At 71.9% G+C, this 56,590-nt stretch carries 48 protein-coding genes and 2 tRNA genes (2 of these 50 only partly in view); 17 read left to right on the top strand and 33 right to left on the bottom strand.

The window, feature by feature from the left end:
- Both ACZ4IF_RS05100 and ACZ4IF_RS05095 read right to left on the bottom strand, forming a co-directional pair.
- On the bottom strand, positions 1–724 hold the 5' portion of the coding sequence (locus ACZ4IF_RS05100) for an amidase (RefSeq protein ID WP_467559606.1). Its footprint begins 677 nt before the window's first position; only the first 724 of its 1,401 coding nucleotides appear in the window; it begins with the start codon at positions 722–724; its stop codon lies off the left edge, out of view.
- 19 nt (positions 725–743) lie between these two features.
- Positions 744–1,727: a D-2-hydroxyacid dehydrogenase gene (locus ACZ4IF_RS05095; protein ID WP_467559604.1), complete on the bottom strand. Its 984-nt coding sequence runs from the start codon at positions 1,725–1,727 to the stop codon at positions 744–746.
- Between the two features lie 228 nt (positions 1,728–1,955).
- Here ACZ4IF_RS05095 and ACZ4IF_RS05090 point away from each other — a divergent pair, with 228 nt between their 5' ends.
- The 3 genes from ACZ4IF_RS05090 to ACZ4IF_RS05080 all read left to right on the top strand — a co-directional run bounded on the left by ACZ4IF_RS05090 (position 1,956) and on the right by ACZ4IF_RS05080 (position 4,732).
- On the top strand, positions 1,956–2,735 hold the full coding sequence (locus ACZ4IF_RS05090) for a maleate cis-trans isomerase family protein (protein ID WP_467559602.1): 780 nt from the start codon (positions 1,956–1,958) through the stop codon (positions 2,733–2,735).
- On the top strand, positions 2,732–3,466 hold the full coding sequence (locus ACZ4IF_RS05085; RefSeq protein ID WP_345641088.1) for a maleate cis-trans isomerase family protein: 735 nt from the start codon (positions 2,732–2,734) through the stop codon (positions 3,464–3,466). The genes ACZ4IF_RS05090 and ACZ4IF_RS05085 overlap by 4 nt, the downstream gene beginning before the upstream one ends.
- A gap of 174 nt (positions 3,467–3,640) precedes the next feature.
- Positions 3,641–4,732, top strand: a complete 1,092-nt coding sequence (locus tag ACZ4IF_RS05080) for an LLM class flavin-dependent oxidoreductase (RefSeq protein WP_467559600.1) — start codon at positions 3,641–3,643, stop codon at positions 4,730–4,732.
- A gap of 11 nt (positions 4,733–4,743) precedes the next feature.
- Here ACZ4IF_RS05080 and ACZ4IF_RS05075 read toward each other — a convergent pair whose 3' ends face one another.
- A complete protein-coding gene (locus ACZ4IF_RS05075; protein WP_467559598.1) occupies positions 4,744–6,723 on the bottom strand; it encodes a putative bifunctional diguanylate cyclase/phosphodiesterase in 1,980 nt (659 codons plus the stop codon).
- Between the two features lie 505 nt (positions 6,724–7,228).
- On the opposite strand from ACZ4IF_RS05075, the gene ACZ4IF_RS05070 reads away from it, so the two are divergent.
- On the top strand, positions 7,229–8,728 hold the full coding sequence (locus ACZ4IF_RS05070) for a M6 family metalloprotease domain-containing protein (RefSeq protein ID WP_467559979.1): 1,500 nt from the start codon (positions 7,229–7,231) through the stop codon (positions 8,726–8,728).
- Positions 8,729–9,004: 276 nt separating this feature from the next.
- Here the strand turns inward: ACZ4IF_RS05070 and ACZ4IF_RS05065 are convergent.
- The 7 genes from ACZ4IF_RS05065 to ACZ4IF_RS05035 all read right to left on the bottom strand — a co-directional run bounded on the left by ACZ4IF_RS05065 (position 9,005) and on the right by ACZ4IF_RS05035 (position 15,927).
- Positions 9,005–9,078: transfer RNA gene (locus tag ACZ4IF_RS05065), tRNA-Lys, on the bottom strand.
- Complete coding sequence (locus ACZ4IF_RS05060) at positions 9,069–9,764, bottom strand: bifunctional DNA primase/polymerase (protein WP_467559596.1); 696 nt, start codon at positions 9,762–9,764, stop codon at positions 9,069–9,071. Before ACZ4IF_RS05060 ends, ACZ4IF_RS05065 begins: the two co-directional genes overlap by 10 nt.
- A 177-nt stretch (positions 9,765–9,941) precedes the next feature.
- Positions 9,942–10,313: a hypothetical protein gene (locus tag ACZ4IF_RS05055; protein WP_359498844.1), complete on the bottom strand. Its 372-nt coding sequence runs from the start codon at positions 10,311–10,313 to the stop codon at positions 9,942–9,944.
- Positions 10,314–10,654: 341 nt separating this feature from the next.
- Positions 10,655–11,989 carry an AAA domain-containing protein gene (locus tag ACZ4IF_RS05050; RefSeq protein ID WP_467559594.1) on the bottom strand — a complete coding sequence of 445 codons (1,335 nt, stop codon included), beginning with the start codon at positions 11,987–11,989 and terminating at the stop codon, positions 10,655–10,657.
- Positions 11,986–13,692 carry a hypothetical protein gene (locus ACZ4IF_RS05045; protein ID WP_467559592.1) on the bottom strand — a complete coding sequence of 569 codons (1,707 nt, stop codon included), beginning with the start codon at positions 13,690–13,692 and terminating at the stop codon, positions 11,986–11,988. The genes ACZ4IF_RS05050 and ACZ4IF_RS05045 overlap by 4 nt, the downstream gene beginning before the upstream one ends.
- Positions 13,683–14,975 (bottom strand): hypothetical protein, encoded by a 1,293-nt coding sequence (locus tag ACZ4IF_RS05040; protein ID WP_467559590.1) that lies wholly within the window; start codon positions 14,973–14,975, stop codon positions 13,683–13,685. The genes ACZ4IF_RS05045 and ACZ4IF_RS05040 overlap by 10 nt, the downstream gene beginning before the upstream one ends.
- A complete protein-coding gene (locus tag ACZ4IF_RS05035; protein ID WP_345641115.1) occupies positions 14,926–15,927 on the bottom strand; it encodes a phosphatase PAP2 family protein in 1,002 nt (333 codons plus the stop codon). The genes ACZ4IF_RS05040 and ACZ4IF_RS05035 overlap by 50 nt, the downstream gene beginning before the upstream one ends.
- Positions 15,928–16,175: 248 nt before the next feature.
- Between ACZ4IF_RS05035 and ACZ4IF_RS05030 the strand changes: the two genes are divergently transcribed.
- Entirely contained in the window at positions 16,176–16,772 is a 597-nt protein-coding gene (locus tag ACZ4IF_RS05030) for a histidine phosphatase family protein (protein WP_345641118.1), read from the top strand.
- A 26-nt stretch (positions 16,773–16,798) separates the two neighbouring features.
- Here the strand turns inward: ACZ4IF_RS05030 and ACZ4IF_RS05025 are convergent, their stop codons facing one another.
- Entirely contained in the window at positions 16,799–18,385 is a 1,587-nt protein-coding gene (locus ACZ4IF_RS05025) for a hypothetical protein (protein WP_467559587.1), read from the bottom strand.
- 298 nt (positions 18,386–18,683) lie between these two features.
- On the opposite strand from ACZ4IF_RS05025, the gene ACZ4IF_RS05020 reads away from it, so the two are divergent.
- Together ACZ4IF_RS05020 and ACZ4IF_RS05015 are read left to right on the top strand one after the other, a co-directional pair.
- Positions 18,684–19,121, top strand: a complete 438-nt coding sequence (locus ACZ4IF_RS05020) for a hypothetical protein (protein ID WP_359498826.1) — start codon at positions 18,684–18,686, stop codon at positions 19,119–19,121.
- 188 nt (positions 19,122–19,309) lie between these two features.
- Positions 19,310–20,215, top strand: coding sequence for a spermidine synthase (locus ACZ4IF_RS05015; RefSeq protein WP_359498824.1), 906 nt, complete (start codon positions 19,310–19,312; stop codon positions 20,213–20,215).
- A gap of 38 nt (positions 20,216–20,253) precedes the next feature.
- On the opposite strand, the gene ACZ4IF_RS05010 is transcribed toward ACZ4IF_RS05015, so the two are convergent.
- On the bottom strand, positions 20,254–20,775 hold the full coding sequence (locus ACZ4IF_RS05010; protein ID WP_467559585.1) for a hypothetical protein: 522 nt from the start codon (positions 20,773–20,775) through the stop codon (positions 20,254–20,256).
- Positions 20,776–20,886: 111 nt separating this feature from the next.
- Here ACZ4IF_RS05010 and ACZ4IF_RS05005 point away from each other — a divergent pair, with 111 nt between their 5' ends.
- The 3 genes from ACZ4IF_RS05005 (at position 20,887) to ACZ4IF_RS04995 (ending at position 24,877) form a co-directional block, all read left to right on the top strand.
- Positions 20,887–21,591 (top strand): response regulator transcription factor, encoded by a 705-nt coding sequence (locus tag ACZ4IF_RS05005; protein WP_179332436.1) that lies wholly within the window; start codon positions 20,887–20,889, stop codon positions 21,589–21,591.
- Between the two features lie 226 nt (positions 21,592–21,817).
- The gene (locus tag ACZ4IF_RS05000; RefSeq protein WP_467559583.1) at positions 21,818–23,197 is read left to right on the top strand and encodes a sensor histidine kinase; all 1,380 of its coding nucleotides are present in this window, start codon (positions 21,818–21,820) and stop codon (positions 23,195–23,197) included.
- A gap of 210 nt (positions 23,198–23,407) precedes the next feature.
- Positions 23,408–24,877 (top strand): glycoside hydrolase family 18 protein, encoded by a 1,470-nt coding sequence (locus tag ACZ4IF_RS04995; RefSeq protein WP_467559581.1) that lies wholly within the window; start codon positions 23,408–23,410, stop codon positions 24,875–24,877.
- 135 nt (positions 24,878–25,012) lie between these two features.
- Here ACZ4IF_RS04995 and ACZ4IF_RS04990 read toward each other — a convergent pair whose 3' ends face one another.
- The 4 genes from ACZ4IF_RS04990 to ACZ4IF_RS04975 form a co-directional block, all read right to left on the bottom strand.
- Entirely contained in the window at positions 25,013–26,443 is a 1,431-nt protein-coding gene (locus ACZ4IF_RS04990; protein WP_467559579.1) for a GH1 family beta-glucosidase, read from the bottom strand.
- A 133-nt stretch (positions 26,444–26,576) separates the two neighbouring features.
- Entirely contained in the window at positions 26,577–27,485 is a 909-nt protein-coding gene (locus ACZ4IF_RS04985) for a carbohydrate ABC transporter permease (RefSeq protein ID WP_467559577.1), read from the bottom strand.
- Positions 27,482–28,510: a carbohydrate ABC transporter permease gene (locus tag ACZ4IF_RS04980; RefSeq protein ID WP_095934533.1), complete on the bottom strand. Its 1,029-nt coding sequence runs from the start codon at positions 28,508–28,510 to the stop codon at positions 27,482–27,484. The genes ACZ4IF_RS04985 and ACZ4IF_RS04980 overlap by 4 nt, the downstream gene beginning before the upstream one ends.
- On the bottom strand, positions 28,507–29,829 hold the full coding sequence (locus ACZ4IF_RS04975) for an ABC transporter substrate-binding protein (RefSeq protein WP_467559574.1): 1,323 nt from the start codon (positions 29,827–29,829) through the stop codon (positions 28,507–28,509). Before ACZ4IF_RS04975 ends, ACZ4IF_RS04980 begins: the two co-directional genes overlap by 4 nt.
- A 403-nt stretch (positions 29,830–30,232) precedes the next feature.
- Here ACZ4IF_RS04975 and ACZ4IF_RS04970 point away from each other — a divergent pair, with 403 nt between their 5' ends.
- Both ACZ4IF_RS04970 and ACZ4IF_RS04965 read left to right on the top strand, forming a co-directional pair.
- A complete protein-coding gene (locus ACZ4IF_RS04970; RefSeq protein ID WP_345641154.1) occupies positions 30,233–31,288 on the top strand; it encodes a LacI family DNA-binding transcriptional regulator in 1,056 nt (351 codons plus the stop codon).
- A gap of 95 nt (positions 31,289–31,383) precedes the next feature.
- Positions 31,384–32,211 (top strand): protein kinase family protein, encoded by an 828-nt coding sequence (locus ACZ4IF_RS04965; RefSeq protein ID WP_467559572.1) that lies wholly within the window; start codon positions 31,384–31,386, stop codon positions 32,209–32,211.
- A gap of 85 nt (positions 32,212–32,296) precedes the next feature.
- Here ACZ4IF_RS04965 and ACZ4IF_RS04960 read toward each other — a convergent pair.
- The 4 genes from ACZ4IF_RS04960 to ACZ4IF_RS04945 form a co-directional block, all read right to left on the bottom strand.
- Positions 32,297–32,369 (bottom strand) — tRNA-His (locus tag ACZ4IF_RS04960).
- A 109-nt stretch (positions 32,370–32,478) separates the two neighbouring features.
- Positions 32,479–33,081, bottom strand: coding sequence for an oligoribonuclease (orn, locus tag ACZ4IF_RS04955; protein WP_095934529.1), 603 nt, complete (start codon positions 33,079–33,081; stop codon positions 32,479–32,481).
- Between the two features lie 228 nt (positions 33,082–33,309).
- Positions 33,310–34,554 carry a helix-turn-helix domain-containing protein gene (locus tag ACZ4IF_RS04950; protein WP_359498801.1) on the bottom strand — a complete coding sequence of 415 codons (1,245 nt, stop codon included), beginning with the start codon at positions 34,552–34,554 and terminating at the stop codon, positions 33,310–33,312.
- Positions 34,555–34,928: 374 nt separating this feature from the next.
- Positions 34,929–35,441 (bottom strand): hypothetical protein, encoded by a 513-nt coding sequence (locus tag ACZ4IF_RS04945; RefSeq protein WP_467559570.1) that lies wholly within the window; start codon positions 35,439–35,441, stop codon positions 34,929–34,931.
- A gap of 408 nt (positions 35,442–35,849) precedes the next feature.
- On the opposite strand from ACZ4IF_RS04945, the gene ACZ4IF_RS04940 reads away from it, so the two are divergent.
- The gene (locus ACZ4IF_RS04940; RefSeq protein ID WP_095934526.1) at positions 35,850–36,377 is read left to right on the top strand and encodes a universal stress protein; all 528 of its coding nucleotides are present in this window, start codon (positions 35,850–35,852) and stop codon (positions 36,375–36,377) included.
- A gap of 150 nt (positions 36,378–36,527) precedes the next feature.
- A complete protein-coding gene (locus ACZ4IF_RS04935; protein WP_028803507.1) occupies positions 36,528–37,091 on the top strand; it encodes a GPR1/FUN34/YaaH family transporter in 564 nt (187 codons plus the stop codon).
- Between the two features lie 119 nt (positions 37,092–37,210).
- Here the strand turns inward: ACZ4IF_RS04935 and glmS are convergent, their stop codons facing one another.
- A complete protein-coding gene (gene glmS, locus ACZ4IF_RS04930) occupies positions 37,211–39,028 on the bottom strand; it encodes a glutamine--fructose-6-phosphate transaminase (isomerizing) (protein ID WP_467559567.1) in 1,818 nt (605 codons plus the stop codon).
- A gap of 50 nt (positions 39,029–39,078) precedes the next feature.
- The gene (locus tag ACZ4IF_RS04925) at positions 39,079–39,336 is read right to left on the bottom strand and encodes a hypothetical protein (RefSeq protein WP_359498794.1); all 258 of its coding nucleotides are present in this window, start codon (positions 39,334–39,336) and stop codon (positions 39,079–39,081) included.
- A 163-nt stretch (positions 39,337–39,499) separates the two neighbouring features.
- On the opposite strand from ACZ4IF_RS04925, the gene ACZ4IF_RS04920 reads away from it, so the two are divergent.
- On the top strand, positions 39,500–41,065 hold the full coding sequence (locus tag ACZ4IF_RS04920) for a purple acid phosphatase family protein (protein WP_467559977.1): 1,566 nt from the start codon (positions 39,500–39,502) through the stop codon (positions 41,063–41,065).
- A 25-nt stretch (positions 41,066–41,090) separates the two neighbouring features.
- Here the strand turns inward: ACZ4IF_RS04920 and ACZ4IF_RS04915 are convergent, their stop codons facing one another.
- Entirely contained in the window at positions 41,091–41,978 is an 888-nt protein-coding gene (locus tag ACZ4IF_RS04915; RefSeq protein WP_467559565.1) for a DUF4429 domain-containing protein, read from the bottom strand.
- A gap of 62 nt (positions 41,979–42,040) precedes the next feature.
- Between ACZ4IF_RS04915 and ACZ4IF_RS04910 the strand changes: the two genes are divergently transcribed.
- A complete protein-coding gene (locus tag ACZ4IF_RS04910; protein ID WP_467559563.1) occupies positions 42,041–43,633 on the top strand; it encodes a beta-N-acetylhexosaminidase in 1,593 nt (530 codons plus the stop codon).
- Positions 43,634–43,723: 90 nt separating this feature from the next.
- On the opposite strand, the gene ACZ4IF_RS04905 is transcribed toward ACZ4IF_RS04910, so the two are convergent.
- The 7 genes from ACZ4IF_RS04905 to ACZ4IF_RS04875 form a co-directional block, all read right to left on the bottom strand.
- Positions 43,724–45,496: an IucA/IucC family protein gene (locus ACZ4IF_RS04905; protein ID WP_467559561.1), complete on the bottom strand. Its 1,773-nt coding sequence runs from the start codon at positions 45,494–45,496 to the stop codon at positions 43,724–43,726.
- Positions 45,493–46,035: a GNAT family N-acetyltransferase gene (locus tag ACZ4IF_RS04900; protein ID WP_359498786.1), complete on the bottom strand. Its 543-nt coding sequence runs from the start codon at positions 46,033–46,035 to the stop codon at positions 45,493–45,495. Before ACZ4IF_RS04900 ends, ACZ4IF_RS04905 begins: the two co-directional genes overlap by 4 nt.
- Positions 46,032–47,312 (bottom strand): lysine N(6)-hydroxylase/L-ornithine N(5)-oxygenase family protein, encoded by a 1,281-nt coding sequence (locus ACZ4IF_RS04895; RefSeq protein ID WP_467559559.1) that lies wholly within the window; start codon positions 47,310–47,312, stop codon positions 46,032–46,034. The genes ACZ4IF_RS04900 and ACZ4IF_RS04895 overlap by 4 nt, the downstream gene beginning before the upstream one ends.
- Entirely contained in the window at positions 47,296–48,738 is a 1,443-nt protein-coding gene (gene desA / locus ACZ4IF_RS04890) for a lysine decarboxylase DesA (RefSeq protein WP_359498782.1), read from the bottom strand. Before desA ends, ACZ4IF_RS04895 begins: the two co-directional genes overlap by 17 nt.
- Before the next feature lie 230 nt (positions 48,739–48,968).
- Positions 48,969–49,838: a siderophore-interacting protein gene (locus ACZ4IF_RS04885; protein ID WP_467559557.1), complete on the bottom strand. Its 870-nt coding sequence runs from the start codon at positions 49,836–49,838 to the stop codon at positions 48,969–48,971.
- Positions 49,839–49,885: 47 nt separating this feature from the next.
- Complete coding sequence (locus tag ACZ4IF_RS04880; RefSeq protein WP_467559555.1) at positions 49,886–50,932, bottom strand: ABC transporter substrate-binding protein; 1,047 nt, start codon at positions 50,930–50,932, stop codon at positions 49,886–49,888.
- A 267-nt stretch (positions 50,933–51,199) separates the two neighbouring features.
- The gene (locus tag ACZ4IF_RS04875) at positions 51,200–53,038 is read right to left on the bottom strand and encodes a tannase/feruloyl esterase family alpha/beta hydrolase (RefSeq protein WP_467559553.1); all 1,839 of its coding nucleotides are present in this window, start codon (positions 53,036–53,038) and stop codon (positions 51,200–51,202) included.
- 424 nt (positions 53,039–53,462) lie between these two features.
- Here ACZ4IF_RS04875 and ACZ4IF_RS04870 point away from each other — a divergent pair, with 424 nt between their 5' ends.
- On the top strand, positions 53,463–53,891 hold the full coding sequence (locus ACZ4IF_RS04870; RefSeq protein ID WP_467559551.1) for a hypothetical protein: 429 nt from the start codon (positions 53,463–53,465) through the stop codon (positions 53,889–53,891).
- 79 nt (positions 53,892–53,970) lie between these two features.
- Here the strand turns inward: ACZ4IF_RS04870 and ACZ4IF_RS04865 are convergent, their stop codons facing one another.
- The 3 genes in view from ACZ4IF_RS04865 to ACZ4IF_RS04855 are tightly spaced (at most 11 nt apart) and all read right to left on the bottom strand, a layout consistent with a single transcriptional unit that may run on beyond the window.
- A complete protein-coding gene (locus ACZ4IF_RS04865) occupies positions 53,971–55,131 on the bottom strand; it encodes an acyl-CoA dehydrogenase family protein (RefSeq protein WP_095934673.1) in 1,161 nt (386 codons plus the stop codon).
- An 11-nt stretch (positions 55,132–55,142) separates the two neighbouring features.
- Positions 55,143–56,090: a hydroxymethylglutaryl-CoA lyase gene (locus ACZ4IF_RS04860; protein ID WP_467559549.1), complete on the bottom strand. Its 948-nt coding sequence runs from the start codon at positions 56,088–56,090 to the stop codon at positions 55,143–55,145.
- Positions 56,087–56,590: the end of an acetyl/propionyl/methylcrotonyl-CoA carboxylase subunit alpha gene (locus tag ACZ4IF_RS04855; protein WP_467559547.1), read on the bottom strand. 1,428 nt of this gene lie beyond the right edge of the window; only the last 504 of its 1,932 coding nucleotides appear in the window; its start codon lies off the right edge, out of view; its stop codon occupies positions 56,087–56,089. The genes ACZ4IF_RS04860 and ACZ4IF_RS04855 overlap by 4 nt, the downstream gene beginning before the upstream one ends.

Here is a 56,590-nt window from a genome sequence, read left to right as displayed (position 1 = left end):
GCGCGGACCAGTCCCGGGCGTCCGGACCGCTGATCACGTCCAGCAGCAGCGCCGCGTCGGCGGCGTCCCGCGTCATCGGACCCACGTGCGACAGCGTCCCGAAGGCGCTCGCGGGATACAGCGGCACCCTGCCGTACGTCGGCTTCAGACCGAAGATCCCGCAGAGCGCGGCCGGGATGCGGACGCTGCCGCCGCCGTCGGTGCCCAGGGACAGCGGGCCCGCGCCGAGCGCCACGGCCGCCGCGCTGCCCCCGCTGGAGCCGCCCGCGGTGCGCGAGACGTCGTACGGATTGCGGGTCACCCCGGACAGCGGCGAGTCCGTGACACCCTTCCAGCCGAACTCGGGCGTGGTCGTCTTGCCCACGAGGACCGCGCCGTGCTCGCGCAGCCGGGCCACCGACGGCGCGTCCTCCTCCCAGCGGCCCCCCGGGTCGACGGTCCTCGATCCGCGCAGTGTGGGATGTCCGCGCTGCAGCAGGATGTCCTTCACGGTGACGGGGACACCGTCGAGCAGGCCCGCCGGCTCGCCGCGCCGCCAGCGCGCCTCCGACTCCCCGGCGCGGGCGAGAGCCTCCTCGGCGTGCAGCCTTACGAACGCGTTCACGGCGGGCTGGACGTGTTCGGCCCGCTCCAGGACCGCCCGCGTCGCCTCCACGGGGCTGAATTCGCCCTTGCGGTAGCCGTCGACGAGTTGTACCGCGGTCAGCTCCGTGAGTTCCGACATCGGCCCCTCCAAAGGGAGTTCAGTGTCCCGGCACGTACCCGCGCTTCTTGTCGACGACGTTCCGGAGCGGCTTGCCCGCCGCCCACCTCTCGTACAACTCCACGAACTGCATACCCAGTTCGTCCCGCCAGCCCACTGTGTCCCCGCTCATGTGCGGTGACACGATCAGTCCCGGGACCTGCCACAACGGGCTCTCGGGGCCGAGCGGTTCGTGTGCGAAGACATCGAGGGCCGCGCCGGCGATCCACCGCTTGCTCAGGGCCTCGGCGAGCGCCTCCTCGACCACCAGCTGGCCCCGTCCGATGTTGATGAAGCGGGCGGAGGGCTGCATCATGCCGAACCGCCGCGCGTCGAACATCCCGTACGTGTCCTCCGTCAGCGGCGCCGCGGACACCACCCAGTCGGCGCGCGCCATCAGCCGGTCCAGCTCCCCGGGGCCGTGGATCCCGGTGCGTGGGGTCCGCCCCACCAGCGCCGTCGTGATGTCGAGCGCCTTGAGCGTGCGGACGATCGCCCGCCCGATCGGGCCGGAGCCGACCACACAGGCGCGGGTGCCGGCCACCCGCTGCGACTCGCGGTGCCGCCACTCCCGCTGCCGCTGGAGGTCCCAGGTGTGCGGCAGGTCCTTCGCCATGGCGAGCACCAGCGCGGCGACGTACTCCGCGATCGGCTGGTCGAAGACACCGCGCGCGTTGGTCACCACCGTGTCCGAGTCGGTGAGCTCGGGGCACATCAGATGGTCCACGCCCGCGCTCGCCGTGTGCACCCAGCGCGGCCGCGGGCCCCCGCCCGGCCAGGCGTGGCGTACGGCGTCCGAGGTGAAGTCCCACACCAGCAGCACGTCCGCGTACGGCAGCCGCTCGGCCAGTGCGGTCGCGTCGGCGTGTTCGATCTGCACCCGGCCGGTGAGTCTGCCGAGCCGGGGCGGCGGCTCGGCGTCCAGGACGAGCAGCCGGGTCGGGGGCTGCGGGCCGGGCCCGTGAGGTGACGTGGAGGCGTTCATCGGGTGAAACCGTTTCGCAATGCGGGTCCGCTTTCCTGGGAAGGTGTGAGGCGGTTCTCCGGGGTGCCGGAGGCGGGATTCCCCGGCGGATCATGCGGTCGGACGTGCGCTCGAGGCCGTCTGAGATGCGCGGATTGACCACGCTCGCACCCGAACCTACCTTCGTCAACACGGGCCCACCTACGGTCCGTTGTCCACCCGTTTCCCTTCGTGAGGCCGGTGACTGCGATGGATGTCTCCTTTCTCGGCGGTCCCCGCGAACAGCGCGGCATCGGCGTCGTCGCTCCCTTCGACTTCGCTCTCGATCGTGAGCTGTGGCGATGGGTGCCCGACGACGTCTCCCTTCATCTGACACGTACCCCGTTCGTGCCGGTCGAGGTGAGTCTGGACCTGGCCCGGCTGGTCTCCGAGCACGAGACGCTCGGCGACGCGGTGCGCGCGCTGAACGCCGTCGCGCCCGAGGTCGTCGCGTACGCCTGCACCTCCGGCAGCTTCGTCGGCGGCGTCGCGGGCGAACGCGCGATGTGCGAGGCGATGACCCGGGCGGGCGCGGTCCCCTCGCTCACCACCTCCGGTGCCCTCCTCGACGCGCTGCGGGAGCTCGACGCCCGGCGGATCGCCCTGGTCACCCCGTACACCGTCTCGGTCACCCAGTCCCTGGAGGAGTACCTGGCGGAAGCCGGCATCAACGTCACCGGGCGGTCCTCGCTGGGCCTGACACGGCACATCTGGAAGGTGCCGTACCGCGACGTGGTGACGATGGCCCGGCACGCGGCGCGCACCCCCGCCGACGCCCTCTTCATCAGCTGCACCAACCTTCCGACGTACGACGTGATCCCCCAATTGGAGGCAGAACTGCGCATCCCGGTGATCTCGGCCAACCAGGTGACGATGTGGGCGGCACTGCGCGAGCTGGGTACCCGGGCGGTGGGCCCTTATCAGCGGCTGATGGACCAGTCCGCCCGTGGGGGACCGGTACTGCCGGAAGAACAGGAAGGTTGGGCATGACCGCACTCGGATTCCTCTACCCCGGTCATTCGGCCGAGGACGACTACCCGCGCATGGAGCAGCTGCTCGGCAGCGACATCCGCCTTGCCCTGGTCCACACGGACATCGGGGAGGATGCCCACCGCGTGGACGCGCTCCTGGAGATGGGCTCGGAGGCCAGGCTCGCGGCGGGCGTCGAGGAGCTGCGCCTGTCCGGTGCCGAAGCGGTGGTGTGGGCCTGCACCAGTGCCAGCTTCGTGTACGGCTGGCAGGGCGCCCACGACCAGGTCCGCGCCCTCGCCCGGGCGGCGGGTCTGCCCGCCTCCTCCACGTCCTTCGGCTTCGCGCACGCCGCGGGGGAGGTCGGCGCCCACCGCGTCGCGGTCGGGGCGACCTATCCCGACGACGTGGCCGCGCTCTTCGCCGCGTTCCTGAAGGACGCGGGGGTGGAGGTCGTCGGCGTGCGCGGCTCGGGGGTCGTCACGGCCGCGGAGGTCGGCACCTGGGGGCCGGACCAGGTCCTCGCGATGGCCCGCGCGGCCGATCATCCGGACGCGGAGGCCGTCCTGCTGCCGGACACGGCCCTGCACACCGCCTCGCACATCCCCGCCCTGGAGGAAGCCCTGGGCAAGCCGGTCCTCACCGCCAACCAGGTCACCGTGTGGGAGGCGCTCCGCCTGGCGGACCGCCGGGTCAACGCCCCCGACCTGGGCACGCTCTTCACGAGGGAGCCCATCGTGCAGATGCCGTAGGGCCTGCCGGTGCCGGACGGGCCGGGTCCCGGCCCGTCCGGCACCGGGGAAGGGCCCCCGTGAGCGGCTCCCGGTGCCGGGCCGCGGCCCGGCACCGGGAATAAACGGAGACACCCTCCTGTTCGTACTCCGCGAACGACGCGTCGTACGCAAGCGAAAGCAGGAGGCACCCCGGTGGACGAGACGGACGAGACCCGAGGCACCGCGCACGGCAGCGCACCCGTACCCCTGTCCGTACTGGACCTGGTCACGGTCGGCGCCGGCCGCACCGCGACGGACGCCCTGCGGACCAGCGTCGCCCTCTCGCGCCTCGCGGAGTCCCGCGGCTTCCACCGCTACTGGGTCGCCGAGCACCACTCGATGCCCGGAGTGGCCTCCTCCTCGCCCGCGGTGATCCTCGCCCACCTGGCCGCCCACACCACCCGCATCCGCCTCGGGTCGGGCGGAGTGATGCTCCCCAACCACGCTCCCCTGGTGATCGCGGAGCAGTTCGGCACCCTGGAGGCGCTGGCGCCGGGCCGGGTGGACCTGGGCCTGGGCCGTGCTCCCGGCACGGACGGCGCCACGGCGGCGGCCCTGCGCCGCGCCGACCGCCTCGACGAGGGCGCCGACGACTTCCCGCAGCAGCTCGCGGAACTCACCCGCTTCCTCGACGACGACTTCCCGGACGGCCATCCCTACGCCCGTATCCACGCGGTCCCCGGCCCCGTCCAGTCGACCTCCCCGGGCGGCGTCCAGTCCCCGCACCGCCCGCCGATCTGGCTGCTGGGCTCCTCCGGCTTCAGCGCCCGCCTCGCCGGAGTCCTGGGCCTGCCGTTCGCCTTCGCCCACCACTTCTCGGCGCAGAACACGATCCCGGCCCTGGACCTGTACCGCGAGTCCTTCCGGCCGAGCACCGTCCTCGACGCCCCGTACGCCCTCATCGGCGTCTCCGCCCTCGCCGCGGACGACGAGCGGGAGGCCCGCCGGCAGGTCATGGCCGCGGCCCTGAACATGGTCCGTCTGCGCACCGGCCGCCCGGGTCTGGTCCCGACGCCCGAGGAGGCGGAGGCGTACGACTACAGCCCGATGGAGCGGGAGTTCATCGACTCCTGGAACGTCAACGTCGTCCACGGCACGGCGGACGAGGTGCGGTCGGGGCTGGACGACCTCCAGAAGCGCACCGGCGCCGACGAGCTGATGATCACGAGCCACGCCCACAGCGGCGACCTGCGGCTGCGCTCGTACGAGCTGATCGCGGACGCCTACGGCCTGCCGAAGGCCTGAGGTCGGCGGCCTCAGGCCTGCGCGCAGGCCTGGGTCAGCAGTGCGGAGATACGATCCGGCGCCACCGGCCGCGAGTACAGCCACCCCTGGCCGGTGTCGCATCCGATCCCGCGCAGCCGGGAAGCCTGCGAGGCGGTCTCCACGCACTCGGCGGTGACCGTCAGGCCGAGCCGGTGGGCCAGCTGGATGAGGGCCTCGACGATGACCTCGTCGGCCGCGCCCGTCTGCGCGGCCGCGCCGTCGCCGCCCTGGGCGCCGCCGTCGGGGGCCTCGTACTGGAAGCCGCGGACGAACGAGCCGTCCAGCTTCAGCACGGACACCGGCAGACGACTGAGGTAGGCCAGGTTCGAGTAGCCCGTGCCGAAGTCGTCGATGGCGATGCGGACGCCCATGTCGCTGAGCGACTGGAGGGCCTGCAGCGGGCGGCCCGCCGAGCCCATCACCGCGGACTCGGTGAGCTCCAGCTGGAGCAGGTGCGGCGCGAGGCCGGTCTCCGCGAGGATCGACGCCACGTCCGCGACCAGGTCGGAGTCCCACACCTGCCGGACCGCGACGTTGACGCTGACGAAGATCGGCGACGCGTCCGGGTGGTCCAGCTGCCAGCGGCGGGCCTGCCGGCACGCCGTGGCGAGCACCCAGCGGCCGAGCTGCACGATCGAGCCGTCCTCCTCCGCCAATCCGATGAACCGATTCGGCGTCAGCGTGCCGAACTGCGGGTGGTGCCAGCGGACGAGCGCCTCGACCCCGCGCACGCCGCCGTCCTCCATACCCACCAACGGCTGGTACTCCAGGGCGAATTCACCCCGGTCCACGGCCGCGCGCAAGGTGGAGGAGAGGGCCTGGCGGGTCATGCGGTGGGCGTTGCGCTCCGGGTCGAACAGGGTCCAGCGGCCCTTGCCGTCGGCCTTCGCCCAGTACAGCGTCGTGTCGGCGGCCTGCATCAGACCGGTCGCGGTCGTGCCGGTGGCGCGCCGCTCGACGACCCCGATCGACGCGGACAGCGACAGCCGCTGGCCGGAGAGGTCGAAGGGGGCCTGGAGCGCCTTGAGGACGGATTCGGCGAGGTCCGCCAGCTGGTCGGTCCCCGTGGAGTCCTCGACGAGCAGCGCGAATTCGTCGCCGCCCAGTCTGGCCACCAGGGGAGTGGCCGCTCTCGTGTACCCCGCCTCGTCGGCGCAGCGCGTCAGCCGTTCGGCGACGGCCGCGAGCAGCCGGTCCCCGACCCGGTGGCCGAGCGTGTCGTTGACCGCCTTGAATCCGTCGAGGTCCAGATAGCAGAGCCCGATCCGGCCGGTGCCGCCCTCCTCGTACGCCTCCGCCTCCAGCGCGGCCGACAGGCGCTCGAAGAACAGCGCACGGTTCGGCAGCCGGGTCACCGGGTCGTGCATCTGCAAGTGGCGCAGACGGGCCTGGAGTTCACGCCGGGCGCTGATGTCGGTGACGGACAGCAGGACCGCGGGTTCCTGGGGCGACAGCGGAGCGACCGTGACCTGGACCCAGAGGGAGCGGCCGTCGGGGTGCTTGAGACGGCGGGTGAAACGCAGCCGTGCCTGGCGTCCGCGCAGCACCTCGCGGTACGCGTGCCAGGTGCGGGCGTCGGACGCCAGGTCGACGAGGTCGGCGGCGTTCTTGCCGGGGAGTGTCCCGGCCCTGGCGCCCAGCAGCGTGCTCAGCGCCGCGTTGGCGGTGACGACGAGACCCTCGCGGTCGACGACGGCCATGGCGAGAGGGGCGGCGGCGAACGCGGCCTGATGGGCGCGGGGTGACGTTCCGTCGGGTGCGGCGGCCGCACCGGAAAGGGGCTCGTCCGGGACGCACGAGGCGTCAGAGGTCCCGGGTGCGACGGATGTGCCCGGAGTGGAGGCAGGGGATCGGGACGTGCCGTGATGCGCCTCGGCCGACGCACCAGGAGATGACTCGATGTGACGCTCTGTGACGGCCGGCCGGACGGGGTCTGCCGCGGGCGCCTGCCCTTCGGAGGTTCCGCTCACCGCTCGCTCCCGCAGTGCACTCGTTCTTCGTATGGGTCTCTCGGGGCGGTCGACCGGTGAGGGACGGCCGCACAAGCCGTGTCCGTGCAGGAAAGTGCCGATCATAGAGGCTGGCCTCGGGGCATCGCAGCCACTGTCCAGTGTCCCGGAACAACCACCCGTTCTGACAGATCGTTTCTGCCTGCATCTGGACGGGTTCCTTCCTTGCGCCGACCACATGTGACGTTGCGTGAGAGCTCGGGGTGTCGGCCTCGGACGGCCCTCACCCTTCTGGTGCAGACAAACAGGGCGAAGTACGTCGAACTCACCCAGGCTGGGTGCGGTATCCCCGAATCCGCATCCGGAGGTCCACGTGCCGCGTCCGCTCCCCCTGCGGGGTCTCGCCCGGGAGACCCGTCGCGGTTCCACCCGCGGGGCCCGTCGGGGTTTCACCCGCGAGGACTTGCGGGGCCTCGCTCGTGACGGGGCGCCACGCTGGCGCAGCACCGCGGCCGTGTTCACCTCGATGACGGCGCTCGCCGCGACCTCCCTGGTGCCGGGACCCGCGCTGGCCGAACCCCACTCGGCCCCGTGCACGCTGGAGCGGACCGACGCGCACCACTCCGAGGGCGTCGACACCTGGAACTCCGCCTATGTGCGCCCCACCCACCCGCTCGACGCGGTGATGGTCTTCCTGTCCTTCCCGGACGCGCGTCCGCTCACCACCCCCGCCGAACTGGCCGCAGACCATTTCCCGGCCACCAGCGACTTCTTCGAGCGCGCCTCGTACGGCAGGTTCACCCTGCGCGCGCATCCGCAGCCCCGCTGGATCCGGATGCCGCACCCCTCCACGTCGTACGCCATACAGCGCGACTGGGACGCGGAGGACCGCGCCGCCTATCTGCGCGACGCGCTCGCCGCGGCCGACAAGCAGGTCGACTTCTCCCGCTACGACATCGTCTACTTCGTCGCCGACCCGGACGCGCCGGGTGTCGACTCGGACGCCACGAAGGTGGTGAACCTCGACACACCCCTGCACGCCGACGGCAAGGACATCCGCCGGGTCGTCACGGTCTTCGAGAAGCATCCGCCAGACCGGCTCGTCCTCGCGCACGAGACGGGCCACGTCTTCGACCTGCCCGACCTCTATCACCGGCCCTCCGACGGCAAGGGCGACTGGGACACCTACGTCGGTGACTGGGACCTCATGGGCAGCCAGTTCGGGCTCGCCCCGGACCTGTTCGCCTGGCACAAGTGGAAGCTGGGCTGGCTGGACCCGCACCAGGTGGCCTGCGTCCAGGGCCCGGGCAGCACCCGGCTGACGCTGGAGCCGCTGGGGCAAGGACCGGACACCGCGGGTGCGGGTGCGGGAGCGGCGGGTGCTGCCGCCGGTGCGGCTGCCGGTGCCGGTGCCGGTGCCAGGGGTGCTGCCGCCGCGGGGTCGGCCGCCAGGGGTGCTGCCGCCGCGGGTGCGCTCGCGGCCGGGTCGGGCATCTCCATGGCGGCCGCGTCCAAGGGGGTCCGCGCGGGAGCCTCCGACCCCGGGGCTTCAGGGCCGGGCAGCGGCTCGGGTGCCCCCCGCCCGGGTGGGTCCGGCTCGGGCGCCCCCGGGCCCGACACGTCCGGATCCGGTGCCTTCGCGGCGCCGTCCCCCGGCGGGGGTCTCCCGGACGGGCGGAACTTCGGGGCAGGCCGGGGCACCAAGCTGGCGGTGGTCCCCACCGGCCCGGACAGCGCCCTCGCCTTCGAGGTGCGCGCCCCGGGCGGGAACGACGGCGAGACCTGCGCCCAGGGAGTGCTCGTCTACCGCGTGCACAGCGGGGCCGCGTCGGGCGGCGGCCCCATCGAGGTCGTCGACGCGCACCCGCGCACCGAGTCGTGCTGGGAGGAATCGGTGTACCCGCCGCTCGCGGACGCCCCCGTGGGGCTCGGGGAGAGCTTCACGGTGCCGGGCGAGAATGTCCGCGTCGAGGTCGAGGGCCGCACGCCCTCGGGGGCGTGGACGGTGCGGATCACGACCGGCTGATGCGGATCGCGCCGACCCGGGGGATCGCGCCGACCGGGGGAGCGCGTCCGTCGAGAGGGATTGCGCCGGCTGGGGGAGCGCGTCGACCGAGGAGGAGCGCGCCGGGCGAGGGGGAAGACGATCGGCACGGGGCGGGTGGCCGGCGGGGCAGGCGGCGCGGAGGGCGGGACGAGGCGCTGTCGGCCGTTCGGGTGAATGTCGCGGGGTTGTCGTGCGCGAACATGACGATGGCGAGACCGGATGCGTTTCCGCGATCCTGCCTCGCCATCGTGAGCGTGCGCCGCCAGGGACTCGAACCCCGGACCCGCTGATTAAGAGTCAGCTGCTCTAACCAACTGAGCTAGCGGCGCCTGCTGACGTCGTAGACCTTAGCATCCTGATCGGCGGGAGGAAAAATCGATATGCGGACCGCGGCGGAGGCGGCCGCCCGGGCCGCCCGGACGGCCGCCCAGAGCAGGATCTCGGGGCCCGGGAGCCATGGATGGCGGGTGTCGGGCGCGACGAGCCAGCGGGATTCCAGCCGCTCGGCGGGGTGCGGTCCCGAGGTGTCGGGGACCGGTGCGGGCACGGTCACCGCGTCGCCCGTGCCGTGGCAGAGCAGGGGCGGGACCGCTCCGCACCGGCCCGCGTGCACGGTGCTCCCCGGGCGTCCGGCGTCACGGGAGCCCCACTCCTCCCACTCGAAGAGCGACGGCAGCCGTTGCGCCGTGCCGGGCGCGGCGAACAGCATCATCCGCCCGCGGTACGCGGCCACCGGCCCCGAGCCCGGTCCCTCCTCCCACAGCCGGTCGAGCATCCGGCGCCCGAAGATCGCGGGGGCGCTGACCACGTCGAAGACGGTGCCGCAGGGCAGGACGACCGGGGCGTGCGGGCGCTCCGCCCAGAGGGCGAGAGTGCTGCGCGGATACGTCCCCGCGGAGGCGAGCCAGGCGGCCCCCTCGGGGGTGGCTCCGCAGATGTCGGACCGGTCGGGCGACGCCGGCGGGGTGCCGGGGGCGTGGGGGGTGGTGAGATCCGGGTTCCGAGTGCCGCTCATGCCGACTACATCTACCGGCGGTGAGCGGTCCGTCTCCGAGGGTTGCCGGAAACCGGGACAGGGAGGGGCGGGGTGGAGTATTTTGCGTGCCCGCCCGGCATATGCCGAAGGGCGGCCGTGCCGGGCCGGTGCATGACCCGCGCCGTGCGCGCGGGCCGGCCCGGCCGGGCCACGGGCTCACAGGGGGTCGACGACCCCGTGTCCGTTGCCCTCGACGCCCCGCATCAGATCGCGGCCGAACTCGACCATCTTCTTCGCGTAGTCCTCGGTCCACTCGGCGCGCTCGCCGATGGCGGCCGGGGTGAGCCGGTCGAAGCGGCGCGGGTCGGCGAGCTGTGCCGCGGCGATCGCCTGGAACTCGACGGCGCGGTCGGCGGCGGCCCGGAACGCCTGCGTCAGCTCCGTGGCGCGGTCCAGCAGCGCGCGCGGGTCGTCGATCGACTCCAGGTCGAAGAAGTGCTCCGGATCCCCGGCGGCCTCCGCGGGCTCGAAGAGCAGGGGCGCGGGGCGTAGCCGCGGTTCGTTCCGACGCGGCGTGGGCTCCGCCATGTCTTCTCCTCCTCGTACGGTTGGGAACCCGCCTTGTGGGTGGGCCATCGTCCATTGTCCCCCGGCCGCGCAAGTGGGCCGCGGACGACGGGACCCGAGCGCGGAACGGGCCTGTCCACTCCGCCGCCGCGGTCGCCGACGGCCGTACGCGGTCACCGGCGATCGTGCGTGGTCACCGGACCGCGTGCGTCCCCGGCGGGTGCGCGGGTCCCCGGTCGGCCCCGGTCGGACATCCGCGTCCACGCGCGGTCGCCCGTTTCCCGCACCGGTGCCGCCCCTTTCCTGCGCCGGGGCCGCCCGAGTCCCGCACCACGGCTGCCCGCGTCCGGTACCGCGGCCCGTCAGGGCCGCCAGCTCACCCGATGCTCCGCCAGATGCGACAACACCGCGTGATTGGCTTCCCAACCGTCCGGAAACTTCACCGTGACGCCCAGTTGCACGGGCTCGGTCGACGGATGGTCGTCCAGCAGCTCCGTCACGCCCTCCCGGCACACCACGATGCACGCGTGCCGGTGCCGGGACGCCAGTACGCACAACCGGCCCGTCTCCAGGTGGAAGGCGGTCGCGTCGGGACGCCCGGACAGCGGGTGCAGCACCACCGTCACGTCGAACTCCCGGCCCTGCAGCCGGTTCGCCGTGTCCACGGTGACGTCGGCGACACCGAGATCCGTCAGCGCGGCCCGCACGGCCGCGGCCTGGTCCCGGTGCGCCGTGCCGACGGCGATCCGGTCGGCGGTCAGCGGCGCCGGCTCACCCGACCGCTCCGAGGTGGCGGCGCCGCCCCGGTCCAGCAGCCGCCGCACGACCTGCGCCACGGCCCGCACCGCCTCGGGGTCGGTGCGCGGAGTGTGCCGGGCCGGCAGCTCCAGCAGTCCCCAACCGGCCCGCGCCGCCTCGTCGATGACGCGGTCGGGACCCGAACCGTCCGAGGCGACCGCGAAGTCGAGCCGCCGGTCCTCGTGTCCCGTCCCGCTGCGGAACGGCGTGTACGGGTAGAACGCGTCGGACACCAGCGGTGCCGCGGACGCGGGCAGCCGCCAGGACACCGGCAGACGGTGCTGCGGGAGCTCGGGATTGTGGGCGAGCAGCGTGGTCACCGCGGAGGCCGACGGGTCGTACGACAGCCCGGCCCACTGCTCCGCGCCGACGATGGCGAACGGGTCCAACTGGCCCGGGTCGCCGACGAACAGGGCCCGCTCGAAGAGCCCCGCCACGGCCAGCAGCGCGTCCGACCGCATCTGGTACGCCTCGTCGACGATCGCGTGCCGCCACGGCTCCACGCCCTTGACGTGGGCCCACTTGGCCGCGGTGGAGATGACCACGTCGAGGCCCGCCAGGTCGGCGGCCTTCGTCGACTTGCGCACGTTGTCCAGGCCGTCGAGAGCCTTGTCGTACGGGTCGGAGTCGCTGCTGTGCAGGCGGCCGACGGACACGTCGGCGTCCTTCTCGGCGAGCCGCAGCACCAGGTCGTCGACCTGGGCGTTGGTCTGCGCGATGACCATCAACGGCCTTCCCGCGGACGCGAGTTCGAGCGCGGCCCGGACGACCAGCGTGGACTTCCCGGCCCCCGGCGGGGAGTCCACCACGACACCGCGGTGCGTGCCGTGCAGTGTGTCGTGCAGGATCGCGTCGGTGGCGCGGGCCGCAGCGGCACCGGGATCGAAGACGGTGGTCACAGGATGTCCTCCGGCGTCGTCGGATCCGGCAGGGGGACCGCGTCGGGCTCGCCCGGAGGCCCGCCGTGCGTCCACGGTGTCTCTTCCGGGTCGGGCAGCTTCGCGCCGCCCCGCTGCTCGTGCTCGAAGAGCGTGAAGCACACGAGGTCGCCCTTCTCGGGCACGGATCCTGCGTCGGGCTCCTTGCCGCGGCCCATCTTGTCGACGACGCGCAGCACCACGAGGACGTCGCCGCCGTCCTGGTCCTGCGCGGACGTCACGTCCGCGCAGGACTGGGCGGTGCCGTCGGACTCCGCGGCCCTGTCGGACTCGTCGGCTCCGTCGGACTTCCCGGTCCCGGGGAGCGTCTCGTAGCCGACGAACTCCGCCGACTGCGGCTTGCCGCCCAGTGAGCGGTACACCTTGACGCGTTCCCCCAGATAGGGCCGGTCGTCCGTGCGCACCGTCACCAGCGGGCGAGGACTGGGCCGCTTGCCCTCGCTGTACGCCATCACCACATCGACGACCTCGCCCGCGAATGCCTCGCCCGCGAGCCGGCGGCCGGCCATGACGAGCGGGTCGTCCAGGGCCTCCTGGGCCTCCAGGCGGGCCTGTTCGCGCTCGCGTGTCGCGAGTTTGTTCGCCGCGGTGACCGCGTCGTCCCGGCGGGGCTGCGGCGGCTCTCCGGCGGACACCCGGTCGCGATGCCCGGTGAACGACCAGCGGTCGCGGGTCCAGCGGTCGGTGGCGTGCGCGCCCTCGGGCAGCCCGCGCAGCAGGTCGAGGCCGCGCCACACCGCGTCCCAGGTGGGACGGGTGACGTCGGCCACCAGGTCGCGGATCTCCTGCTCGGCGGCGGTGACAAGGCCGAGCCGGTCGTCGGCCTCGACACCGTCCTCGGCGGCGGCGAACGCGGCACGAGCGCGGTCGTAGCGCTCGATGGCCGGAGCCAGCAGCTCGTTGTCGAAGGCGGGGTCCGTGGCCGGTCCGGCGGGCGGACGGACGAGCTGCCCCCGTGCGTCGCGCGTCGTCCCCGCACGCAGCGCGGCCGCCGCGCCCAGCATCCCCTCGGGCGGGTCGATCCACGCGAGCAGCGCGCCCAGGTGCTGGTCCTCCAGACTGCTCTGGCCGGTGGCCCAGTGCCGGGACAGTACGTCGGTGAGGGCGAGCAGCAGTGCGGAGCCGGGCACGCGGGCCCGCTCCGCGTAATGCGTGAGCCACCGGCCGAACAACGGGACCCGGGGCGGTGCCGGATGGGGCGTCTCGGGGTCCTGCTCGGCGGTGCGCCGGAAGCGGGTGGAGCGGCCGAGCAGCCGTACGAACTCGATGCCCGGCCGGCTCGGGACGATCAGCTGCGGGGCGTCCGCGCACAGTTCGACCTCGACCTTGACGCGCTTGCCGGTCTCCGGGTCCGTCTCGCTGCGCTCGGCCGGCTCGACGGCGTCCGCGTACGTGTCGATGAACGGGAGTACAACGTCGGCCAGTTCGGCGAGGAAAGCGGACCGAAGGTCCCGGTCCCGGGGCTGCGGCACGACCAGCAGCCGGGGGGCGTCCCGGTCGGTTCCGACGAGCGCGCCGAGCGGTGCCCCCGCCTCGCCCGCGGTGGTCAGCGGCACCAGCACCAGCGGCCGTTCGGTGAGGTGCCGGTGCCGCACGGTGGCGGCGGGCTGGGCCCGCCCGCTCTCCACGGCTTCGAGCCGGGCGAGGGTGGCGATCAGCGACATGCGACGCCCTCCCGGACCTCGGACGCACCCGCGCCGGCGGAGTGGCCGTCCAGGGCCTCGGCCCGCAGCCGGGCCGCCCGCCGCAGCATGGCGACCGCCGGGTCGCGCGGGTCGCCCGCCTCGCCGTGCGCCGCCGCGAGGACATCCGTGACCGAGGTCAGGCCGCCGAGTTCCGAGCGCAGCGAGCGGCCCAGGGACGTCACCGCGCCCTCGGCGAGCGCGCGGTCACGGCAGTGGAAGGCCAGGTCGCAGGCGGACAGGCACTCGGGGGCGTACGCCGCCGGGACCGCTTCGACGGCGGTCGTCAGCTCGGCGGCGGGCAGATCGGGGGAGAAGCAGGTGCCCTCGGGCAGGGCGGCGGCGATGTCCTCGACGCGGGTGAGCCGGGCGAGCTGGCGCCTGGTGACCGCGCGCTGCTTGCGGATGTCGACGGCGGAGGCGGCCGGCAGGTTGGAGAAGTCCTTGGGGCACACCAGGAGGATCCGGTGGGAGACCTCGGGGGCGCCGGTCAGGGCGCCGCGCACAGAGGGCGCCCCGGCCGGGACGGCGGTGTCCGGTGCCTCGGCCGGTGCGGGAAGGACGGCCGGGTCCGGCTCCCCCGCCCGCCGCACGGCCACGGCCTGCTCCTCCGGCGGTGTGCCGAGGCGGGCGGCGACCTCCTCCAGGGCCAGGACGTACACGGCGGACTGCCGGGCGGCGGCGCCCACCTTCGCCGGGTCCGCCGAACCGTCGAGCATCGGGAAGGACTTGATCTCGACGACCGTCCAGCGGCCGTCGGGGTGCACGACCACGGCGTCCGGCTCGAGGAAGGCGGGGGAGCCGGCGACGTCGAGGGCGACCATGGGGTGGTCGAGCAGCGTCCAGACGCCGGCCCCGGTGGCCTCGCGCAGCGCGAGCGCCGTCCGGGCGGCGCGTCCCTCGGGGCCGACGGCGCTCAGGTCGGGCACGACACCGGTCGTGGGAGGCTCGGCGCGCGGATCCAGCCGCTCGTGCACCAGCCGCAGCAGCTCCGCGCCGCCGTCGGCCTTGACCCGTGCCTCGAACGCATTGCCGCGCATGAAGGCGAACTGCGACTGCCCGAAGCCGGACGGCGCCCCCAGTGCGCCGGCCAGCTTCGCCTTGTCCACGCCCGCGCCGTCGAGCAGGGCGCGACGCTCGCACCCGGGGTTCGCGGCGAGCGCCGCGAGGGCGCGCGCGTCGAGGGACTTGGGCGGTACGTCCGGGCCGCGCAGCTCAGCGAGCCGCTGCCGGAGCCCCGTCCCCCGCGTCCGTGGGAGAGGCACCCGGTTCGGCTCCCGGCCCGGTTCGGGACTCGCGCTGTCGGGGAATTCGCTCACCCGCGGAAGTCTGGCACCCCGCACTGACAATCGAGGAACCTGTGGTGCCCGAGGCGGTGGCGGACCGCGGGAACCGCGCGACCAGCCGGGTCCTCGCCCGGTCCGCGAGCCGCATCACGACGGGGGTCAGCAGCAGACCTGCCCCCATCACCGCGGCGCCGGCGACGGCGTCGAGGAAGTAGTGGTTCGCGGTGCCCATCACGACGATCGTGGTGAGCAGCGGATACGCGACACCCGCGAGCCGGGCGAGTGGTGTGCGGCCGTGGCGCCACAGCATCACCCCGCACCACAGCGCCCAGCCCACGTGCAGGCTCGGCATCGCCGCGTACTGGTTGGTCATGCCGCCCATGCCCCGCGGCGCGCTCGCCTCGCCGCCCCACCAGCCGTACGAGCTGTACTGGGCCATCGTGTCGACGAAGCCGTGGCCCTCGGACAGCAGCCGGGGCGGGCAGGTCGGCAGCAGCGTGAAGCCGATCAGGCCGATGAAGGTCGAGGTCATCAGCCAGGTGCGGGCCGCGCGGTAGTGCGCGGTCCGGGAGCGGAAGAGCCAGACGAGGAGTACGGGCGTCACCAGGTAGTGCAGCGACGCGTACCAGAAGTCGGCCGGGACGCCGAGCCAGGCCTCGCGGGTGAACAGCCGGTTCAGCGGGTGCTCGGCGTTGAGGTGGAGGACCTTCTCGATGCGCAGGATCTCCAGGCCGTGGTCGACCGCGCTGGAGGTGTCGCCGCGGGCGAGCAGCCGGCCCGCCGAGTACGACGCGTACACCAGCAGGATCAGCGGCAGTTCGGTCCACCAGCGCAGGCGCGCGTGCGCTCCCGAGACGTCGCGCAGGTCGGTCCACCTGCGAAACCGGGCGCGTGGTGCCGTCCCGGTACGCGGTGCATCGGTCTGCGGCATCCGATCGCCCTCCCCCATCTGCTTCTGCTGTGACCCCACAGTCTGCACAGTGTCTGGAGACGATCGGTGGCCGCATGCGATTTTACGGTGTATGTGAACGCCCTCGGTGGGCGCCCCGGTCCTCAAAGACGCGGAGATCGCCCGCCGGGTTGCCCCGCGGACCCGTGAGCGATGATGGAGTGACCCGCTCGCTCGTCGCCGAGTGACCCGTTCCCCCTCACTCACTCGTCCCGGAAAGGTCTCCTTCCATGGCACCGCGCATCCTGCTGGCCCGGCACGGACAGACGGAATGGTCGCTGTCCGGCAAGCACACCGGCAGGACCGACATCCCGCTCCTGGAGGAGGGCCGGCGCGGCGCCAAGCTGCTGGGGGAGCGGCTGCACCGCCCGCCCTTCGACGGCCTCGACGGGGTCGAGGTGCGCACCAGCCCGCTCACGCGCGCGCGTGAGACCTGCGAACTCGCCGGGTTCGGGGACCGCGCGACCACCTGGGACACGCTCATGGAGTGGGACTACGGCGCCTACGAGGGCATGACCCCGGCGGACATCCAGGCCGTCCGGCCGGGCTGGTTCATCTGGCGCGACGGCGTCCCCGGGGGAGAGTCCCTCCAGGAGGTCTCCGCGCGCGCGGACGAGGTCGTCGCCTGGGCACGTGCCGAGGACCGTGACGTCCTGGTCTTCGCCCACGGCCACATCCTGCGCTCCATCGGCGCCCGCTGGCTCGGCCTCCCCCTCGACTTCGCGGCCCGCATCCGCCTCAACCCGACGTCGCTGTCGGTGCTCGGCTGGGCCTACGGAGAGCCCGCGATCGAGGTGTGGAACGACTGCGGGCACCTGTCCGCGTAGGGCGACCTTGCGCCGCCGGCCCTTGCTCAGGCCGGGCGCGGCAGGCTCGCGTGGCACTCGAGGAACGTCGAGACGCCCGACGCCCTGCGGTGTGGGAGCAGGACGCGCGCCGTTCCCGCGAGCATCGTCTGGATGCGGGAGGACTGGACCTCGTTCAGCAGGTCCAGGACGCGCATGCCGGCGAGGGCGGCCTCGTCGGGGCGGCCACCGCGCGCGAGGTCGTCGGCCAGTTCCGCCGTGTAGAGGGCGATGTTGCGGGTGAAGTGCGGGTCCTGGAGTTCGGCGGCGCGGCGGGCGTGCCGGGCGGCACGGGGCCAGTCGCCCAGCGTCGACCAGCACTGCGCCTCCAGCCCCTCCAGTTCGGCCTCTCCGTAGAAGGTCATCCACTCGGGGTCGGCCTCGGAGGGGCCCCGCTCGAAGAGGGCCTGCGCACGGGCCAGGGCCTGCTCGCACCCGGCGCGGTCGGCGAGCCCCGCCCAGCCGCCCGCCTCGCGCAGCGCGAGCAGGGAGAGCAGGCGGGGGGAGCCGAGGGGGCGCGCGGCGCGCTGCGCGGCCTGTGCGGCACGCACGGCCTCGCGCGGGCGCCCGGCGTCGCGCGCGAGGAACGCCGTGTTGCAGAAGGCGTGCGCCTCCAGGCCCGGGTCGCCCGCCATCCGGGCGGTCGCGAGCGCCTCCGCGTAGTGCGAGCGGGCGTCGTCGAAGCGCCCCGAGTCGTGGGCCAGCCAGCCCACCGAGATGGCCAGTTCACCGGCGCCCGCGTACAGCCGCTCCGCGATCGACTGCCGTGTGGTGCCCGCGTCGAGCAGCGCGTACGCCGTCCGCAGCGGGGCCGCCGCGCGCCGGTAGAGGCCGTCGGCCCCGTGGCGGTCGTCGAGCAGCCGGATCTTGCGTACGGCCTCTTCGAGGGCGCCGGCCTCCGACGTGCCGGCCCGGTGGACGCGCCGTTCGGCGGCCGCGGCGCTGCCGCCGAACGCGCCCGCGAAGGGCCCCAGTGAGGCCGCCGCCATGGTGGCGGTGCCTCCGGTCATGAATGCGCGACGTTGCACGTCGCTCTCCTCGTGGTTCTGATCGTGGTCCTCGTACGGGTCGCACGGATCGCACGTGTGGTGCGGATGGTGCCTGTCATGCGGGTCGTACGGGTGATGCGGATCGTGCGGGTGGTGCGGGTGGTGCGGATCGTGCGGGTGGTGCGGTGCGTGCTGCGCCGGAACGCGGTGCGCTTCCGGAGTCTCATACGTCTCGTACGCCTCCTCCGTCTCATGCAGGGCGTACGACAGGCTCGCGGAGTGCGAGGAGGGCGCCTCTCCCGTGTCCCGCGCCCCGCGTCCGCGTACCCATGAGCGGGGAGTGAAGCCCAGGTCCGTGAGCGTGCGGCCGGGGAACATGTGCAGGAACACCCGCTCGTACGCGTAGTTGGGGCAGCGGATCTCGCCCGCCTCGACGCGCCCGATGTAGCGCGCGTCGCAGCTGACCCGCTCCCCGATCTCGCGCGCCGCCCGCCGGACCGCCGCCGCGAACTCGCTCGGCGAGCGCTGTCCGCGCAACCGCCTGAAGGCGAGGTTCGGCCGCGGTGGCCGGGGGGACGGGGACGAGGTGACCGCTGACGACACCATGGCCGGGCCCTCTCTTGCGAACCGTCGAACCATGCCGGACCAAGGACGAGTTGCACGGGTTCGTGACCAGTGGTGCCCTGCTTCCGGCGCGGCAAGAACGTACCTGCTGTGACAGGGCCGCCACGCTGGGTTTGGCTACAAACCGGATATCTCATCCACGATCTGCCATGAACTGCCATCCTTTGCGGCGGTGTTACGCCGTAGCCGTTGACGTCCCGGAGCGTTGAACCCTGCGGACCGGGAGCCACCCGAACTCCCGACCCACTCGTCAAGAGGAGGGGTTCCGTTGGAGGCGGGGATGGAGACCAGGCAGAGCACCGATTTCCGTACGTCGACGACGACCGCGCAGCACAGGCCGTCCCCGGAGTGCAGCGCCCCGCCGGAGCCTGCTCCCGAGTGCGAGCTGGTGACCGTTCCCGCACGTCAGGGACTGGAGGCGGTCGACATCATCCGCCGCGGTGCCTGCGAAGCGGTCGGCCCCGTGCTCCACGACGACGGCTGCGACACCCTCGGCTTCCTGGTGCCGCCCGGTACCGCCGACGCCTGGGACGTCCCCGGCAGCACCTGCACGCAGACCAACGGCCGCGGACTCAGCCTGCCCCCCGAGCCCCCGGTCGAGGGCTCCGACTGGCTCCTGCCGCCCGGCGAGGCGGACCTCGCGACCGACCCGGCCGTCCTGCGGGCCGCGCTGGGAGAGGCGGCCCGGCTCATCGAGGCCGCCGACAACTGCCGCTGACCCCGGACCGGCCGCCGCCCCTGGACGCCCGCCGCCGGTGGTGCCTGCCGTTCCCGGAGCCGGGCCGCCGCCTCCGGACAGTGCCCGGCGGGCCCGGGCACCGACCTCGGGCCCCCGCCCCGGCCCGGGCGTCGGCCTCGGGCCCCGGCCGGTGGGCCGAGCCGCCCGTACCCCCGGATAATGGTCTGATGGCAAGGGCGAGGAACAAGCGGTCGGACGAAGGCCGTGAGACGGGGCGGGGCGCGCGGCGCGGACAGCGGGCGGCCGACGCGGTCGTCGAGCCCGTCGACGGCGGACTCGCCGAACTGCTGCCCGACCGGGACCGGGCACGCGCCTGGACGCTGCTGATCGACGGCGCCCCGCAGTCGCACGTCGACCTCGACGACCCCACGTACCTGAGCTTCGAGTACCAGCGCCGCCTCGGCCACGTCATCGACCTCGTCGCCCCGCCCGGCAAGCCCGTGCACGCCGTGCACCTCGGCGGCGGCGCCCTCACCCTCGCCCGCTACACCGCGGCGACCCGCCCCCGCTCCACCCAGCAGGTCGTCGAGCGTGACGCCGCCCTCGTCCAACTCGTCCGCCGCGAACTGCCGTTGGATCCGAACGCGCGGGTCCGGGTGCGCTCCGCGGACGCCCGAGCCGGTCTCGCGAAGGTGCCCGACGGGTGGGCGGACCTGGTGATCGCGGACGTGTTCAGCGGGGCGCGCACACCGGCCCACCTGACATCCGTCGAGTTCGTCACGGAGGTGCGCCGGGTGGTGAAGCCCGACGGCTTCTACGCCGCGAACCTCGCCGACGGGCCCCCGCTCGCCCACCTCCGCGGCCAGATCGCCACCGTCGGGGTCGTCTTCCCCGAACTCGCGCTGGTCGCCGACCCCACGGTGCTGCGCGGCAAGCGCTTCGGGAACGCCGTCCTCGTGGCCGCCGCCCGGCCGTTGCCGGTCGCCGAACTGACCCGGCTCGCGGCCTGCGACCCGCACCCCGCGCGGGTCGAACACGGCAGACAGCTCACCGGGTTCACCGGAGGCGCGGCCCCGGTCACGGACGCGGCGGCGGTCGCCTCACCGGCGCCGCCCCCGTCCGTCTTCCGCTAGGGCCGTCGGCCCCGCAGCCCCGGAGGCCGGCCCGTCGCTCAGTAGGTGCCGATCTCCACGCGCGGCGGCCCGTCGTGCCACGTGCAGAACACCGACACCCGGTCCGCGCCCGAGCTGAACTCCACCCGGATCCACGCCTCCGTCTTCCACACCTGCATCGACCATCCGGCGCCCGGGGTGGCCGACACCAGCGTCGCGGACGTCTTCCCCAGGTCGAAGACCGCCCGCCCGCCGTCGGTGTCGTAGCTCCTGACCCGGCCGGAGGCGGAGGCCGAGGGGCTCGGGCCGGGGGTCGCCGGGCGGGACGGCGACGCGGTGGCGCCGGGGTGCCGGCTCGCGCTCGGCCGGCCCGACGGGCTCGGCGACGGCTCGGCCCGCCGGGTCGAGGAGGCGAGCGGCTTCGACTCCTGGGTCGTCGCGTCGCCCGCCGTGATGGGCAGGGCGCGCGGAGGGTCGTACGCCGTCCCCGCCATCACCGTGTGCACACCCCACCACGACAGCGTGACCGCCGCGCCCGTGGCGAGCGACCAAGCAAGTGCGTGTACGAGTCCTCTGCGCATTTCCCGGCCATACTGCACCACCGGCCCCACGCGTGTCTCTCGGCCGCGTCACAACGGGGGTTGTCCACAGGTGCCGGACCGGCATCCCCCGGATGGCGTACGGTGCCGCCCATGGCAAGTGTGCTCGTGGTCGAGGACGACCAGTTCGTGCGCTCGGCCCTCATCCGGCATCTGACCGACGCCGCACACACCGTGCGCAGTGTCGGTACCGCCCTCGAGGCGCTGCGCGAGGTCGCCCATTTCTCCTTCGACGTGGTCATCCTCGACCTCGGCCTGCCCGATCTCGACGGGGCCGAGGCGCTGAAGATGCTGCGCGGAATCACCGACGTGCCGGTGATCATCGCCACCGCGCGGGACGACGAGAGCGAGATCGTCCGCCTGTTGAACGACGGGGCGGACGACTATCTGACCAAGCCGTTCTCGGTCGAGCACCTGTCGGCGCGGATGGCCGCCGTGCTGCGCCGCTCACGCGCCGGCACGGGGGACGTGCCGCCGTCGACCGTCATCCGTGTCGGCGGACTCGCCATCGATCCGCTGCGGCGCCAGGCCGAGCTGGACGGCGCCCGACTGGACCTCACCCGCCGCGAGTTCGATCTGCTGGCCTTCCTGGCGGGGCGGCCCGGCGTGGTCGTGCCGCGCAAGGAGCTGCTCGCCGAGGTGTGGCAGCAGGCCTACGGCGACGACCAGACCATCGACGTCCATCTGTCCTGGCTGCGGCGGAAACTGGGCGAGACGGCGGCCCGGCCGCGCTATCTGCACACGCTGAGAGGCGTCGGCGTGAAGCTGGAGCCACCGAGAGCGGAGCCGCCGCTATGAGGCGCGCCGGCGTCGGACGGCCGGACGCCGCCCCGCACCGACCGGCCGGACGGCCGGGTGCGGACGAGGGGTCGCCGGCCGGTCGGCCGGGGGCCGGCGGGCAGGTGCCCTCGGCGCGTTCAGGTGCGACCGGGCAGGCGTCGGCAGCGCGTTCGGGTGTGAGCAGGCGGGCGCCGCGCGGGCGTTCGGGCGCGAGCGGGCGGGCACCGGCAGGGGAGTGGGCGTCATGAGGTGGGCGCTGGTCAAGGTGTGCGTGGCGGTGACCACGATGGTCGTCGTCGCCTTCGCGGTGCCGCTGGGCCTCGTCATCAAGGAGATGGCCCGGGACCGTGCCTTCTCGAACGCCGAGCGCGAGGCCGCCGCCATCGCCCCCGCGCTCTCCATCACCACCGAGCGGGACAAGCTGGAGCGGGTCGTCGCCTCCGCCGGCTCGGACTCGGGAATGGCCGTGCACATACCCGCCGCCGACGGCACCGCCGCGGTGGAGATCGGCAAGCGGCGCGCCGACGGCAAGGACGTCGCCACCACCCGCAAGCTGGGCCGCGCCTCCACCACCGAGGTCCCCGGCGGCTCCACCCTGCTCCAGCCCGTCGCGCTGAGCTCCGGAGAGATCGCGGTCGTCGAGGTGTACGTCCCCGAGTCCGCGGTCAGCAACGGCGTCGGTACGGCCTGGGCGGTGCTCGCCGCGGTCGGCGTCGCCCTCATCGTCGGCTCCGTCGCGGTGGCCGACCGGCTCGGAGTGCGCATGGTGCAGCCCGCCCAGCGGCTGGTCGAGAGCGCGCACGAGCTGGGGGAGGGGAAACTGGGCGCCCGGGTGCCCGAAGAGGGCCCCACCGAACTGCGCCTCGCCGCCGTCGCGTTCAACTCCATGGCCGACCAGGTCGTCCAGCTCCTGGCGAACGAACGGGAGCTGGCCGCCGATCTGTCGCACCGGCTGCGCACACCGCTGACCGTGCTGCGCCTCAACACGGCCTCGCTGGGCGACGGTCCGGCCGCCGAGCAGACCCGGGCCGCCGTCGCGCAGTTGGAGCGTGAGGTCGACACGATCATCCGGACCGCCCGCGAGGCCAAGCCGCAGACCGCGGCGAAGGGAGTCGGCGCCGGCTGCGACGCCGCCGAAGTCGTCCGCGAACGCATGGACTTCTGGTCCGCGCTGGCCGAGGACGAAGGGCGCAAGGTACGCATGGCCGGGGTCGAGCGACCGGTCCGGATACCCGTCGCCCGCGCCGACCTCGCGGCGGCCCTCGACGCCCTCCTCGGCAATGTGTTCCGGCACACGCCCGAGGGCACGGCCTTCGCGGTCGACGTGCACAACGGCGAGGACGCCGTGATCGTGCTGGTCTCGGACGCGGGCCCCGGCATCGTGGACCCCGAGGCGGCGATGGCGCGCGGGCGCGGGTCGGGGACCGACGGCTCGACCGGGCTCGGGCTGGACATCGTGCGGCGCCTCGCCGAGTCGACGGGTGGTGACGTGCGCATCGGTTCCTCCGTGCTGGGTGGCACCGAGGTGCGCATCTGGATCCAGCTGGACGGACGGACCCCGGAGCGGCGGGGCCACCGGGGATCCGTACGGCGCCGGAGGCGGGGCGGCGTCGGCGTGCGCTGAACCCCCGGCGCGCCCTCAGCTGAACCCCCGGCGCACCCTCAATTGGTCTCGACCTTTAACCACCCCCGATGCCTTCCTTAAGCGCACCCTAAGATCCTCAACCCTCGTCCGGATGAAGCGGTTTGCCCGATTCCGGATCGCTAGCGTGCTGCCGCACCCACCCCTGGGAATCCCCGTGAACTCCCGTGAAACCGCGAAGGCAGGCACGCGATGAGCAGCACGCACCGGCGCAAGGTCAGTGGCAGGAACAAGGCGATAGGCGGCGTCGTCGCCGCGGCCGTGGTCGGCGGCGGCGCCCTCCTGTTCACCGGAACCGCGCAGGCCGCCGGCGTCGGCGCCGCGTACACCAGGACCAGCGACTGGTCGACGGGCTACACCGCGCAGTACGTCATCACCAATGACAACGCCCAGGTGAAGGCCGACTGGACGCTGGAGTTCGACCTGCCCTCCGGCGCCACCCTCAGCTCCCTGTGGAACGGCGAGTCGAGCGTGAGCGGGAAGCACGTCACCGTGAAGCCGCCCTCCTGGGACAAGGACGGCCTGAAGGCCGGCGAGTCCGTCACCGTCGGTTTCGTCGTGAACGGCACCGCCGACCCGACGGGCTGTCTCGTCGACGACACCAAGTGCTCGGTGGACGACGGCGCGACGCCCGAGCCCAGCGGCCGCCCGACGCAGTCGGCGACCCCCACGCCCACCCCGACCGCGACCGCCTCGCAGAGCGCCACCCCGACGCCGACCGCGACGGCCACCCCCTCCCCCTCGCAGAGCTCGGGCAGCGGCAACACGACGACGGCCGGCTTCGCGCCCTACGTCGACACCTCGCTCTACCCCGCCTTCGACCTGGTCGGCAGCGCCGCGGCCACCGGCGTGAAGAACTACAACCTGGCCTTCGTCACCGACGGCGGCGGCTGCACCCCCAAGTGGGGTGGCGTCACGGACCTCGCGAGCGACGGCGTGGCATCGCAGATCGGAGCCCTGCGTGCCAAGGGCGGCGACGTCCGTGTGTCCTTCGGCGGGGCCTCCGGGACCGAGCTGGCGACGAGCTGCTCCTCGGCCGACGCGTTGGCGGCGGCGTACGGGAAGGCGGTGGACGCGTACGACCTCACGAAGGTCGACTTCGACGTCGAGGGCGGCGCGCTGCCCAACACCACCGCGAACACCAACCGGGCGAAGGCGATCGCCAAGCTCCAGCAGCAGCACCCTGACCTGGACGTGTCCTTCACCCTGCCGGTGATGCCGGAGGGTCTGACCCAGGACGGCGTCAACCTGCTGTCCAACGCCAAGTCGAACGGTGTGAAGATCAACACCGTCAACATCATGGCGATGGACTACGGTCCGGCGTACAGCGGTGACATGGGCACCTACGCCGAGCAGGCGGCCACGGCCACGCAGGCCCAGGTCAAGAGCGTCCTCGGTCTCTCCGACAGCGCCGCCTGGAAGGCCGTCGCCGTCACCCCGATGATCGGCGTCAACGACGTCTCCTCCGAGATCTTCAAGGTCGACGACGCCTCGCAGCTGGTGACCTTCGCCCGGTCCAAGGGCCTCGGCTGGCTCTCCATGTGGTCCGCCACCCGCGACAAGCAGTGCCCGGGCGGCGCGAAGAACTCCGCCGACGCGACGTGCAGCTCCGTCGTCCAGGACGCGAACGCCTTCTCGAAGGCCTTCGCCGCCTTCAAGTAGCCATCCCCCCACGGGGGTCGCGCGCCCCGGCCGGACCTCCCCCCACCCGGCCGGGGCGCCGACACGCGTGCGGGGCGCGGCACCCCCCCCTCGGGCGCCGCGCCCCGTCCCCCGTGTGCCCGGGCGGCCAGGGTCCTACTCGGCGGCCGTCACCGGCGGCAGCGCGCCGGTCCGCGCGGCCTGCGCGTACCAGTGGGCGCTCGACTTCGGCGTACGGGCCAGCGTCGCGTAGTCCACGTACACCGCGCCGAAGCGCTTCTCGTAGCCGTACGCCCACTCGAAGTTGTCCATCAGGGACCACAGGAAGTAGCCGCGGACGTCCGCGCCGTCGGTGATCGCGCGGCGCACCGCGGACAGGTGGCCGTGCAGGTACGCGACGCGCTCCGGGTCGTGCACCCGGCCGTCCGGGTCCGGCTTGTCGTCGTAGGCGGCGCCGTTCTCCGTCACGTACAGCGGCAGGCCCGGGGCCTCCCGCGTGTAGCGCATGATCAGGTCGTGCAGGCCCGTCGGGTCGATGGTCCAGCCCATCTCCGTGCGCTCGCCCGGGGTCTGGTGGAAGGCGACGTCGTCCGCGCCCGGCCAGGGGGAGTACGAGCTGGCGCCGTGGCCGTCCGCGCGGTTGCCCTCGACGGCCGAGTCGGCGGCCGATACCAGCGTCGGGGTGTAGTAGTTGAGGCCGAGCGCGTCCAGCGGCTGGTGGATCGCCGCGAGGTCGCCGTCCTGGACGTACGACCAGTCCGTGATCGGGGCGGTGGCCGTGAGCAGGGTCTCGGGGTAGGCGCCGTGCAGCATCGGGCCGTGGAAGACGCCGTTGGCGAGGTCGTCGATGTGGCGGGCCGCCGCCAGATCCCCCGGCTCCTGCGACAGCGGCCGGACCACCGACGAGTTCAGGCTCACCGCGACCGAGTTGCGGGCGGGCATGACCGACCGGAGGGCCTTGGCGCCGAGCCCGTGGGCCAGGTTCAGGTGGTGGGCCGCCCTCAGCGACGCCTCCGCGTCGGTGCGGCCGGGGGCGTGCACGCCGGAGCCGTACCCCAGGAAGGCGCTGCACCACGGCTCGTTGAGGGTGATCCACTGCTCGACGCGGTCGCCCAGCGCCGCGCCGACGATCTGCGCGTACTCGGCGAAGCGCAGCGCGGTGTCGCGCTCCGGCCAGCCGCCCGCGTCCTCCAGCTCCTGCGGCAGGTCCCAGTGGTAGAGGGTGATCGCGGGCTTGATGTCATGGGCGAGGAGCTCGTCCACGAGCCGCCGGTAGAAGTCCAGGCCGCGCTGCACGGCGGGGCCGCGCCCGGTCGGCTGCACCCGGGACCACGAGATCGAGAAGCGGTACGCGCCCAGGCCCAGGTCCGCCATCAGCGCCACGTCGTCGCGATAGCGGTGGTAGTGGTCGACGGCCACGTCGCCGGTCTCACCGCCCGCCGTCTTGCCGGGCGTATGGCTGAAGGTGTCCCAGATCGAGGGGGTGCGGCCGTCCTCCCGCACCGCCCCCTCGATCTGGTACGCGGAGGTCGCGGCGCCCCAGAGGAAGGCCGGGGGGAAGGTCACGGGGGTAACGGGCTCAGACATGGAAGCGCTCCCATAAGGGGTCGAGGAGACCGACGGAACGGAAGTAGGGGAGAAAAGGAACAGGGAGAAGGGGGAGGGGAGAAGGGGGCCGGGGCGACGGTGACCCGGCCCCGAAGGGCCCCGGTGCGGCCCGTCAGCCCTTGATCGCGCCCTGCATGATGCCGCCCACGATCTGCTTGCCGAACAGCAGGAAGGCGATGAGCAGCGGCAACGTGCCGAGCAGCGCGCCCGCCATGATCACCGACTGGTCGGGGATGTAGCCGGTGCCGAGGCCGTTCAGGGCGACCTGGACGGTGGGGTTCTGCTGGTTGAGCGCGATGATCGGCCAGAGGAAGTCGTTCCACGCCATCACGAAGGTCAGCAGCCCGAGCACCGCCATCGCCGGCCGCGCCGCCGGGAAGACCACGTGCCACACGACGCGCAGACTGCTCGCTCCGTCGACCCGCGCGGCCTCGATCAGCTCGGTGGGCAGTGCCTGCACCAGGTACTGCCGCATGAAGAACGTGCCGAAGGCGCTCACGAGGGTGGGCAGGATGACCGTCTGCAGCTGGTTGGACCAGCCCAGGTCGCTCATCCACAGATAGAGGGGGACCACGGCGAGCTGCGGCGGGATCATCATCGTGCCGATGGTGAGCAGCAGCAGGGTGCTGGAGAACTTGAACCGCAGCTTGGCGAAGGCGAACCCGGCGAGCGTGGAGAACAGGACCGTACCGAAGGTGATGGTCCCGGCGACGATCACGGAGTTGACCATCGCGGTGCCGAGCCCGGCCTGGTCCCAGGCGGTCTGGAGGTTCTTGAACAGGTTCCCGCCGAACCACAGCGGCGGTGGTGTCTGGGCGAGCCGCTCGTTGTTGCGGGAGGCCGCGATCGCGGTCCACAGCAGCGGCGCCAGCGAGACCAGCGCGAGAACCGTCAGGACGACATAGGTGGCCGGGCCCGCGTGCAGCTGCTTGCCCGCGCCGAGCACACGGCGCCGTACGGGCCTCCCGCCGTCCGCGTGGCTCCCCTGCGCCTCGGGGAGCGTCAGTTCACTTGTGGTCATTGGGATTTCCTCAGCCGTCGGGTGATCAGCAGATTGATCGCGGCGACGATCAGCAGGATCAGGAACATCGTCCAGGCGATCGCGGACGCCTTACCGAGGTTGCCGATGCCCCAGCCCTGGTCGTACATGTACAGGCCGAGCGTCTGGTACTGGTGCGCGGAGCCGCCCTTCGAGCCGCTCACCCCGCCGAACAGCAGGGGCTCGCCGAAGAGCTGGGTCGCGCCGATCGTCGAGACCACCACGGTGAACAGGATCGTCGGCCGGAGCATCGGGACCGTCACATGGCGGAACTGCTGCCAGCGGCCCGCCCCGTCGAGCGCGGCCGACTCGTACAGATCGGTGGGGATCGCCTGCATCGCCGCCAGATAGATCAGCGCGTTGTAGCCGGTCCACCGCCAGATCACGATCGAGGAGACGGCGAACTGACCGCCCCAGTCGGACTCGCGCCAGTTGATCGGGTCGATCCCGACGAAGTGCAGCAGCCAGTTGATCATGCCGCCGTCCCACGAGTACAGCAGCGTGAAGACCAGCGTCGCCGCCGCCACCGAGGTGGCGTACGGGGTGAGCATCACGACTCGCCACACGGTCGAGCCGCGCAGCCGGTAGTTGAGCAGATGCGCGATCCCGATCGCCATCAGCAGCTGCGGAACCGTGGAGATCACACCGATGGTGAAGGTGTTCTCCAGGGCGTTCCAGAAGAACTCCGAGGACAGCAGGTTCTTGTAGTTGTCCAGGCCCACCCAGGTCTGGTGGTCCAGGCCGGACAACTGCACGTTGTGCAGCGAGTACCAGGCCGTGTACAGCAGCGGCACGAGCCCGAAGGCCCCGAAGACGATGAAGAAGGGGGCGATGAACGCGTACGGCGACGCCTTCATGTCCCAGCGGTACAGCCGGCTGCGCCACGAGCTCGGGCCCGGGGGCGGCGTACCGCGACCGTGAGCGCGGCGGGCCGCGCCCGGCTGGTCACCGGGCGCGGCGTCGGCGCTCGACGCGGTCTGCGCGAGAGCCTGCTTGGAGCTGGTCACTGGCCGAGCACGTCCTTGATCTCCGACTTGGCCGCGTTCCAGCCCTGGTCGGGCGTCTTGCCCTTCTGCTCGACCTGGAGGATGCCGACGTCGGTGATGGCCGTGCCGATCGGCTGGTCCTTGACACCGAATATCTGCGTCGGGATGGTCTTCGCCGAGTCGGAGAAGATCTGGGTGATCGGCGCGTCGGAGAAGTACGCCGTGGTGGCGGCCTGCGGCTTCAGCGCCGAGTACGCCGACGGGGTCGACGGGAAGCTCGCCTGCTTGCCGAAGACCTTCGCCTGCTGCTCCGGGGCGGTCAGCCACTTCGCCAGCGCGACGGCCTCCTTCTGGTGCTTGGTCGCCGTCGGCACGCCGATGAACGAACCGCCCCAGTTGGCCGCGGTCGGCGCCGCCGCCACGTCCCACTTGCCCTTGCCCGAGTCACCGGACTTCTCCTGGATGTAGCCCATCATCCAGGCCGGGCAGGCCACCGTGGCGAACGAGCCCTTGGCGAAGCCCTGGTCCCACGTCGGGTCGAACTGCTTCAGCTTCGCCGACATGTCGCTGGTCGCCACCGACATCGCGGCGTTCCAGGCCGTCTTCACGCCCGAGGACTTGTCCCAGATGACGTTGCCGTCCTTGTCGTAGTACCGCTCGCTCTCGCCTCCGAGCGCCGCGTTGTAGACCGAGGAGGCGGAGTCCACGAACTTGGTGCCGCTCGGCGCCTTCTTCATGTAGTCCTTGCCGACGGCGACGTACTTGGACCAGTTGCCCTTCCACTGCTCGGCGAGCTTGGTGCGGTCCGTCTCCAGACCGGCCTTCTCGAACAGGTCCTTGCGGTAGCAGATCGCCATCGGGCCGATGTCGGTGCCGAGCCCGATCAGCTTGCCGTCCTTGGTGGTGGCCTGGGCGTTCTTCCAGTCCAGCCACTGGGACTTGTCGACGTCCTTGCCGAGGTCGACGAACTTGTCGGCCTGGGTCTGGACGGCCTCGGTGATGTTGCCGACCTCGATCGCCTGGATGTCGTCGGTGCCCGAGCCGGCCTGGAGGCGGGTCAGGGTCTTCGGCCAGTAGACGTCGGTACGGGTGGTGACGTTCTCCTTGATGGAGATGTCGGGGTGGAGCTTCATGTACTCGTCGTAGAGGCCGGCCTGCTTGTAGCCGAAGACGCCGAAGGTCCCGATGGTCAGAGTGGTCTTACCCTTGCCATTGCCGCCGTCGGAGTTCGACGAGCCGTCGTCCGAGTCGTTGGCGCAGCCGGCCAGCAGCCCTGTGGTCAGCGCGGCGACGGCCGCGAGGGCCCCCAGCCTGCGGGACCGACGGGTACTCGTGCGCATTGAGTCCTCCTGTTGCCTGACGTGCCGACCCCCCGGCCAACTGCTCTGTTGGGCCCGTTGGTTCTCGCTGCGGCTCGGGCGGGGAACGTGCGGGATGTGTATGTGTCAGGTACTGTGGGAGCGCTCCCACAGGTGATGTGTTGAAGAGTCGTCGGTTCGCGCGGGGGTGTCAAGGGTGGGAGCGCGGAGATATGCGTTCAGTTATCGGCCCGTTAGCTAACTCCGGGGCCGGAGTCGGGGACCGCCCCGGGACGGGTGTGATGGCTCGTGTCAGTGTGCCCGCCCGGTGCGGGAGGATGAAGTCCGGGGGGACCGGCACCCCGCGCCGGGACTCCCGTCCATGAACACGACTGTTAGATTCCAGGCCAGTCGCGGAGCGCGCGGTGTCGACGGGAGGCGGACCATGGCAAGCCACGGAGCGCGGGGCCGGGGTGGCGGCCGGCCGACCTTGGAAGAGGTCGCCGCGCGCGCCGGAGTGGGCCGCGGCACGGTCTCCCGGGTGATCAACGGCTCCCCGCGGGTCAGTGACGCGACCCGCGCCGCCGTCGAGGCGGCGGTCGCGGAGCTCGGCTACGTCCCGAACACGGCGGCCCGCGCCCTGGCCGCCAACCGCACGGACGCCATCGCCCTGGTCGTCCCCGAGCCGGAGACCCGCTTCTTCGCCGAGCCGTACTTCTCCGACATGCTGCGCGGTGTCGGCGCGGAGCTCTCGGACACCGAGATGCAGCTGCTGCTGATCTTCGCGGGCAGCGACCGGGAGCGGCAGCGGCTGGCCCAGTACCTGGCGGCGCATCGGGTGGACGGCGTCCTGCTCGTCTCGGTCCACGCGGACGACCCGCTCCCCGACCTCCTCTCCCAGCTGGAGATCCCGGCGGTGATCAGCGGTCGCCGCTCGGCGGACGAGACGCTGCCGTCGGTGGACTCGGACAACTACGGCGGGGGCCGCGCGGCGGTCGAGCACCTGATGGCCCAGGGGCGGCGCAAGGTGGTCCACCTCGCCGGACGCCTCGACGTCTACGGTGCCCAGCGCCGTGTGGACGGCTACCGTCAGGCCCTGCTCGACGCCGGCCAGGAGGTGGACGACCGGCTGATCGTCCCCGGTGACTTCACCGAGGAGGGCGGTCGCCGTGCGATGAGCCTGCTGCTGGAGCGCTGCCCCGACCTCGACGCGGTCTTCGCCGGCTCCGACGTCATGGCGGCGGGCGCCCGCCAGGTGCTCCGCGAGGCGGGCCGCCGCATACCCGACGACGTGGCGCTGATCGGCTACGACGACTCCGCCATCGCCCGCCACATGGACCCGCCGCTGACGAGCGTCCGCCAGCCGATCGAGGAGATGGGCCGCGCGATGATCGACCTGCTGCTCGGCGAGATCGCGGACCGGCGTCCGGCGGTGTCACGGGGCCTGGAGAAGCGGCAACTCGTCCTGCCGGCGGAGCTGGTGGTGCGCGCCTCCTCCTGAGGACCGTGCCGCGGTGCGGCCGGCGGACCCCCGCCGCGCCGCGGGGACCGGCCGGCGGCCCGCCCGCCGGCCGCCGGTAGGGCAGGCTGGTGACCATGGTCCTGCATCCTTTGCTCGGAGTCGGTGAAGTGTCCGCGGTGGAGCCGTATCTGGGCCGCGTCGGCGAGGTGTTCAGGGCATTCCGGGGGCAGGACTCGGGGTGTGTGTCGTACGGGGTGCGGCTGCTCGACGGCGCTCGCTGGTTCGTCAAGGAAGCGGTCAACGACCGGGCCCGTCGTTCACTCGAACGAGGATGGGCGTTTCACCGCGCCGTCCGGCACCCGGCGATCGTCCCCCAGGTGCACCGGATCGCCGTCGGCGACAGCTGGGCGGTGGTGATGCCCTGGCGGGAGGGCGAGGTGCTGTACCACGCGACCGCGGCCGGGCACCGGGACCGTACGAGCCCGGACAGTCCGGCGGCCCGCTTCCGGGCCCTGCCGGTGGCTCGCGTGCTGGCCGCCTTCGACCGGGTCCTGGACGCGCACCTCGCGGTGGAGGCCGCGGGGCATGTCGCGGTGGACTTCTACGACGGGGCGCTGCTGTACGACTTCGCGGCCGATGTGGCCCATCTGGTCGACCTCGACGAGTACCGTCCGGGCCCCTTCGTGGTGGAGGAGGAGCGCCTGCCGGGCTCGCGGCGTTTCATGGCCCCGGAGGAGTTCGTGCGCGGGGCGGTCGTGGACACCCGGACCACCGTCTCCACGCTCGGCCGTACCGCCCGGCTGCTGCTGGACGGGGGAGACGAGGAGCGCGCCTGGCGCGGTACGCCGCAGCAGCTGGCGGTCGTGGCGCGCGCCACGTTCCCCGATCCGGACGACCGCTTCGCCGACGTCCACCGTTTCGCGGCGGCCTGGCGGGCGGCCGACCCGCGCGGGGACGCATGAGGCCGGGGCGCCGGACCGTGCCGCCCGGCTCCGGGAACGCAGTCAGCCGGTGACCTGTCGATCAGGTCACCGGCTGACTGTTCAGGGTGAGTGACGGGACTTGAACCCGCGACATCCTGGACCACAACCAGGTGCTCTACCAGCTGAGCTACACCCACCACGACCGGTCCTTGGGTTTCCCCGACCGGCCGAGAAAAAGTGTACAGGGTCCGAAGGGGTGCTCGCGCACGGCTTTTGCGGGGGCCCGGGAGGGGCCCCGTCGCAGGGCTATTCCGCGGGCAGGACGTGCTTCGCCGCGATGGTGCGGGCGGTGTCCGAGTCGGGGCCGGGCTGCGGGACGAAGATCGCCTCGCGGTAGTAGCGGAGCTCGGCGATGGACTCGCGGATGTCGGCCAGGGCGCGGTGGTTGCCGTTCTTCTCCGGGCTGTTGAAGTACGCCCGCGGGTACCAGCGGCGCGCCAGCTCCTTGATGGAGGAGACGTCCACGATCCGGTAGTGGAGGTAGTCCTCCAGGGTCGGCATGTCGCGGAGGAGGAAGCCGCGGTCCGTACCCACCGAGTTGCCGCACAGCGGGGCCTTGCCCGGCTCCTTGACGTGCTCACGTACGTAGGAGAGGACCTGCTCCTCCGCGTCCGCCAGGGTCGTGCCCGCGGCGAGCTCGGAGAGCAGACCGGAGGTGGTGTGCATCTGGCGCACCACGTCCGGCATCGTCTCCAGCGCCGCGTCCGGCGGGCGGATCACGATGTCCACGCCTTCGCCGAGCACGTTCAGCTCCGAGTCGGTGACCAGCGCGGCCACCTCGATGAGCGCGTCGTCCGACAGCGAGAGCCCGGTCATCTCGCAGTCGATCCACACCATGCGATCGTTCATACGTCTCACCCTACGGCCCGCTCCGGCCGGGTGGACCCGCCCGTGCCTGCTCGCCCGCACCGAAAAGCGCGGGCCGCCGCGGCGACCGCGCTCCGCCCGGCGGGCGGACGGGAGGCGGACGGCCCCCGAAGGGCAGGTGTACGGCGTCCGGAGCGCGGGCGCACGGAAGAGGGCCCGCACCCGAAGGCACGGACCCCTCCCGTCACCTACGTCCCCGCCGGCGCTCGGCTAGGGCGCGCTGCGCTGACCGGGCAGGCTGGGCCTGCCTCCCGCGTACAGCTCCTGGCCGTGCTTGCCCGGGTCGGGGCCCAGCGCCGCGGCCGACGCGGCCGGGCCCAGGGCGCCGGCCGCCGCCGTACGGCGCGTCTGCATCGGGACCGGGCTGTCCTGGTGCACGACCGGTGGCGGCCCGAGCGGTCCCGCCGCGCCGTCCACGTCCGACGGGCGTTCGGTCTGCGGCCTGCGGGCGCGGTACGCCGCCCGGTACGCGGCCGGGGACGAGCCGAGCTGGCGTCGGAAGTGACCCCGCAGCGCGACCGGCGAGCGGAATCCGCAGCGCCCGGCGACCTCGTCGACCGAGTAGTCGGAGGTCTCCAGGAGGCGCTGCGCCTGCAGGACGCGCTGAGTGATCAGCCACTGCAGGGGCGCGCTCCCGGTGAGCGAGCGGAACCGGCGGTCGAAGGTGCGGCGGCTCATGTACGCACGGGCCGCCAGCGTCTCGACGTCGAACTGCTCGTGGAGGTGCTCCAGCGCCCAGGCGACGACCTCCGCGAGGGGGTCGGCGCCGATCTCCTCGGGTAAAGACCTGTCGAGGTAGCGCTCCTGCCCGCCGCTCCGACGCGGCGGGACCACCAGACGCCGGGCCAGCGCGCCCGCCGCCTCGTTGCCGTGGTCCGTCCGCACGATGTGGAGACAGAGGTCGATTCCGGCCGCCGTGCCCGCCGACGTCAGGACGTCTCCGTCGTCCACGAAGAGTTCCCGTGGATCCACGTGCACCGACGGGTAGCGCTTGGCCAGCGTCGGCGCGTACATCCAGTGGGTCGTGGCGGGCCGTCCGTCCAGCAGGCCGGCCGCCGCCAGGACGAAGGCCCCGGTGCACAGCCCGACGATGCGGGCGCCCTCCTCGTGCGCTCGCCGCAGTGCGTCGAGCGCCTCCTCCGGTGGTGGCGAGGTGATCGACCGCCAGGCGGGCACGACGACCGTGCCTGCCCGGGAGATCGCTTCCAGGCCATGTGGTGCGGTGAGTTCCAGGCCCCCTGTGGTCCGCAGTGGGCCTTCCTCGCCCGCGCTCACCAGAAGTCGGTAGCGCGGTACGCCGGCGTCCTGGCGGTCAATCCCGAACACCGACAGCGGTATGGAACTCTCGAAGATGGGGCCGCCGCTGAACAGCAGCACCGCGACGATCTCCTTGCGGCGTCGCCCGGAAAGCTTCCGGGCCGCGGCTTCCGGCGCGGCAGTGGAGTCGTGGCTCATCCTGCTAAGCCCCCCTCGGTGGTCGCGGCTCCTCGGTTGTGTCGCTCCTGCACGTTTCCCCTCGGTCCTGCACGAGTCCCCCGCCGTAAGACAAGATCGAATCTACTGTGTCGCGTAGCGCCAAGGTGACCAGTTCGGTACTCCGCAGAATGTCGACATGGCAACTTGGCGTAAAGCATTCGATCACGAAGCGTTGCACTCGTGGGCCGTGCAGGGAAGTGCGCCTCGTGGCAGTGGCCAATCCACGTAGGGTGCGCGAGCCGCCCAGGACCCTTTCGGTGCAGGTCGAACGGGGGTTGGGGGGTCGTTCGGGCAAGGGAGGGGCAGTTCCCAGAAGTTGGCTGAAAAGTACCGGGGGCGTGCGCACAAACCGGTCAGTCAACCGGCTTGTTTCCCGTACCGCGCCGACCACCTCTGTGCGCCCCGGTGCCACTCCAGCCGCGCAGATCGGCCACCGTGCCCGTTCCGCTCCTGCCCCGCGGATCGGGCATCACGCCCGGCCGGACCCCGCCGAGCGGGCGGTCCGGCCGCTCCGGGATCCCGCCGTCGCGCGGTTCGGCCACGGTGGCCGACCCGGTCCTGCCGTGCCGGCCGCGCGATGCGGACCGTTCCCCGGCGGGCCGCGCGTCCCGTTCCGCGGCGCGCAGCCGTGCCGCGCCCCGCTCGGACTGTCTCATCAGCAGCCGGCAGGCGCCGGTCACGGCGGCCAGCCCCAGGGCGGTCCCGGTCGCACCCGCGAGCGAGGCGCCGAACCAGACGAGGATCACGGGGACCAGGACACAGCTGAAGGCGGCCCAGCGCACCACGGCGCTCGCCGTGTCCGGCACCGGCGGTGCCGGGGAGCGCGCCCCGGGGGAGGGGCGGGGCGCGATCTCGGGTCCGGGCACGCTCTGCTCCCTAGTGCTCCAGTGCTCCCCATGGCGAGCGGCGCGGTCCGGGGGCCGGCCGTCCGCTCTCCATGCTGTCCGTGGCGATGGCTCTCCTGTTCAACGCGTGTTCGACCGGCCGGTCACTGCCCGGTATGGGCGCCTCGTCCCGGGAGATCGTGGCCGTACCACGAGAAAAGTCCCCGTCGCCGGGTGAACCCTGCGCAAACCGCCTGTACGGGGCAGCAACCATTGCGTTACGGGCGCCTCTCATGCATGCTCCGGGGAACGCTCGCACAGCGCGCGCGGGATCTGGGCAGAGGAGGCGTGCCGCCGTACCCTTGGGGGTATGGGGTTGGGAAGATGATTCCCGGACACTGCTCTGCCGCACGTCGTCCCCACCACGAGGATCCAAACGCCGAGATACCCATGGCCGGTCACGAATTCTTCGATCCCGCGAACCGCAAGCGCCCGCTCGCCGACCCCACGGCGGCCGAGCCCCTGGCGGCGGAAGAACCCCGCCAGTCCTGCGATCCCGCCTTCAAGCACGGTGTCGTCGTCGGCTTCGACGGTTCGACGTCCAGTGAGCGCGCCCTCGCCTACGCGATCGGCATGGCTCACCGCTCCGGCTCCGGCCTGATCATCGTGCACGTCGCCAACCGGCTGCCGACCACCGTGTGGGCGGGCTGCGAGCCACCGGTCTTCGTCGACGTGCCGGACCACCGCACCGAGGTGCTGGGTCTGGAGTTGGCCTGCGCCGAGTATCTGGCCGAGGTGCCGTGGATCCTCGTCGAGCGCGGCGGTGACATCTGTCACGAACTCGAAGAGGTGGGCCGGGAGTACGAGGCGGACGCCATCGTGGTCGGCTCCACGCACGGCATCGTCGGGCGCATCTTCGGCTCGGTGGCCGGCCGGCTCGCCAAGCGCGCGCAGCGCCCCGTCGTCGTCATTCCGTAACTCGCCGTCGTCCCAGGTGAGATGAGCCCCGGGACAGTGCGGTGCTCCTGCTGTGCAGCGTGAAACTACCCGCGCGTAGAGGTGTTTGTGCCCTTGTGAAGGGCATATATCGCTCACCGCACAACTGCACATGTATGAAGGGAGCCCGCCGTGGACAACGACGTCTCTGCGGGAAGCACCACCACGATCGTCGGCCGACTCGCCCTGGGAATCACCCTGTTGGCCTTCGGCCTCGGGTCCACCGACGTGATCGACGGCGTGACGGCGGCTGACGCCGTATCACTGGCCCACTACGTAGGCGGCGTTGCGCTCTTCGTCGCCGGTCTGCTGGCCTTCCGTGACCGCGACGCGGCGAACGGCACGGCCTTCTCGGCGCTCGGCGCCCTGTGGTTCACCTGGGCCGTCTCGGCCGGGAACCAGATCTCCGACAACGCCGCGGGACTCTTCCTGCTCCTGTTCGCCCTGGTGGCGCTCTCCTTGACGCTCGCCGGCGGCGACACGCTCGGCCAGGGCACCTACGGACTGTTCTTCGTCTCCCTGCTGCTCCTCGCCGTCGCCCGGTTCGCGGACAGCGGCAGCCTCACCAAGGCGGGCGGCTGGTTCGCCGTGGCGGCAGGGGCGGTCGCCTGGTACGCCGCCACCGCGGCCCTCGCCCACTGGCCCACCACGCTTCCGCGACGCGCCGCCGGCCGGGGGGTGACGGCCACCGGCTGAGCCAGGCGCGGGCCGGGGTTTTGGGCGGCTCCGGCCCTTGGAAGAACGATCCCTGTGCGCGGGTGGCACGCACAGGGATCGTTCATGTCCGGTCGTCGGCGGGGGAGTTGACGGCGGGTCTACTCGACGGTGACCGACTTCGCCAGGTTCCGCGGCTTGTCGATGTCCCGGCCCAGGGCCAGCGCCGTGTGGTAGGCGAGGAGCTGGAGCGGGATGCCCATGAGGATCGGGTCGAGCTCGTCCTCGTTCTTCGGCACCACGATCGTCTGGTCGGCCTTCTCCTGCTCCTGGTGTGCCACGGCGAGGATCTTGCCGCTGCGGGCCTTGATCTCCTCCAGGGCGGCGCGGTTCTTCTCCAGGAGGTCGTCGTCGGGGACGATCGCGACCGTCGGCAGGGCGGGCTCGATGAGTGCCAGCGGGCCGTGCTTCAGCTCGGAGGCCGGGTAGGCCTCGGCGTGGATGTAGGAGACCTCCTTGAGCTTCAGGGAGGCCTCGCGGGCCACCGGGTAGCCCCGGACGCGACCGATGAAGAGCATCGAGCGGGCCTCGGCGTACTCCTCGGCCAGCTTCTTGATCTCGTCCTCCTGTTCGAGGATCTCGGAGATCTGGGCGGGCAGCTTGCGCAGGCCCTCGATGATCCGCTTGCCGTCGCGCACGGACAGGTCACGGGTGCGGCCGAGGTGCAGCGCGAGCAGCGCGAAGGCGACGGTGGTGTTCGTGAAGCACTTGGTGGACACCACGCAGACCTCGGGACCCGCGTGGACGTACATGCCGCCGTCCGCCTCGCGGGCGATGGCGCTGCCCACGACGTTGACGACGCCGAGGACCCGGGCGCCCTTGCGCTTCAGCTCCTGGACGGCCGCCAGCACGTCGTACGTCTCACCGGACTGGGAGACCGCGACGTACAGCGTGTCGGGGTCGACGACGGCGTTGCGGTAGCGGAACTCGGAGGCGGGCTCGGCGTCCGCGGGGATGCGGGCGAGCTCCTCGATCATCTGGGCGCCGATCATGCCCGCGTGGTACGAGGTGCCGCAGCCGAGGATCTTCACGCGGCGGATCTGGCGCGCCTCGCGGGCGTCCAGGTTCAGGCCGCCGAGGTGCACGGTGGAGAACCGGTCGTCGATGCGGCCGCGCAGCACGCGGTCCACGGCGTCGGCCTGCTCGTGGATCTCCTTGTGCATGTAGGTGTCGTGGCCGCCCATGTCGTACGAGGCCGCCTCCCACTCCACGGTGGTCGGCTCGGCCGTCGTGCGGGTGCCTTCGGTGGTGTACGTGCGGAAGTCGTCCGCCTTGAGGGTGGCCATCTCGCCGTCGTCCAGCGTCACTATCTGCCGGGTGTGGGTGACCAGGGCGGCGATGTCCGATGCGACGAACATCTCCTTCTCGCCGATGCCGAGCACGACCGGGGAGCCGTTGCGGGCCACCACGATGCGGTCGGAGAAGTCGGCGTGCATCACCGCGATGCCGTAGGTGCCCTCGATCACCCGGAGGGTCTCGCGGACCTTGTCCTCCAGCTTCTCGGCCTGCGAGCGGGCGATGAGGTGGGTGAGGACCTCGGTGTCGGTCTCGGAGAGGAACTCCACGCCGTCCGCTTCGAGCTTCCGGCGCAGGTCGGCGGCGTTGTCGATGATGCCGTTGTGGACGACCGCGACCTTGTTGTCGGCGGACATGTGCGGGTGCGCGTTCACGTCGGAGGGGGCGCCGTGGGTGGCCCAGCGGGTGTGCGCGATGCCGGTGGTGCCCTTGAAGCGTGCGGGGACCTTGGCCTCCAGGTCGCGGACCCGGCCCTTGGCCTTGACCATCTTCAGGCCGGCCGACTTGGGGGTCGTGACGACTATGCCCGCGGAGTCGTAGCCGCGGTACTCCAGGCGCTGGAGGCCTTCGAGCAGCAGCGGCGCCACGTCACGCCTGCCGATGTATCCGACGATTCCGCACATACAGGAGTACCTCTGTCCCTCGGTCGTTCAGTTCTGTTCTCGCCCGGCACTCAGCCGTAGACGATGCGGCGCAGCTGGCGGAGGGTGAGCTCCGGCGGCGCGACCGCGCGGTACTGCAGATCCGCCTCGATCCGTTCGAAGATCGACGCGTTCACCAGGCCCTGGCCCTGGAGCTCGCGGTGGCGGCGACGGACGTACTCCTCGGTCGTCTCGTCGAAGTAGGCGAGCACGTCCTGGACCACGCGCAGTGCCTCGCCCCGGTTCAGGGGCGTGGACCGCGTCAGATGATCAACAAGTTCGTCGTGCACCCGATGATCCTGGGGTACCGGAAGGCGATCCGCAAGAATCCTGCCCGATATCGGGCAGCACTGTGTTGAAACTCTTATGGTGGTCTGTTCGGAAGCTGTCCATCCTGTGTCTGGCGCCACGTCGATTGCCGGGAGCAACTTTCGAGCCATGGACACTCCACGTATGGGCGTACCGGAGCAGCTCGCCGAGCGCATGACCATGGCCGAGCAGCACGAGTACCTCCGCGCCAAGTTCTCCCGGCGCAACATGATCAGAGGCGGCGCCGTCACCCTCGGCGCCGTCGCGGGCGGTGCCTTCGTGCCGGGCGCCGTCGCACAGGCCGCGGTCCCCACCCAGCGGACGGCCGCGAGCACCGAGACGGTCGACGGCGCGCTCGTCGCCCCCTTCGGCCGCCACCTCGCCTACGGCAACGACCCGCGCACCGAGATCACGGTCTCCTGGCAGGTCCCGGCCGCGGTGAAGAAGCCGTACATCCGCATCGGCGCCCACCCGTGGGACCTCTCCCGCAAGATCGAGGCCGAGGTCCGCACCCTCCACACCCCGGCGGGCGTGGGAGCCAGCGGCGACCACACCCAGTACTACCTGCACGCCCAGCTCACCCGCCTGCGCCCCGGCAAGACCTACTACTACGGTGTCGGCCACGCGGGCTTCGACCCGGCCGAGCCCCACCTGCTGGGCACCCTCGGCACCTTCACCACCGCCCCCGCGCGCGCCGAGCCGTTCACCTTCACCGCCTTCGGCGACGAGGGCGTCGGCTACCACGGCCTCGCCAACGACGCCCTGCTGCTCGGCCAGAACCCGGCCTTCCACCTGCATGCCGGCGACATCGCGTACGCGGACCCGTCCGGCGCGGGCAAGAAGGAGGACACCGGCTTCGACTCGCGCATCTGGGACCAGTTCCTGGCCCAGACGGAGACGGTCGCCAAGCAGGTCCCGTGGATGCCGGCGTACGGCAACCACGACATGGAGGCCTGGTACTCGCCCAACGGCTACGGCGGCGAAGAGGCCCGCTGGAACCTCCCCGACAACGGTCCGGACGCGAAGAACCTCCCGGGCGTGTACTCCTTCGTCTACGGCAACACGGCGGTCATCTCGCTGGACGCCAACGACATCTCCTTCGAGATCCCGGCGAACCTGGGCATCTCCGGAGGAACCCAGACGAAGTGGCTGGAGCGGCAGCTCAAGACCTACCGGGCGTCGAAGGACATCGACTTCATCGTCGTCTTCTTCCACCACTGCGCGTACTGCACCTCCACGGCGCACGCCTCGGAGGGGGGCGTGCGCCAGGAGTGGGTGCCGCTGTTCGAGAAGTACACCGTGGACCTGGTCATCAACGGCCACAACCACCAGTACGAGCGCACCGACGTCATCAAGGCGGGCGAGGTCTCCAAGAAGCTGCCGATCGGCGGCACGGCGTACCCCGAGACCGACGGCGTCGTCTATGTCACGGCCGGTGCCGCGGGCCGCAGCCTCTACGCGTTCAGCGCCCCGCAGTCCTACGAGGGCCACGAGAACGAGGTCGACTCCGTCGCCTCGTTCATCAACCTCAAGGACGGCCGGCAGAACGAGACGGTGGCCTGGTCGCGCGTGCGCTACCTCGACTACTCGTTCCTGCGGGTCGACGTGACGCCCGCGCCCAAGGGCCGGACCGCGACCCTGAAGGTGCGGGGCATCGCGGAGACCGGGGAAGAGGTCGACCACTTCACGGTGGCCCGCCGGGCGCGCTGACGCACCGGTGGACGGCGGGCGGTCCTCACATGCGCCTGAGGACCGCCCGCTTGGCCAGCGAGAACTCCTCGTCCGTCAGCACCCCCGAGCTGTACAGCTCGCCGAGCTCGCGCAGCCGGCGCAGCAGCGCGTCGTGATCGGCCTCGTCCGCCGCGGGCCCGGGCGCCGCCGGTGACAGCTCCTTCGGCCGCGCGTCCGCCTCGGCGGGCGGTGCGGCCGGATGCGGCAGCCGCGCCTGCACCGCCGCCGCCACCAGCGCCATCAGCGGGTCCTTCTTGAAGCCCCACAGCTCCACGGAGTTGGGGTCGTACTTCGGCGGGGCCTTGGTCTCCGCGCCGCGCACGGTGAAGCGCAGACAGCCGTTCTCCAGGCCGACCGCGGGATGCCACTCGACGGCCGTGATGTCGCCCACGGCGAGCGTCCGGGCGCCGGCGGCGGCCTTCGCGTCCTCCGTCTTCCAGTTCCACTCCAGGCGTACGTGATCGCCGTCGAAGCCGGCGGTGCCGTCACCGGCGGAGGCGGACAGCGGCACCGCGGGGCCGGGGAGCAGATAGCCGTCGACCGGGCCGGCGGGCACCTGGTCGAGCAGCAGGGCGTTGCGGACCTCGTCGACGAAGTACTCGGCGACCCCGTAGCGGTCGGACTCGACGGTCAGCTGGTACGGGTCGTTGGGCTCCGTGAGCTTGCCGCCGGTCGCCTGGAGCAGCGGGTCGGCGCCGTCGCGCAGCCGCAACCTCAACCGCCCGCATTTCTTGCCCTGTTCGAAGGAGACGCCGGCCAGGGCGCCCAGGGGGACGGCCAGTTCACCCAGGGCCCTGCGGAGCAGGCTGACGTTCTTGTCGCGTCCGGGAGTCAGTCGCAGCGCGTCGCCGTCGAAGGCCCACGTGCCGTCCTTCTGGATGATTTCCGCCATGAGATGGATTGTTTCACCGGTGCTGCGGGAGAGTGGTCTTTACCAATTTGAAGGGAGCGCATGTGAGACAGCACCACAGAACGCCCCGCCTTCTCGGTACGCTGCTGCTCGTGGCGGCAGCCGGAATATCCCTCGTCGGCGCGGCACCCGCCGCGACCCCTCGTCCCCTCGGGCAGGTCGTCCCCGCCCCCGCCTCGGTCCACCCGGGCGGCTCCCCCTACCGCATCACCGGTGACACCCGCATCCGCGTCGACGACACGCGTGAGGCACGCCGGGTCGGCGAGTACCTCGCGGACATCCTGCGGCCCTCGACCGGCTACCGGCTCCCGGTCACCACGGACGGCGACAGCGGCATCCGCCTCCGGATCGGCTCGAAGCAGGCGGCCGGGTCCCAGGGCGGCGAGGGGTACCGGCTCGACAGCGGACCGTCCGGCGTCACCATCACCGCCGCCCGTCCCGCCGGTCTCTTCCACGGCGTCCAGACCCTGCGGCAACTGCTGCCGGCCGCCGTCGAGAAGGACTCCGTGCAGCGCGGCCCCTGGCTGGTCGCGGGCGGCACCATCGAGGACTCCCCGCGCTACGCCTACCGCGGCGCCATGCTCGACGTCTCCCGGCACTTCTTCACCGTCCCCCAGGTCAAGCGCTACATCGACGAACTGGCCCTCTACAAGGTCAACAAGCTCCATCTGCACCTGAGCGACGACCAGGGGTGGCGCATCGCCATCGACTCCTGGCCGCGCCTGGCCGAGTACGGCGGCTCCACGCAGGTCGGCGGCGGCACCGGCGGCCACTACACCAAGGACGACTACCGGGAGATCGTCCGGTACGCCGCCTCGCGCTATCTGGAGGTCGTCCCGGAGATCGACATGCCGGGGCACACCAACGCCGCCCTCGCCTCGTACGACCGGCTGAACTGCGACGGCGTCGCCCCGCCCCTGTACACCGGCACGGACGTCGGCTTCAGCTCGCTGTGCGTCGGCAAGCAGGTCACGTACGACTTCGTCGACGACGTCATCCGCGAACTGGCCGCGATCACGCCGGGCAAGTACCTCCACATCGGCGGGGACGAGGCCCACTCGACGAGCCACGCCGACTACGTGGCCTTCATGGACAAGGTGCAGCCCGTCGTCGCCAAGTACGGCAAGACGGTGGTCGGCTGGCACCAGCTGACCGGGGCGAACCCCGTGAAGGGGGCCATCGCGCAGTACTGGGGTCTCGACGACACCGGCGCGCAGGAGAAGGCCCAGGTCGCCCAGGCCGCGCGGAACGGCACGGGCCTCGTGCTGTCGCCCGCCGACCGGGTCTACCTCGACATGAAGTACACCGCGGACACCCCGCTCGGGCAGGACTGGGCGGGTCTGGTGGAGGTCAGGCGCTCCTACGACTGGAATCCCGGCGACTACCTTCCCGGCGCGCCCGCCTCGGCGATCCGGGGCGTCGAGGCACCGCTGTGGACGGAGACGATCGTGACCGGCGCCGACATCGACGTCATGGCGTTCCCGAGGCTGCCGGGCGTCGCCGAGCTCGGCTGGTCGCCGGCCTCGACGCACGACTGGGACGCCTACCGGGTGCGGCTCGCGGCGCAGGGCCCGCGCTGGGACGCGCTGGGCATCGGGTACTACCGGTCGCCGCAGGTGCCCTGGCCGGGCAACTGACGCACCGGGCCGGGCCGTCCGCGGCCGGCGGCACGACGAGATCGACGGGCGTCCCGGAGGACCGTACTCCGGGACGCCCGTCCGTCCGGCTCAGAACCCCGCGATGGGGTTCTTCAGGTTCCCGACCAGCTGGAGCGCGCCGGACGGGTCGGCCAGGTCCACCATCTGCCGGTTGTCGCGCAGCTGGAGCCGGTTGAGGCAGGACAGCGCGAACTCGGGCGCGAACAGGTCGTACTGCCGGAACTTGTCGGCGAGTTCGGGCGTCGCGTCCTGGTAGTCGCGCACGCACCCGGCGACCGTCCGCCAGAAGTCCTCCTCTTCCAGGACGCCCTCGGCGGCGAGGATCGCCGCGAGGAAGCGGAAGAAGCAGTCGAAGACGTCCGTGAACAGGGACAGCAGCTTCATGTCGTCCGGGACGTCGACCCGGATCCGCTCGACGGCGGGTGGCAGCACCGCGTCCGGGTCCATCACCGCGATCTCCTCGGCGATGTCCTTGTAGATCGCGCGCCGCACCGCGCCGTCCTCCATGACCAGGATGACGTTCTCGCCGTGCGGCATGTAGACCAGGTCGTACGCGTAGAAGCTGTGCAGCAGCGGGGTCAGGTAGGCGCGCAGGTAGCGGCGCAGCCACTCCACCGGGGTCAGCCCCGACCGCTCGATCAGCGCGCCCGCGAACGACGCACCCTCGTCGTCGACATGGAGGAGAGAGGCCATGGTGGCCAGGGTCTCGCCGTCCTGGAGCGAGGGCACCGGGCTCTCCCGCCACAGGGCGGCGAGCATCTTGCGGTACGGGGAGTAGCGGTCGGTGGCGGCCTCGTACTCCAGGTGCCGGTAGCCGACCGCGGCACGCTCGCGGATGATCGACACACCGGTGGACTTCAGCACCGGGTCGTTGTCGACGAGCTGCGCCAGCCAGTCGTTGATGGCCGGGGTGGCCTCCATGTAGGCGGCCGACAGGCCGCGCATGAAGCCCATGTTGAGGACCGACAGCGCGGTCTTCACATAGTGCTTGCCGGGGGCGCTGCGGTTGAAGAACGTCCGGATCGACTGCTGGGCGAGGTACTCGTCGTCGCCCTCGCCGAGGCAGACGAGGTGCCGCCGGGCGACCTCGGCGGCGAAGGTCACGGACAGCTTGTTCCACCACTGCCAGGGGTGGACGGGTATGAGCAGGTAGTCGTCGGGATCGAGGCCCTGCTCGGCGAGCGTGCGGGCGAACCGTTCGACGGTCCCGTCGCCCAGCTCCTCACGGACGAACGACTCGTAGTCGATGCCCACGCCCGCCGTGAAGGCGGCCCGGGAGCGGTGCGCGGCCAGCCACACCAGCCGGACGGCGCTCGCGGTCTCCGGCGCGTACGAGAGGTACTCGTGCACCCCGAAGCCGAGCCGCCCGTTGTTGGCGACGAAACAGGGGTGGCCCTCGGTCATCCCGGTCTCGATCGCCTGGAAGCCGGCGCGGGCCAGCTCGACGGAGGGGATCTGCGGCTTGGTGAGTTTGAAGCAGGTGCCCGAGAGCGTGGAGGAGATCTCCTCCAGGTAGACCGGCAGGACCTCGTCGCTCAGACCGAGGGACTCCTTCAGCTCGATGAAGAAGTCGAGTGCGGCGAGCGGCAGTTCCGTCCCGTCGCGGTGCCGGGTGACCGTCTCGGCGTCCACCTGCCAGTGGTCGAGCGAGCGGACGACGGCGGCGTAGCGGTAGCGGGTGAGGCCGTCGTCGCTGCGGACCTCGTAGCGGCCGTCGGGCAGCAGCTCGGGGCTGATCAACCGCTCGTGGGCGAACTCGGCGAGGGCCTTGCGGACGAGCAGCCGGTTGGCGCGGGCCCAGCGTTCGGGGGAGAGGTGGGCGACGGCGTCGGCGAGGGTCATGCGGACACCGCCTTCTCGAACTGCTCGCGGGTGCAGAAGCTCAGCAGCGCCTTCTTCTCCGGCTTCTGGATCTCGCGCTCGGGCACGAAGCCGACGGCCTCGTTGAGGGCGTGCACGGCCGTGTTGCGCACGTCGGGCTCGACGACGACGCGTACGGTCGCCGGATCGGCGAACAGGTGCCGCATCACGGCGGTGATCACGGCGCGGGTGAAGCCGTGCACGGGGGTGTCCGTCGGCGCGACCAGGAAGTGCATGCCGACGTCGCCCGGCCGCGGTTCGTACAGGCCGACGAGCTCGACGTGCGCCGGGTCGTAGCGCTCCATGAGGAAGACGGGCTCGCCGCCGCGCAGGCCGAGGAACGCGTCGTGGTGCTCGCTCGCCGCGATGGCCATGTACTCGCGCTCCACGTCCGGCAGTTTCGCCTCCTGCATCATCCAGAAGGCGGCCTTGGGGTGCGTGACCCACCGGTGCAGCAGTTCGGCGTCCTCGACCGGGTCGAGCGGGCGGACGGTGAAGGTCTCTTCGAGGGCGGTGCTCATACGGCGAACTCCTGGAACGCGATGGTCTTCTCGACCGGGTAGTACTCGGTGCCGAGCAGCTCCCGGATGATGGACGCGTTGCGGTACGCGCCCATGCCGAGGTCCGGCGACGTGATCGAATGCGTGTGGACGCCCGCGTTCTGCAGGAAGATCCCGCGTCCCGTGGTGTCGACGGCGTAGTTGCGGGCCACGTCGAAGTTGCCCCGCGTGTCGTAGCGAAGCCGGTCGCGGACCGGCTTCAGGAACTCCGGCTCGGCGTACTTGTAGCCGGTGGCCAGGATCAGGCCGGCGGAGTGCAGCTCGTAGTCCTTGCCCTGCTCCTCCTGGCGCAGGCCCAGGGTGTACGTGCCGTTCTCGTACCGGGCGCTGTCGAGCGAGGAGTTGGTGAGCAGGCGGGTGGGGACCGGGCCGCCGAGGTTCTTCTGGTACAGCAGGTCGAAGATCTCGTTGATCAGGTCGCCGTCGATGCCCTTGAACAGGCCCTTCTGCTCCGTCTGGAGGCGGTACCGGGTGGGCTCGGGCAGCGCGTGGAAGTAGTCGATGTACTCCGGGGAGGTCATCTCCAGAGTGAGCTTGGTGTATTCGAGGGGGAAGAAGCGCGGGGAGCGGGTGACCCAGTTCAGCTGGTAACCGTGGACGTCGATCTCGCTCAGCAGGTCGTAGTAGATCTCGGCGGCGGACTGTCCGCTGCCGACGAGCGTGATCGACTCCTTCGCCTGGAGCTCCTGCTTGTGCTGCATGTAGCGGGAGTTGTGGATGAAGTCGCCGCCGAGGTCCGCGCAGGCATCCGGGACGTGCGGCGGGGTGCCCGTGCCGAGGACCAGGTGCCGGGCGCGGAACGAGTCGCCCTCCTGGGTCCGCACGGCGTACAACCCGGCGCTCTCGTCGTACGTGACCTCGGCGACCGTGGTGTCGAAGCGGACGCTGCTCAGCTTGGACGCGGCCCAGCGGCAGTAGGCGTCGTACTCGACGCGCAGCGGGTAGAAGTTCTCGCGGATGTAGAACGAGTACAGACGGCCCGATTCCTTCAGGTAGTTGAGGAAGGAGTAGGGGGACGTCGGGTCGGCGAGGGTGACCAGGTCCGACATGAACGGGGTCTGGAGGTGGGCGCCCTCCAGGAACATCCCGGAGTGCCACTCGAAGTCCGCCTTGGACTCCAGGAAGACGCCGTCCAGTTCGGCGATCGGCTCGGTCAGGCAGGCGAGGCCGAGGTTGAAGGGACCGAGCCCGATCCCGACGAAGTCATGGACGCGGGTGGCTTCAGGAAGCGCGGTCAAGGGACTCTCCCAGGTACTGCTCGGCGTGGCCGGCGATCAGATCGAGGACGGCGGTGATGTCGTCCGCCGTGGTCTCGGGATTGAGCAACGTGAACTTCAGGTACTGGCGGGCGCCGACCTTGGTCCCCGCGACGACGGCGTCGCCGGAGGCGAACAGGGCCTTGCGGGCGTACAGGTTGGCGCGGTCGATGTCGGCCGGGTCGGTGACGGCGGCCGGGATGTGGCGGAAGACGAGGGTGGACAGCGACGGGCGGACGACGACGTCGAAGCGGGGGTCGGCCGCGAGGATCCGCCAGCCCTCCTCGGCCAGGTCGCACACCTCGTCGAAGAGCTCGCCGATGCCGTCGGCGCCCATCACGCGCAGCGTCATCCACAGCTTGAGGGCGTCGAAGCGGCGCGTGGTCTGCAGGGACTTGTCGACCTGGTTGGGGATGCGCTCCTGCACCATGCGGCGGGGGTTCAGGTATTCCGCGTGGTAGGTCGCGTGGCGCAGGGTGGCCGTGTCCCGGACCAGCAGGGCGGACGAACTCACGGGCTGGAAGAAGGACTTGTGGTAGTCGACCGTGACGGAGTCGGCGCGGTCGATGCCGTCGAGGCGGTCCCGGTTCTTCAGCGAGGTGAGCAGCCCGCAGCCGTACGCCGCGTCGACGTGCATCCAGACGCCGTACTGCGAGCACAGTTCGGCGATCTCGGGCAGCGGGTCGATGGAGCCGAAGTCGGTGGTGCCTGCGGTGGCGACGACGGCCATGGGGACGAGGCCGTCCCGCTTGCAGCGGTCCAGTTCGCGGGCGAGGGCGACCGTCTGCATGCGCTTGTCGTGGTCGACGGGGACCGAGACGACCGAGTCCGCGCCGAGGCCGAGGAGTTTGGCGGACTTCTTGACGCTGAAGTGGCTCACCTCGGAGGCGAAGATCCGCAGTTTCGCCGGGTTGTCGGACTTGGCCTCCTCACGGGCGAGGAGCAGTGCCTGGAGGTTGGACTGGCTGCCGCCGCTGGTGAAGACGCCGTCGGCGGCCGGGCCGAGGCCGACCCGTTCGTTCGTCCAGTCGATGAGCTTGCGCTCGATGAGCGTGCCGCCGGCCGACTGGTCCCAGGTGTCCAGGGAGGAGTTGACCGCGGAGAGGACCGCCTCGCCGAGCACGGCCGGGATGACGACCGGGCAGTTGAGGTGCGCGAGGTAGCGCGGGTGGTGGAAGTAGACCGCGTCGCGCAGGTAGACCTCTTCGAGCTCGTCGAGGACGGCCGTGGTGTCGTGCAGCGGGCGGTCCAGGTCGATGCGGTCGATGCGCGGGGCGAGGTCGTCGACGGCGATGCCGGTGAACGGGCGGTCTGCGGTGGCGAGTTTGGCCGCCACCCGCTCGATTCCCTCGGTCACGGAGCGGCGGTACCGATCCGCGGTCGTGTCATTGAGCAGGTGCGAGCGCATGTGGGGGTCCTCCGTGCGGGAGAGCGTCCGGGGCGGACGGAAGCGGGGACTGAACGGAAGCGGGACGGAGTCGCGACGTTCGACTTAGGTTAGCCTAACCTAACTTAACCGTGCGACCCCGCCCCGCCCCTGTCGTCCGTGGCGTTCACCTCTGCGCGAGACGGCGCCCGAGGCCCGGGGTGTGGATCCCGCAGGCGGCTGACGCCTCGTCGACAACCCTTGCGGGAGGGCTACTCGCCCTGTTCGCGCAGCTCTTCCTCGCTCAGCCCGCGCCGCCAGTAACCGACGAAGGTGACCTGCCTGCGGTCGATGCCGCGCTCGTGCACCAGATGGCGGCGCAACTCCTTCACCTGACCGGACTCGCCCGCGATCCATGCGTACGGGGCCCGGGCGGCGGGGAGTTGCGCGGCACGCAGAGCTTCGAGGGCGGAGGGCGTGCGGCCGCCTTCGGCGTCGTGGGAGGTCTCGCCGCGCACGAGCCAGGTGATCTCGGCGTCCGCCCGGGTCTCCAGGTCCTGGATGTCGCCCGGGTGATGGGCCTCCAGCCAGGCCCGCACGCGGACACCCGGGAGGAGGGACTCGATGATGGCGGAGGCGGCGGGGACCGCCGTCTCGTCGCCCCACAGGACCACCAGGTCGCAGTCCTCGGGCGGACGGAAGCGGATGGCGCGGTTGTCGCGGACGGCCGGCCCGAGCAGCAGCACACGGTCGCCGGCGGCCGCCGAGGACGCCCAGCGGGAGGCGGGGCCCGCCGGTGCGGCCGATCCCGGCTCCACGCCGTGCAGGACGAAGTCGATGTCGATCTCGTCGGGATTCCGCCGCAGCGCGCGCAGGGTGTACGAGCGCATCACCGCCCGTACGTCGTCGGGGAGGTCGCGCCAGCCCTGCCACCACCCGTCGCCCAGCTCCACGGGGACGACGGGCGCGGACTGGCCCGGGTGCGGCAGGAAGAGGGAGAGCGACTGGTCGCGCCCGTCGGAGTGGAACGCCCGCAGATCGTCGCCGGCGAAGGTGACACGGACCAGGGACGGGCCGAGCCGCCTCGTCCGTACCACCTGGAGGGAGAAGAAACGGAACGGGGCGGCTACGGCCGTCGTCATAAGGGCTCCTGAGTCGTCGTCAGGGGGCTGTTGTGGAGCCGTCGGGCTCAGGCGACCTTCTTGGCCTTCTCGATGGCCTCGGCGAGGTTGTCGAGGATCGGGGTGCACTTGTCGTACGACAGGATCGGCTCGGGCGTGCGCGCGATGACCTGGCCGGCCTTCACGGCGGGCAGCTTCTTCCAGGTGGCCTCGGTGATGTCGGCCGGCTGGATGGTCGATGTGCGGTCGTCCATGATGATGACGTCGGCCGGGTACTTGTCGACGGTCTCCCAGCTGAGGTTCTCGAACCAGCCGCCGCTCGCCTTCAGGGCCTCCGCGGAGGGCTCGACGATGTTCACGCCGAGCGCCTTGAAGTACTCCAGGTCGATGGAGAGGTTCGAGCCGGAGACGTAGAAGATGTCCTGGCTCGCGGAGCCGGCCAGCACCTTGATCTCGGGGCGGGCCTTGGCGGCCTTGCGCAGGCGCTCGGCGGCCGCCTCGAACTTCTTCTTCGCCTCGGTGATCTTCGCGGACTTCACGTCGGCGCCCAGCGACTCCGCGAGCGCCAGCATGCGCTCCAGCGGCTTGGGCATCTGGACGTCGTAGACGGAGATGCCGACGCTCGGGGCCAGCTTGAGGATCTTGTCCTTGGACTCCTCGGGCACGTACCAGAGGGTGCCGGCGCCGTCGAACATCGTCGAGATGAGGACGTCGGGCGCGAGACCCGCGTACTTCTCGATGTTGAACTGACCCCACTCGTTGCCGAGCACGGTCACCTTGCTGACGTCCATGTCGCCGGCCTGGACGTCGGCCTTGCCGTCCTTGGTCCTGGTCGGCCCGAAGACACCCTTGACCTCGATGCCGTAGTCGTACAGGGCGGCGGCGACACCGGTGAACGCGACGATGTTCGCCGGGATCTTGTCCGTCCTCACGGTCGTGCCCCGGTCGTCCTCGAAGGTCCAGGGGCCGGACTTGGCGGCGGCCTTCGTCGAGTCCGAGCCACCGTTCTTCTTGTCGTCGTCGCCGCAGGCGGCGAGCACGGCCCCGAGGCCGAGAGCGCCTCCGGCGGCGAGGATGCCGCGACGGGTGAGGTGGGTGGCACGGGCGTTGGACATGAGTGTGGCTGCTTTCGGCACGGGGCTGAGGGCCCGCCGGACAAGTTCGAAGGTAGGTTAGCCTAACCTCACCAATTGTCCAGGGGGCGGGTCGCGGGCCCGGGCGCGGAACTGTGCCGACGGGCCTTGCCCGGACCGCGTCTGACGGCCCGCCGGGCCACGCACACGACCCGCCGGGCTTGTGCGTCCGGTCCGCGCCAGGCGGCCCGCCGGGTTCCCGGCACCCGAGCCGCGCCCGGCGGGCCGCCGTTCAGGTCACCTCATCGGTCAGGCCTTGCCCTTGGTGACCACCCACCGGCCGTCGACCCAGTTGCCGACGGTCTCGTACCCGGAGCGGAACGAGCCGAGCCACTTCAGTGCGAGGTTCGCCTCCGCCGCGGACCTGACCGGCCGGTAGCTGTCCGCCTCGTCCGCGGGGCCACCCGTGGTGTTCTCGGCGACGTACGGGAAGGGGTAGACCGGGCGGGCCGCGGTGACGTTCCCGCTGCCGTCGACCGACTCGGTCGGCAGGCTGTCCGGCGCCCTGCCCTCGGTGACCCAGTCGACCAGGGCGGTCAGCGCGTCGAAGGAGTTCGGGCCCTGGCCGCCACCGCAGTGCGCGACGCCCGGGAGCAGGAACAGCCGGGCGAAGTCCTCGGTCGCCGCGACGGAACCCGTCGCCTTCTGCACCGCCCGGTAGTACGCCATGGTGCCGACGGCCGGGATGTGCTGATCGCCCAGGCCGTGCCACAGGATCAGCTTGCCGCCGGCCGCCTTGAACGCCCTGAGGTCGGGGTCGGTCGCGTCGTACATGCCCTCGCCGGCCCGCATGATCCTCTTGTACGAGGCCTCGGTGAACTCGACGTCCTTGTACGTCAGGGCCGGGCGCGGGCTGTCGTACACCTGGTAACGGATGGTCTCCCGGACGAAGTTCATGTCACCGGTGGTGCCGTCGGCCGTGGCCGGCACGATGATCCCGGCCCAGTTCAGCTCGGAGCCGCGCAGCTGGTACCCCGGGTACAGCAGCCTGCCGTGCTCGTCGGTCGGTCCCGCGTAGATCCTGCGCACGGTGGTGACCTGGTCATCGGTCAGGCAGTAGTCCGCGGCCGTGGACGCCTGTCCCACCCGGCACTTGATGGCGCCCGGGTCCCATGTGCAGCTCAGCGGGTCGGCGATGATGCCGTCGGTGGCGCCGCAGCCCTTGAGCACCGCCGTGTGCAGGGGTGCGAGGTCGGCCGTCGTGATCGTGGCCGGGCCGCCGTCGAGGAACACCGACTGCGCGGTCCAGGCGTGCGAGAAGGTGTTGAGCGCGGTGAAGTTGTTGGCCGGGGCGCCCGCGACGACGCCGTCGAAGTCGGTCGGGTAGCGCTGCGCCTCGGTCAGGGCCTGGTGGCCGCCCTGGGAGCAGCCGTCGAAGTACGCGTGGCCGGCGGGCCGTCCGTAGTAGGCGTTGACGACCGCCTTGGCCGCCTGGACGAGCAGGTGGTCGGACTTGTAGCCGAAATCGGCACGCAGGGTGGGGTCGGCGGAGAACAGTCCGCCGCCCTGGTAGTGGCCCTCGTCGCTGGAGGCGACGGCGAAGGCGCCGCCGGTCAGCGGGACGCAGCCGGTGGAGGCGGGGGCGCTGCCCGTGTTCACGCTCCCGCACAGCCCGCCGCAGCCGAGCTGGAGGTAGTCGCCCCGCCAGCCGGTCTCGGGCAGCCGGATCTCGAAGTGGATCTGCGGGGCGATGACGCCCTTCACGTCGCAGGCCGCCCAGGCGCCGAGGGTGTTGCTCCCGGCGGCCATCCCGGTGGCCGAGGTGATCTCGAACGGCACGCCGGGGACCGCCGAGGCCAGGTCCTCGGAGCCCAGGTCGGCGCAGGACAGGGCGGGCGCGATGCCGCCGGACGCACCGTCCGGCGCGCGGCTCGCGGCGCCGTCCGACGTGCGGGTCGACGTGCTGTCCGACACGGTCGCCGCCGTGGTGGTGACGGTCGAGGAGGGGGCGGACGGTGCGCCGCCGGCCGCGACCCCGGCGAGCGCCGAGCTCCCGCCGGTCACGAGCGCGAGGGTGGTGGCGAGGGCCGCCATGAGGGTGGCCGATGCCCACCGGTGCCGTCGTTGCCGTCTGAACAGCGTGGCCATGCTCGGTCTCCGTTCGATCGTCGGATCGGGACGTGCGCCGGTCGGACGGGCCGGGAGCGTCGCGTGGGGCGGCGCGCGGCCGCGACCGGCCCGCGGTGGTGGCCGCGCATGATGGCGGCCTCACCGCCGCGGTGGTCTGCGGGTCGACTGGGTGACGGGAGGTGCGGAGCCGGCTCTGCTGGAGGTACGGCGAAGGAAGGTAGCCCGCATCCGACCAGCGACGCAAGACATGTCGACGAGATTGTCGACGATTTTGTCAGGTGTTTGTGCGCGGGGATGCGTGAGTGAGCCACGCTGTGGTCCGAGTCACCGCGCGTGCGCCTGGATATCAGTTGTCGATCACTTCGGCTGTCTCTACCGTTTCGATCAACAACTCTGGCCACAGGCGGAGTTGACCGACCGTATGCCGAAGAGGGGAACGAACGTGGGCAGATACAGGCAGGGGCTCGCAGTGGCGGTCGCGGGGGCCGCACTGACCGTGGGGATGTCGGCCGCGCCGGCTTCCGCGACTTCGTACACGCTGTACTGCGACACGTCGTCGGCGTCGGGCGCCGGCACGATCAACGGCTGGGCCAGCGGTGCGACGAACCTCGGCGTGATCCTGTCCGTGTACGACGCCAAGGCGGACGGCCACCACGTGGCCATCCGCCTGATCGCCAAGAACGACGGCGGCGGGGTGCTCACGCCCTGGCCGTGGCACCACAACTACGACGGGTACGGCGAGAGCCTGACCCTGAGCACCACGGCGAGCTACTCCGCGGGCATGTACGACGTCGGCATCGAGGTCGCCACCTTCGAGGGCGGCACCGAGCTGAACTACTGCCGGGACTGGCTGCGCTCCGACCAGACCTGACGGACCGCCGGGTGCCCTCGGCGCCCGGCGGACCAGCGGCTCCCGGCATGGTCCGGGAGCCGCGGCGCCGTTCTCGGGCTCAGCCCGCGAGACCCAGCTCCCGGGCGATCAGCATGCGCTGCACCTCGCTGGTGCCCTCGCCGATCTCCAGGATCTTGGAGTCGCGCCACATACGGGCCACCGGGTACTCGTTCATGAAGCCGTAGCCGCCGTGCACCTGTGTGGCGTCGCGGGCGTTGTCGACGGCGATCGTGGACGAGTAGAGCTTGGCGAGCGCCGCCTCCTTCTTGAAGGGCTCGCCGCTGACCAGTCGGGAGGCGGCGTCACGCCACGTCACGCGGGCCGTGTGCGCCTTCATCTCCATGTCGGCGATCTTGAACTGGATGGCCTGGTTCGCGCCGATCGGACGCCCGAACGCGTGCCGCTCCTTGGCGTACTTCACCGACTCGTCGACGCAGCCCTGCGCCAGTCCCGTGGCGAGCGCGGCGATGGCGATCCGCCCCTCGTCGAGGATCCGCAGGAACTGCGCGTAGCCGCGGCCCCGTTCGCCGAGCAGGTTCGCCGCCGGCACGCGCACGTCGGAGAACGACAGCTCACGGGTGTCCGAGGCGTTCCAGCCCACCTTCGAGTACGGGGCGGCGACGGTGAAGCCCGGGGTGCCGGACGGGACGATGATCGAGGAGATCTCCGGCTTTCCGTCGGGCTTGCGGCCGGTGACCGCGGTGACCGTCACCAGACCCGTGATGTCCGTACCGGAGTTGGTGATGAAGCACTTGCTGCCGTTGATCACCCACTCGTCCGTGTCGGGGTCGAGCCGGGCCGTCGTGCGCGTGGCGCCCGCGTCCGAGCCGCCGTCCGGCTCGGTCAGCCCGAACGCGCCGAGGATCTCCCCGGAGCACAGACGCGGGAGCCATTCCCGCTTCTGGGCCTCGGTGCCGAACAGGTGGATCGGCATGGCTCCGAGGGAGACACCCGCCTCCAGGGTGATGGCCACGGACGAGTCGACACGGGCGAGCTCCTCCAGGGCGATGCCGAGGGCGAGGTAGTCGCCGCCCATGCCGCCGTACTCCTCGGGGAAGGGCAGGCCGAACAGCCCCATGCGGCCCATCTCCCGCACGATCTCGTACGGGAACTCGTGCCGCTCGTAGAAGTCGCCGATCTTCGGCGCCACGACGTCGTGTGCGAACTCCTCCACCGTGCGCCGGAGTTCTTCGAGCTCGGGGGAGAGGCGGTGGTCCAGGGACATGGGGATCACTCCTGGTGGGAGAGGGCTTTGACGGTGCGGGACGGGCTGGGTCGGCCCAGTTGTCCGGCCATCCACACGCTGGTGGCGGTGAGGCGGCCGAGGTCGACCCCGGTGTCGATACCGAGGCCCTGGAGCATCCATACGAGGTCTTCGGTGGCGAGGTTGCCGGTCGCGGACTTCGCGTACGGGCAGCCGCCGAGGCCGCCCGCGGAGGCGTCGACGGTCGTGACGCCGTGCTGGAGGGCGGCCAGGGTGTTGGCGAGCGCCTGGCCGTAGGTGTCGTGGAAGTGCACGCCGAGCGCGCTGGTCGGCACGCCCTCCTCGTTGAGTTCGGCGAGCAGGCTCTGGACATGACCGGGCGTCGCCACGCCGATCGTGTCGCCGAGGCTCAGCTCGTCGCAGCCCATGTCCATGAGGACCTTGCAGACCCGCACGACCTGGTGGACGGGGACGGCGCCCTCCCAGGGGTCGCCGAAACACATCGAGAGGTAGCCGCGGACATGCAGCCCCTGGGAGCGCGCCTTCTCGACGACGGGCGCGAACATGGCGAGCGCCTCGTCGACGGTGCGGTTCAGGTTGGCCTTCGCGAAGGACTCGGTGGCGCTGGCGAACACGGCGATGCGGCGCACGCCGAGGGCGAGCGCGCGGTCGAGTCCGCGCTCGTTCGGTACGAGGACCGGCAGGTGCACGTCCGGCAGGTCGGCGACGCGTGGGAACAGCTGCTCCGCGTCCGCCAGTTGGGGCACCCACTTGGGGTGGACGAAGCTGGTGGCCTCGATGGTGGTCAGGCCCGCGTCGGCGAGGCGCCGCACGAACTCCGCCTTGACCTCAGTCGGCACCGTCGACTTCTCGTTCTGCAGGCCGTCGCGGGCGCCGACCTCGTGGATCCGGACCCGCGCGGGGAGGCCCTGCGCCGGTACGACCATGGGGAGGCCGGGTACGGGGGTGCTCATGCCGTCTCCTCCTCGGCGGGCGTGATGACCGCGAGGACCTGGTCCATGGCGACCGTCGCTCCCGGCGTGACGTCCAGCTCGCTGACGGTGCCCGCGTGCGGCGCGGAGATGACGTGCTCCATCTTCATCGCCTCGACGACCAGCAGGCTCTGCCCGGCGGCCACCTCGTCGCCCACGGCGACCTTCACGACCGTCACCGTGCCGGGCATCGGGGCGGTGAGGGAGTCGGCGCCCGCGTGGCCGGCGCCGGTGAGGGACGCGGCCACCGGGTCGTGGTCGCGCACGTGCCAGGCGTCGCCCTCACGGCCGAGCCAGTCCCCGGCGCGGTGGAAGGTGTGGCGGACGCCGTCGAGGGTCACCGACACCCGGTCGGCGGTGACGGTGTGAGCGCCGCGCGGGGTGTACTCCACGGGGTCGAGCACCCGCAGCGGGAAGCCGACCGGCCGGGCCGCGCCGCCGAGCCGCCAGCCGCTGGGCACGGAGAACGGGTCGGTCCAGCC

This window comes from Streptomyces sp. NPDC025784, from assembly GCF_055558435.1.
The sequence above is the reverse complement of the archived record's forward strand: the minus strand, read 5'-3'. Positions and strand labels throughout refer to the sequence as shown.

Bases quoted from the DNA above. Each gene is read 5' to 3' on its own strand.
- ACZ4IF_RS05095 (WP_467559604.1), bottom strand. From the start codon at position 1,727: ATGAACGCCTCCACGTCACCTCACGGGCCCGGCCCGCAGCCCCCGACC.
- ACZ4IF_RS04985 (WP_467559577.1), bottom strand. From the start codon at position 27,485: ATGACCACAAGTGAACTGACGCTCCCCGAGGCGCAGGGGAGCCACGCG.
- orn (WP_095934529.1), bottom strand. From the start codon at position 33,081: ATGAACGATCGCATGGTGTGGATCGACTGCGAGATGACCGGGCTCTCG.
- ACZ4IF_RS04885 (WP_467559557.1), bottom strand. From the start codon at position 49,838: ATGACGACGGCCGTAGCCGCCCCGTTCCGTTTCTTCTCCCTCCAGGTG.
- ACZ4IF_RS05070 (WP_467559979.1), top strand. From the start codon at position 7,229: ATGACGGCGCTCGCCGCGACCTCCCTGGTGCCGGGACCCGCGCTGGCC.
- ACZ4IF_RS04875 (WP_467559553.1), bottom strand. From the start codon at position 53,038: ATGGCCACGCTGTTCAGACGGCAACGACGGCACCGGTGGGCATCGGCC.
- ACZ4IF_RS04995 (WP_467559581.1), top strand. From the start codon at position 23,408: ATGAGCAGCACGCACCGGCGCAAGGTCAGTGGCAGGAACAAGGCGATA.
- ACZ4IF_RS04975 (WP_467559574.1), bottom strand. From the start codon at position 29,829: ATGCGCACGAGTACCCGTCGGTCCCGCAGGCTGGGGGCCCTCGCGGCC.
- ACZ4IF_RS05045 (WP_467559592.1), bottom strand. From the start codon at position 13,692: ATGTCGCTGATCGCCACCCTCGCCCGGCTCGAAGCCGTGGAGAGCGGG.
- ACZ4IF_RS05090 (WP_467559602.1), top strand. From the start codon at position 1,956: ATGGATGTCTCCTTTCTCGGCGGTCCCCGCGAACAGCGCGGCATCGGC.
- ACZ4IF_RS04915 (WP_467559565.1), bottom strand. From the start codon at position 41,978: ATGGCGGAAATCATCCAGAAGGACGGCACGTGGGCCTTCGACGGCGAC.
- ACZ4IF_RS04950 (WP_359498801.1), bottom strand. From the start codon at position 34,554: ATGAGCCACGACTCCACTGCCGCGCCGGAAGCCGCGGCCCGGAAGCTT.
- ACZ4IF_RS05005 (WP_179332436.1), top strand. From the start codon at position 20,887: ATGGCAAGTGTGCTCGTGGTCGAGGACGACCAGTTCGTGCGCTCGGCC.
- ACZ4IF_RS05000 (WP_467559583.1), top strand. From the start codon at position 21,818: ATGAGGTGGGCGCTGGTCAAGGTGTGCGTGGCGGTGACCACGATGGTC.
- ACZ4IF_RS05020 (WP_359498826.1), top strand. From the start codon at position 18,684: ATGGAGACCAGGCAGAGCACCGATTTCCGTACGTCGACGACGACCGCG.
- ACZ4IF_RS05085 (WP_345641088.1), top strand. From the start codon at position 2,732: ATGACCGCACTCGGATTCCTCTACCCCGGTCATTCGGCCGAGGACGAC.
- ACZ4IF_RS04990 (WP_467559579.1), bottom strand. From the start codon at position 26,443: ATGTCTGAGCCCGTTACCCCCGTGACCTTCCCCCCGGCCTTCCTCTGG.
- glmS (WP_467559567.1), bottom strand. From the start codon at position 39,028: ATGTGCGGAATCGTCGGATACATCGGCAGGCGTGACGTGGCGCCGCTG.
- ACZ4IF_RS05060 (WP_467559596.1), bottom strand. From the start codon at position 9,764: ATGAGCGGCACTCGGAACCCGGATCTCACCACCCCCCACGCCCCCGGC.
- ACZ4IF_RS04860 (WP_467559549.1), bottom strand. From the start codon at position 56,090: ATGAGCACCCCCGTACCCGGCCTCCCCATGGTCGTACCGGCGCAGGGC.
- ACZ4IF_RS04900 (WP_359498786.1), bottom strand. From the start codon at position 46,035: ATGAGCACCGCCCTCGAAGAGACCTTCACCGTCCGCCCGCTCGACCCG.
- ACZ4IF_RS04940 (WP_095934526.1), top strand. From the start codon at position 35,850: ATGGCCGGTCACGAATTCTTCGATCCCGCGAACCGCAAGCGCCCGCTC.
- ACZ4IF_RS05055 (WP_359498844.1), bottom strand. From the start codon at position 10,313: ATGGCGGAGCCCACGCCGCGTCGGAACGAACCGCGGCTACGCCCCGCG.
- ACZ4IF_RS05030 (WP_345641118.1), top strand. From the start codon at position 16,176: ATGGCACCGCGCATCCTGCTGGCCCGGCACGGACAGACGGAATGGTCG.
- ACZ4IF_RS05035 (WP_345641115.1), bottom strand. From the start codon at position 15,927: ATGCCGCAGACCGATGCACCGCGTACCGGGACGGCACCACGCGCCCGG.
- ACZ4IF_RS04905 (WP_467559561.1), bottom strand. From the start codon at position 45,496: ATGACCCTCGCCGACGCCGTCGCCCACCTCTCCCCCGAACGCTGGGCC.
- ACZ4IF_RS05010 (WP_467559585.1), bottom strand. From the start codon at position 20,775: ATGCGCAGAGGACTCGTACACGCACTTGCTTGGTCGCTCGCCACGGGC.
- desA (WP_359498782.1), bottom strand. From the start codon at position 48,738: ATGCGCTCGCACCTGCTCAATGACACGACCGCGGATCGGTACCGCCGC.
- ACZ4IF_RS04880 (WP_467559555.1), bottom strand. From the start codon at position 50,932: ATGTCCAACGCCCGTGCCACCCACCTCACCCGTCGCGGCATCCTCGCC.
- ACZ4IF_RS04920 (WP_467559977.1), top strand. From the start codon at position 39,500: ATGGGCGTACCGGAGCAGCTCGCCGAGCGCATGACCATGGCCGAGCAG.
- ACZ4IF_RS04970 (WP_345641154.1), top strand. From the start codon at position 30,233: ATGGCAAGCCACGGAGCGCGGGGCCGGGGTGGCGGCCGGCCGACCTTG.
- ACZ4IF_RS05015 (WP_359498824.1), top strand. From the start codon at position 19,310: ATGGCAAGGGCGAGGAACAAGCGGTCGGACGAAGGCCGTGAGACGGGG.
- ACZ4IF_RS05025 (WP_467559587.1), bottom strand. From the start codon at position 18,385: ATGGTGTCGTCAGCGGTCACCTCGTCCCCGTCCCCCCGGCCACCGCGG.
- ACZ4IF_RS04965 (WP_467559572.1), top strand. From the start codon at position 31,384: ATGGTCCTGCATCCTTTGCTCGGAGTCGGTGAAGTGTCCGCGGTGGAG.